The 57671-nt window shown below is 58.7% G+C and carries 51 protein-coding genes and 2 pseudogenes (2 of these 53 running past the window's edge); 37 read left to right on the top strand and 16 right to left on the bottom strand.

The features are described 5' to 3' along the window. The 9 genes from pilW to AC1MEE_RS19525 form a co-directional block, all read left to right on the top strand. A protein-coding gene (gene pilW / locus AC1MEE_RS19565; RefSeq protein WP_480411228.1) for a type IV pilus biogenesis/stability protein PilW crosses the window boundary here: on the top strand, positions 1-700 show its 3' portion. Its footprint begins 59 nt before the window's first position; only the last 700 of its 759 coding nucleotides appear in the window; its start codon lies off the left edge, out of view; its stop codon occupies positions 698-700. Continuing rightward, the gene (locus AC1MEE_RS19560) at positions 700-1692 is read left to right on the top strand and encodes a RodZ domain-containing protein (protein WP_480411227.1); all 993 of its coding nucleotides are present in this window, start codon (positions 700-702) and stop codon (positions 1690-1692) included. Before pilW ends, AC1MEE_RS19560 begins: the two co-directional genes overlap by 1 nt. Before the next feature lie 3 nt (positions 1693-1695). Beyond that, positions 1696-2805, top strand: a complete 1110-nt coding sequence (gene ispG / locus AC1MEE_RS19555; RefSeq protein ID WP_480411226.1) for a flavodoxin-dependent (E)-4-hydroxy-3-methylbut-2-enyl-diphosphate synthase — start codon at positions 1696-1698, stop codon at positions 2803-2805. A gap of 24 nt (positions 2806-2829) precedes the next feature. Beyond that, positions 2830-4119, top strand: a complete 1290-nt coding sequence (hisS, locus tag AC1MEE_RS19550; RefSeq protein ID WP_480411225.1) for a histidine--tRNA ligase — start codon at positions 2830-2832, stop codon at positions 4117-4119. Between the two features lie 72 nt (positions 4120-4191). Beyond that, entirely contained in the window at positions 4192-4800 is a 609-nt protein-coding gene (locus AC1MEE_RS19545) for a tetratricopeptide repeat protein (RefSeq protein ID WP_480416279.1), read from the top strand. Next, positions 4793-5944 carry an outer membrane protein assembly factor BamB gene (bamB, locus tag AC1MEE_RS19540; RefSeq protein WP_480411224.1) on the top strand — a complete coding sequence of 384 codons (1152 nt, stop codon included), beginning with the start codon at positions 4793-4795 and terminating at the stop codon, positions 5942-5944. Before AC1MEE_RS19545 ends, bamB begins: the two co-directional genes overlap by 8 nt. Positions 5945-6103: 159 nt before the next feature. Beyond that, entirely contained in the window at positions 6104-7570 is a 1467-nt protein-coding gene (der, locus tag AC1MEE_RS19535) for a ribosome biogenesis GTPase Der (protein ID WP_480411223.1), read from the top strand. A 120-nt stretch (positions 7571-7690) separates the two neighbouring features. Then, positions 7691-8851 (top strand): pyridoxal phosphate-dependent aminotransferase, encoded by a 1161-nt coding sequence (locus AC1MEE_RS19530; RefSeq protein WP_480411222.1) that lies wholly within the window; start codon positions 7691-7693, stop codon positions 8849-8851. After that, positions 8844-9635: an amidohydrolase gene (locus AC1MEE_RS19525; RefSeq protein ID WP_480411221.1), complete on the top strand. Its 792-nt coding sequence runs from the start codon at positions 8844-8846 to the stop codon at positions 9633-9635. The genes AC1MEE_RS19530 and AC1MEE_RS19525 overlap by 8 nt, the downstream gene beginning before the upstream one ends. 180 nt (positions 9636-9815) lie before the next feature. On the opposite strand, the gene leuA is transcribed toward AC1MEE_RS19525, so the two are convergent. Then, complete coding sequence (gene leuA, locus AC1MEE_RS19520) at positions 9816-11486, bottom strand: 2-isopropylmalate synthase (protein ID WP_480411220.1); 1671 nt, start codon at positions 11484-11486, stop codon at positions 9816-9818. 363 nt (positions 11487-11849) lie between these two features. On the opposite strand from leuA, the gene AC1MEE_RS19515 reads away from it, so the two are divergent. The 3 genes and pseudogenes from AC1MEE_RS19515 (at position 11850) to AC1MEE_RS19505 (ending at position 14034) form a co-directional block, all read left to right on the top strand. Continuing rightward, positions 11850-12182 (top strand): hypothetical protein, encoded by a 333-nt coding sequence (locus tag AC1MEE_RS19515; protein ID WP_480411219.1) that lies wholly within the window; start codon positions 11850-11852, stop codon positions 12180-12182. A 100-nt stretch (positions 12183-12282) separates the two neighbouring features. Further along, positions 12283-13179 (top strand): annotated as a pseudogene (locus AC1MEE_RS19510) (MCP four helix bundle domain-containing protein); the annotation flags it as partial. Continuing rightward, positions 13171-14034, top strand: a complete 864-nt coding sequence (locus AC1MEE_RS19505; protein ID WP_480416278.1) for a methyl-accepting chemotaxis protein — start codon at positions 13171-13173, stop codon at positions 14032-14034. The pseudogene AC1MEE_RS19510 and the gene AC1MEE_RS19505, both read left to right, overlap by 9 nt. Positions 14035-14071: 37 nt before the next feature. Here AC1MEE_RS19505 and AC1MEE_RS19500 read toward each other — a convergent pair whose 3' ends face one another. Then, positions 14072-14929: a peptidoglycan DD-metalloendopeptidase family protein gene (locus tag AC1MEE_RS19500; RefSeq protein WP_480411218.1), complete on the bottom strand. Its 858-nt coding sequence runs from the start codon at positions 14927-14929 to the stop codon at positions 14072-14074. Positions 14930-14936: 7 nt separating this feature from the next. Further along, entirely contained in the window at positions 14937-16316 is a 1380-nt protein-coding gene (xseA, locus tag AC1MEE_RS19495; RefSeq protein ID WP_480416277.1) for an exodeoxyribonuclease VII large subunit, read from the bottom strand. Positions 16317-16593: 277 nt separating this feature from the next. Between xseA and AC1MEE_RS19490 the strand changes: the two genes are divergently transcribed. From AC1MEE_RS19490 to guaA, 4 genes are all read left to right on the top strand, one after another. Beyond that, entirely contained in the window at positions 16594-17364 is a 771-nt protein-coding gene (locus AC1MEE_RS19490) for a sulfite exporter TauE/SafE family protein (protein WP_480411217.1), read from the top strand. 60 nt (positions 17365-17424) lie between these two features. Continuing rightward, positions 17425-17973 (top strand): sugar ABC transporter ATPase, encoded by a 549-nt coding sequence (locus AC1MEE_RS19485; RefSeq protein WP_480411216.1) that lies wholly within the window; start codon positions 17425-17427, stop codon positions 17971-17973. Between the two features lie 92 nt (positions 17974-18065). Then, positions 18066-19535: an IMP dehydrogenase gene (gene guaB / locus AC1MEE_RS19480; RefSeq protein WP_480411215.1), complete on the top strand. Its 1470-nt coding sequence runs from the start codon at positions 18066-18068 to the stop codon at positions 19533-19535. Between the two features lie 82 nt (positions 19536-19617). Continuing rightward, positions 19618-21195, top strand: coding sequence for a glutamine-hydrolyzing GMP synthase (guaA, locus tag AC1MEE_RS19475; protein WP_480411214.1), 1578 nt, complete (start codon positions 19618-19620; stop codon positions 21193-21195). 261 nt (positions 21196-21456) lie between these two features. Here the strand turns inward: guaA and AC1MEE_RS19470 are convergent, their stop codons facing one another. From AC1MEE_RS19470 to treR, 4 genes are all read right to left on the bottom strand, one after another. Next, the gene (locus AC1MEE_RS19470) at positions 21457-21918 is read right to left on the bottom strand and encodes a MarR family winged helix-turn-helix transcriptional regulator (protein WP_480411213.1); all 462 of its coding nucleotides are present in this window, start codon (positions 21916-21918) and stop codon (positions 21457-21459) included. Positions 21919-22119: 201 nt separating this feature from the next. Beyond that, positions 22120-22566 carry an OsmC family protein gene (locus tag AC1MEE_RS19465; RefSeq protein ID WP_480411212.1) on the bottom strand — a complete coding sequence of 149 codons (447 nt, stop codon included), beginning with the start codon at positions 22564-22566 and terminating at the stop codon, positions 22120-22122. 118 nt (positions 22567-22684) lie between these two features. Continuing rightward, positions 22685-23131 carry an Ohr family peroxiredoxin gene (locus AC1MEE_RS19460; protein WP_480411211.1) on the bottom strand — a complete coding sequence of 149 codons (447 nt, stop codon included), beginning with the start codon at positions 23129-23131 and terminating at the stop codon, positions 22685-22687. A gap of 305 nt (positions 23132-23436) precedes the next feature. Further along, positions 23437-24141, bottom strand: a complete 705-nt coding sequence (gene treR, locus AC1MEE_RS19455; protein ID WP_480411210.1) for a trehalose operon repressor — start codon at positions 24139-24141, stop codon at positions 23437-23439. A gap of 242 nt (positions 24142-24383) precedes the next feature. On the opposite strand from treR, the gene treP reads away from it, so the two are divergent. The 6 genes from treP to tadA all read left to right on the top strand — a co-directional run bounded on the left by treP (position 24384) and on the right by tadA (position 32426). Beyond that, positions 24384-25826: a PTS system trehalose-specific EIIBC component gene (treP, locus tag AC1MEE_RS19450; RefSeq protein ID WP_480411209.1), complete on the top strand. Its 1443-nt coding sequence runs from the start codon at positions 24384-24386 to the stop codon at positions 25824-25826. A gap of 54 nt (positions 25827-25880) precedes the next feature. After that, positions 25881-27530 (top strand): alpha,alpha-phosphotrehalase, encoded by a 1650-nt coding sequence (gene treC / locus AC1MEE_RS19445; protein WP_480411208.1) that lies wholly within the window; start codon positions 25881-25883, stop codon positions 27528-27530. Positions 27531-27628: 98 nt separating this feature from the next. Further along, positions 27629-28852, top strand: coding sequence for a carbohydrate porin (locus tag AC1MEE_RS19440; protein ID WP_480411207.1), 1224 nt, complete (start codon positions 27629-27631; stop codon positions 28850-28852). 83 nt (positions 28853-28935) lie between these two features. Further along, the gene (ptsP, locus tag AC1MEE_RS19435) at positions 28936-31503 is read left to right on the top strand and encodes a phosphoenolpyruvate--protein phosphotransferase (RefSeq protein ID WP_480411206.1); all 2568 of its coding nucleotides are present in this window, start codon (positions 28936-28938) and stop codon (positions 31501-31503) included. 2 nt (positions 31504-31505) lie between these two features. Beyond that, complete coding sequence (locus tag AC1MEE_RS19430; RefSeq protein ID WP_480411205.1) at positions 31506-31814, top strand: PTS sugar transporter subunit IIB; 309 nt, start codon at positions 31506-31508, stop codon at positions 31812-31814. Positions 31815-31943: 129 nt separating this feature from the next. Then, positions 31944-32426 (top strand): tRNA adenosine(34) deaminase TadA, encoded by a 483-nt coding sequence (gene tadA, locus AC1MEE_RS19425; protein WP_480411204.1) that lies wholly within the window; start codon positions 31944-31946, stop codon positions 32424-32426. Between the two features lie 734 nt (positions 32427-33160). Here tadA and mltF read toward each other — a convergent pair. Then, positions 33161-34621: a membrane-bound lytic murein transglycosylase MltF gene (gene mltF, locus AC1MEE_RS19420; protein WP_480411203.1), complete on the bottom strand. Its 1461-nt coding sequence runs from the start codon at positions 34619-34621 to the stop codon at positions 33161-33163. Between the two features lie 190 nt (positions 34622-34811). On the opposite strand from mltF, the gene purL reads away from it, so the two are divergent. Beyond that, positions 34812-38708: a phosphoribosylformylglycinamidine synthase gene (purL, locus tag AC1MEE_RS19415; RefSeq protein ID WP_480411202.1), complete on the top strand. Its 3897-nt coding sequence runs from the start codon at positions 34812-34814 to the stop codon at positions 38706-38708. Between the two features lie 17 nt (positions 38709-38725). Continuing rightward, positions 38726-39037, top strand: a complete 312-nt coding sequence (gene cutA / locus AC1MEE_RS19410) for a divalent cation tolerance protein CutA (protein ID WP_480411201.1) — start codon at positions 38726-38728, stop codon at positions 39035-39037. On the opposite strand, the gene AC1MEE_RS19405 is transcribed toward cutA, so the two are convergent. From AC1MEE_RS19405 to AC1MEE_RS19390, 4 genes and pseudogenes are all read right to left on the bottom strand, one after another. After that, a complete protein-coding gene (locus tag AC1MEE_RS19405) occupies positions 39007-40488 on the bottom strand; it encodes a PTS transporter subunit EIIC (RefSeq protein ID WP_480411200.1) in 1482 nt (493 codons plus the stop codon). The two genes, cutA and AC1MEE_RS19405, sit on opposite strands and share 31 nt — an antisense overlap. A gap of 78 nt (positions 40489-40566) precedes the next feature. Then, positions 40567-41025: pseudogene (locus tag AC1MEE_RS19400) on the bottom strand (PTS sugar transporter subunit IIA); the annotation flags it as partial. Between the two features lie 200 nt (positions 41026-41225). Next, on the bottom strand, positions 41226-41789 hold the full coding sequence (locus AC1MEE_RS19395) for a L,D-transpeptidase family protein (protein WP_480411199.1): 564 nt from the start codon (positions 41787-41789) through the stop codon (positions 41226-41228). A 61-nt stretch (positions 41790-41850) separates the two neighbouring features. Further along, the gene (locus AC1MEE_RS19390) at positions 41851-42402 is read right to left on the bottom strand and encodes an NUDIX hydrolase (protein ID WP_480416276.1); all 552 of its coding nucleotides are present in this window, start codon (positions 42400-42402) and stop codon (positions 41851-41853) included. Between the two features lie 170 nt (positions 42403-42572). On the opposite strand from AC1MEE_RS19390, the gene AC1MEE_RS19385 reads away from it, so the two are divergent. The 4 genes from AC1MEE_RS19385 (at position 42573) to purT (ending at position 45271) form a co-directional block, all read left to right on the top strand. Further along, positions 42573-43172, top strand: coding sequence for a CoA pyrophosphatase (locus AC1MEE_RS19385; protein ID WP_480411198.1), 600 nt, complete (start codon positions 42573-42575; stop codon positions 43170-43172). A gap of 37 nt (positions 43173-43209) precedes the next feature. After that, entirely contained in the window at positions 43210-43734 is a 525-nt protein-coding gene (locus tag AC1MEE_RS19380; RefSeq protein WP_480411197.1) for a gamma carbonic anhydrase family protein, read from the top strand. After that, the gene (locus tag AC1MEE_RS19375; protein WP_480411196.1) at positions 43734-43946 is read left to right on the top strand and encodes a DUF1289 domain-containing protein; all 213 of its coding nucleotides are present in this window, start codon (positions 43734-43736) and stop codon (positions 43944-43946) included. The genes AC1MEE_RS19380 and AC1MEE_RS19375 overlap by 1 nt, the downstream gene beginning before the upstream one ends. Positions 43947-44089: 143 nt before the next feature. Continuing rightward, a complete protein-coding gene (gene purT, locus AC1MEE_RS19370; RefSeq protein ID WP_480411195.1) occupies positions 44090-45271 on the top strand; it encodes a formate-dependent phosphoribosylglycinamide formyltransferase in 1182 nt (393 codons plus the stop codon). A 148-nt stretch (positions 45272-45419) separates the two neighbouring features. Here the strand turns inward: purT and AC1MEE_RS19365 are convergent, their stop codons facing one another. The 4 genes from AC1MEE_RS19365 to AC1MEE_RS19350 all read right to left on the bottom strand — a co-directional run bounded on the left by AC1MEE_RS19365 (position 45420) and on the right by AC1MEE_RS19350 (position 49707). After that, positions 45420-46139 carry a WbqC family protein gene (locus AC1MEE_RS19365; RefSeq protein WP_480411194.1) on the bottom strand — a complete coding sequence of 240 codons (720 nt, stop codon included), beginning with the start codon at positions 46137-46139 and terminating at the stop codon, positions 45420-45422. Positions 46140-46230: 91 nt separating this feature from the next. Then, positions 46231-47547, bottom strand: a complete 1317-nt coding sequence (locus AC1MEE_RS19360) for an MFS transporter (RefSeq protein WP_480411193.1) — start codon at positions 47545-47547, stop codon at positions 46231-46233. Between the two features lie 90 nt (positions 47548-47637). Then, the gene (locus AC1MEE_RS19355) at positions 47638-48882 is read right to left on the bottom strand and encodes an HlyC/CorC family transporter (RefSeq protein WP_480411192.1); all 1245 of its coding nucleotides are present in this window, start codon (positions 48880-48882) and stop codon (positions 47638-47640) included. Positions 48883-48894: 12 nt separating this feature from the next. Continuing rightward, a complete protein-coding gene (locus AC1MEE_RS19350; protein ID WP_480411191.1) occupies positions 48895-49707 on the bottom strand; it encodes a cytochrome C assembly family protein in 813 nt (270 codons plus the stop codon). A 221-nt stretch (positions 49708-49928) separates the two neighbouring features. On the opposite strand from AC1MEE_RS19350, the gene ffh reads away from it, so the two are divergent. The 9 genes from ffh to thrC form a co-directional block, all read left to right on the top strand. Continuing rightward, the gene (gene ffh, locus AC1MEE_RS19345; protein ID WP_480411190.1) at positions 49929-51305 is read left to right on the top strand and encodes a signal recognition particle protein; all 1377 of its coding nucleotides are present in this window, start codon (positions 49929-49931) and stop codon (positions 51303-51305) included. 249 nt (positions 51306-51554) lie between these two features. Continuing rightward, entirely contained in the window at positions 51555-51806 is a 252-nt protein-coding gene (rpsP, locus tag AC1MEE_RS19340) for a 30S ribosomal protein S16 (protein WP_322220798.1), read from the top strand. 5 nt (positions 51807-51811) lie between these two features. Continuing rightward, positions 51812-52348 carry a ribosome maturation factor RimM gene (gene rimM, locus AC1MEE_RS19335; RefSeq protein ID WP_480411189.1) on the top strand — a complete coding sequence of 179 codons (537 nt, stop codon included), beginning with the start codon at positions 51812-51814 and terminating at the stop codon, positions 52346-52348. Positions 52349-52353: 5 nt separating this feature from the next. Beyond that, positions 52354-53106 (top strand): tRNA (guanosine(37)-N1)-methyltransferase TrmD, encoded by a 753-nt coding sequence (trmD, locus tag AC1MEE_RS19330; RefSeq protein WP_480411188.1) that lies wholly within the window; start codon positions 52354-52356, stop codon positions 53104-53106. A 43-nt stretch (positions 53107-53149) separates the two neighbouring features. Further along, positions 53150-53500 (top strand): 50S ribosomal protein L19, encoded by a 351-nt coding sequence (rplS, locus tag AC1MEE_RS19325; protein WP_480411187.1) that lies wholly within the window; start codon positions 53150-53152, stop codon positions 53498-53500. 499 nt (positions 53501-53999) lie between these two features. Next, entirely contained in the window at positions 54000-54896 is an 897-nt protein-coding gene (gene xerD / locus AC1MEE_RS19320) for a site-specific tyrosine recombinase XerD (RefSeq protein WP_480411186.1), read from the top strand. A gap of 167 nt (positions 54897-55063) precedes the next feature. Next, positions 55064-55804 carry a DsbC family protein gene (locus AC1MEE_RS19315; RefSeq protein ID WP_480411185.1) on the top strand — a complete coding sequence of 247 codons (741 nt, stop codon included), beginning with the start codon at positions 55064-55066 and terminating at the stop codon, positions 55802-55804. A gap of 88 nt (positions 55805-55892) precedes the next feature. After that, on the top strand, positions 55893-57197 hold the full coding sequence (locus AC1MEE_RS19310) for a homoserine dehydrogenase (RefSeq protein WP_480411184.1): 1305 nt from the start codon (positions 55893-55895) through the stop codon (positions 57195-57197). Between the two features lie 104 nt (positions 57198-57301). Further along, positions 57302-57671 carry the start of a threonine synthase gene (gene thrC, locus AC1MEE_RS19305; protein ID WP_480411183.1) on the top strand. The gene runs 1055 nt beyond the window's last position, so only the first 370 of its 1425 coding nucleotides appear in the window; the start codon lies at positions 57302-57304; the stop codon falls past the right edge of the window.

The raw sequence follows: 57671 nt of genomic DNA, 5'->3' as shown, positions 1-57671 counted from the left end.
ATCGGGCAGCGTCGATCCGTTGAGTACCAGCAAGGGCCGGGACGAGGCGCGCGCCGCGTATGTGCAACTGGGGCTTGGCTATCTGCAGCAGGGTTCGACCGAGCGCGCCAAGGTTCCGCTGAAAAAAGCCCTCGAGATGGACAGTTCCGACCCTGACGCCAATGCTGCGCTGGCGCTGGTTTTCCAGGCTGAGATGGAGCCGGAGCTGGCGGACAAGCAATTCATCAAGGCGCTGTCGACACGTTCTGGTGATGCACGGACCCTGAATAATTACGGCAGCTTCCTGTACGAGCAGAAGCGTTACAAGGAGGCTTACGAGCGCTTTCAGCAGGCCGCCGCTGACACCCTTTACCCGGAGCGGTCGCGGGTTTTCGAGAGTCTGGGGATGACCTCGCTGAAGCTCGATCAGCGTGACGAAGCCCGTAACTACTTCATCAAAGCCTTGCAGCTGGATCGTCGACAACCGCGAGCGTTGCTGGAAATGGCTGAGTTGTCGTACGAAGACAGGCATTATGTGCCGTCACGTGACTACTACGACCGTTTTAGCCAACTGAGCGATCAAAATGCACGTAGTCTATTGCTCGGTACGCGGTTGGCAAAACTCTATGACGATCGTGACAAGGCAGCCAGTTTTGGCTTGCAACTAAAAAGACTCTATCCCGGTACGCCGGAATATCAGCAATACCAGTCGGAGCAATGATGAAAGCGGCGCATCCCGAAGTTGTAGCAGCCACTCGCGTGAACCCTGGTGAAACCTTGCGCCAGGGCCGTGAGAGTCAAAACTGGTCGCTGCCTGATGTGGCTTTGAGGCTGAACCTCACCGTGACGTCCTTAAGCAACCTCGAGGGCGGCAATTTTGAAAAGTTGCCTGGCCATACCTTCGCCCGGGGCTATATCCGTGCCTATGCCAAACTGCTGGGTCTGGATCAGACCCTGCTGGTTCAGCAGTTCGATCAATACACCGGTACCGACGCCCACGGCAGCAATGTACACAGCCTGGGCCGTATCGAAGAACCGGTGCGTCTGTCGCACAACATTCTGCGCATCGTCAGTCTGTTGTTGCTGGTGGTGCTGGTCGGTGGCGGCTTCTTCTGGTGGCAAGACCAGGCGTCGATGCGCGGCAAGGAACTGGCCGTCAATCTTGAGCACGTTGAAGTCGAGAGTGCTGATGGCACGACCCAGATTCATCCGCTGGATGAGCCTGAAGATCAAGCCGTGATCGAATCCCAAGGCACCAATGCCGCGCCGCAGCCGCTTGCGTCTGGTGCTCCTGCGGCTGAAACTTCGATAACGGCACCTGTCACGCCGTCAGCACCTTCGGCTGTTGCGCCTGCCCCTGTCGTGCCTGCTGCTCCAGCGCACGTCGTGCCTGTCGCCCCGACAACGACAGTTGCACCGGTCCCGGCCACCACCGCACCAGTGACGACGCCAACGGCGCCATCGGTCGCGGGTTCTGGCCAGATCAATCTGCACTACGTGTCCGATTGCTGGACTCAAGTGACCGATGGCAACGGTAAAGTGTTGCTCAGCGGTTTGAAGCACAAGGGCGATAGCCTGGATGTCAACGGCAAGCCGCCTTTTATCTTGCGGCTGGGCTTCGCTCGTGGCGTTCAAGTGAGCTACAACGGCCAGCCCGTAGACGTAGCACCTTTTACCAGTGGCGAAACCGCTCGCCTGAAACTAGGGCAATAAGTCATGCACGGCGAATCACCGATCAAGCGTCGCGAATCTCGTAAAATCTGGGTCGGCTCCGTCCCGGTGGGTGGTGATGCGCCCATTGCAGTGCAGAGCATGACCAACAGCGATACCAACGATGTTGCGGCTACCGTCGCCCAGATCAATCGTCTGGAAGCGGCTGGCGTCGACATCGTGCGGATTTCGGTCCCGGACATGGATGCGGCCGAGGCGTTTGGCCGGATCAAGCAGCTGGTCAAGGTGCCTCTGGTTGCCGATATCCACTTTGACTACAAGATCGCTTTGCGTGTAGCCGAGCTGGGCGTCGACTGCCTGCGGATCAATCCGGGCAACATCGGTCGTGAAGATCGCGTGCGTGCGGTGGTCAGCGCGGCGCGTGATCGTGGCATTCCGATCCGTATCGGGGTCAACGCCGGCTCGCTGGAAAAAGACCTGCAGAAGAAATACGGCGAGCCGACGCCGGCCGCGTTGGTCGAGTCCGCATTGCGTCATGTCGAACATCTGGATCGCCTGGATTTCCAGGACTTCAAGGTCAGCGTCAAGGCCAGCGATGTGTTCATGGCAGTGGCAGCCTACCGTTTGTTGGCCACGCAAATCATTCAGCCGTTGCACCTGGGCATCACCGAAGCCGGTGGACTGCGTTCAGGCACAGTGAAATCGGCCGTGGGCCTAGGTATGCTGCTCGCCGAAGGGATTGGCGATACTATCCGCATCTCGTTGGCCGCTGACCCGGTCGAAGAGGTGAAAGTCGGTTACGACATTCTCAAATCGCTGCACCTTCGTTCCCGTGGCATCAACTTCATCGCCTGCCCGAGCTGCTCGCGGCAGAACTTCGATGTGGTCAAGACCATGAACGAGCTGGAAGGGCGCCTTGAGGATTTGTTGGTGCCGCTGGATGTCGCGGTGATCGGTTGTGTGGTCAACGGTCCGGGCGAAGCCAAAGAAGCGCATATCGGCCTCACCGGTGGCACGCCGAACCTGATCTACATCGACGGCAAGCCAGCTCGGAAGCTGACCAATGACAATCTGGTGGATGAGCTTGAACGCTTGATCCGTCAGAAAGCGGCCGAAAAGGTCGAAGCCGACGCAGCGCTCATCGCGCGCGGCTAATCAAGATTTCGCTAAGGATCTTTTGTGAGTAAGTCTCTGCAAGCCATTCGTGGCATGAACGACATCCTGCCCGATCAGACGCCGCTGTGGCGCTATTTCGAGGGCGCGGTGACGCGTTTGCTGGATAACTACGGTTATCGCCAGATCCGCATGCCGATCGTCGAGTTCACCGAGCTGTTCAAGCGCTCCATCGGTGAAGTGACCGACATCGTCGAAAAAGAGATGTACACCTTCGCCGATCGCAACGGTGATTCCCTGACCCTGCGCCCGGAAGGCACCGCTGCGTGTGTGCGCGCAGTGCTCGAACACGGGATTACCGGTGGTGGTCAGGTCCAGAAACTGTGGTATATCGGCCCTATGTTCCGCCACGAGCGGCCACAGAAAGGGCGTTATCGCCAGTTTCACCAGATCGGTGTGGAGGTTTTCAACCTCGACGGCCCGGATATCGATGCCGAGCTGATCGTCCTGACCTGGCGCCTGTGGGGCCTGCTGGGCATTCGCAACGCGGTCAAACTGGAACTCAACAGCCTGGGCACCAGCGAAGCGCGTGCGCGTTATCGCGATGCACTGGTGGAGTTCTTGTCGGCACGCTTGAGCGAGCTTGATGAGGACAGTCAGCGTCGTCTGAAAACCAACCCGCTGCGCGTCCTCGACACCAAACACCCCGAAACCCAAGCGTTGTTGGTGGATGCGCCGAAGCTGGCGGATTACCTGGACGATGAGTCACGCATCCACTTCGAAGGCCTCAAGGCGCGTCTGGATGCAGCCGGTATCCCGTACGTGATCAATCCCAAGCTGGTGCGCGGGCTCGACTACTACAGCAAAACCGTTTTCGAATGGGTCACCGATCAGCTTGGCGCCCAAGGTACCGTGTGTGCCGGTGGTCGTTATGACGGCCTGGTCGAGCAGATGGGCGGCAAGCCTACGACCGGCGTCGGTTTCGCGATGGGTATCGAGCGTCTGGTGCTGTTGCTGGAAACCCTGGGGCAGATCCCGGAAGAAATCTCGCGTCAGGTTGACGTCTACCTGTGTGCCTTTGGTGAACCTGCCGAGCTGGCTGCGTTGACGCTCACCGAGCGTTTGCGCGACCAGCTGCCGAACCTGCGTTTGCAGGTCAACGCCGGCGCTGGCAGTTTCAAAAGCCAGTTCAAAAAGGCCGACAAGAGTGGTGCACCGTACGCGCTGATCCTGGGTGACGATGAATTGGCTCAGCAAGTGGTAGGTTTCAAACCCCTGCGTGGCCAGGGCGAACAACAAAATATTGCCTGGGATGCTCTGTCCGAGCACCTGGCCGCCTGCGTCGTGCAGGGTTGAAGCTGATAAACAGCCGATTTAGCGAATAGGAGTATTGGGGTGTCGCGTACCGAAGATGAAGAGCTGGCGGTGATGAAAGACTGGTGGCAACGCAACGGCAAACCCCTGGTCACTGGTGGTTTGCTGGCATTGATCGTGGTATTTGGCTGGCAGGCCTGGCACAGATATCAGAGCAATCAGTCGCAAGGCGCCTCGATGCTCTATCAGCAATTGCTGGAAACGACCCTGACCCCGAATGGTCAGCCCGATGCCGCACGCGTCGCGGATATCGCCGGCAAGCTGAAAAGCGAGTTCGGTGGCACGGCTTACGCCCAGTACGGCAGCCTGTTCGTGGCCAAAGTAGCGGTCGATACCGGTAAGCTCGATGACGCGGTGGCTGAACTCAAAGCCGTGACCGACAAGCCGGCGAGCGACACCCTCGGTGAAATCGCTCGTCAGCGTCTGGCTCGGGTATTGGCTGCACAGAACAAGACCGACGACGCGCTCAAGCTGCTTGAAGGCGATGCTGACAAGGCCTTCCTGGCCAGCCGTGAAGAACTCAAGGGTGACCTGCTGGTACAGCTGGGCCGCACCGACGAGGCGCACGCCGCCTACCAAAAAGCCAAATCCGCGCTGTCTGAAGAAGCAGCAGTGGGTGGCCTACAAATGAAGCTCGACGACCTGGCGAAAGGGGATGCGTGACGTGATGCGTTGGAAACATGCAGCATTGCTGGCCCTGGCCATTTTGGCCGCGGGTTGCAGCAGCAACGGTAAAAAGGAATTACCACCGGCCGAGCTGACCGACTTCAAAGAAGAAGTGGTTCTGCACAAGGAATGGAGCCGCTCCATCGGTGACGGTCAGGGCAAGACTTACAACATGTTGGTTCCGGCCATCGAAGGCGAGCATATCTATGCCGCGGACGTGACGGGTGTGGTGATGTCGCTGGATCGCATGACCGGCGACGTGGTCTGGAAGAAGGACCTTGAACTGCCTGTTTCCGGTGCCGTTGGCTCGGGTTACGGTCTGATCATACTCGGTACGCTCAAAGGCGAAGTCGTTGCACTGGACTCCGCCACCGGTGAAATAAAATGGCGTGCTCACGTCACCAGTGAGGTGTTGGCTCCGCCAGCCACCAATGGTGACGTGGTTGTGGTCCAGACTCAGGATGACCGTGTGATCGGCCTTGATGCCGCCACTGGTACCCAGCGCTGGATCTACGAAAGCACCCCGGCGGTACTGACATTGCGCGGTACTGGCGCGCCGATCGTGACCAACCACCTCGCGCTGGCAGGTCTGTCGACCGGTAAAGTCGTCGCGCTGGACACGACTAATGGTGTGCCGATCTGGGAGCAGCGTATTGCTATTCCACAAGGTCGCTCGGAGCTGGACCGCGTCGTCGATATCGACGGCGGCCTGCTGTTGTCCGGCGGCAAGTTGTATGTCGCCAGCTATCAGGGGCGTGTCTCCGCTCTGGATCTGGAAAGCGGTCGTGTGCTTTGGCAGCGTGATGCGTCAAGCTATGCGGGTGTCGCCCAAGGTTTTGGCAGCGTTTACATAAGCCTGGCCAATGGCACCGTCCAAGGGATCGACGAGCGTTCGACGACTGCCTTGTGGAGCAACGATTCGTTGGCCCGTCGCCAGTTGGGTGCGCCGGAAGTGTTTTCCAGCTATGTAGCTGTTGGCGATATGGAAGGCTATCTGCATCTGCTGAGTCAGGTCGATGGTCGTTTTGTCGGTCGTGAGAAAATCGACGGCGATGGCCTGCGTGCCCGTCCGCTGGTTGATGGCAGCATGATTTATGTGTTTGGCAACAGCGGTAAGCTGGAAGCCCTGACGATCAAGTAGTCGCTGTCTATGCTTGAGGTTGCTGTCTATGTTTGAAACATGGGACCTCTCGCAACCTTGCTCCGGCAAGGCCCGCGGCACTTAAAGTGCCGCTCCGAACTCCGGCCGCTGCCCTGCAGCGGCTTTTGTATTTTCTGAAATAACGAAGTGGAGAGCCGCATGGTTCCCGTAATCGCCCTGGTGGGTCGACCGAACGTCGGCAAGTCCACCTTATTCAACCGCCTGACCAGGACCCGCGACGCCATTGTCGGCGATCTGTCCGGTCTGACCCGTGATCGCCAATACGGAGAGGCAAAGTGGCAAGGGCGCTCCTACATTCTGGTTGACACCGGCGGTATCTCCGGTGATGAACATGGCATGGACGAAAAGATGGCCGAGCAGTCGCTGCTGGCCATCGAAGAAGCCGATGTCGTGCTGTTCCTGGTAGACGCCCGCGCCGGTTTCACCGCTGCCGACCAAATGATCGGCGAGCACCTGCGCAAGCGTGGCAAGCGTTCCTACGTGGTCGCCAACAAGGTCGACAATATCGATCCGGAAATGGCGCGCGCCGAATTCAGCCCGTTGGGCATGGGCGATGCGATCCCGGTTGCCGGTGCGCACGGTCGTGGCATCAGCCAGATGCTGGAAATCGCCCTGAGCGATTTCCCGAAAGACCCGGATGAAGATGAAGGCGAACCTGAAGAAGTTGCAGAAGGTCAGGAAGCCAAGCGCATTCCCGGTCCGAGCGAAAAAGACGGGATCAAGATCGCGATCATCGGTCGTCCTAACGTCGGCAAATCGACGCTGGTCAACCGTATGCTCGGTGAAGACCGGGTTATCGTCTATGACGAGCCAGGCACCACCCGCGACAGTATCTACATCCCGTTCGAACGTAACGACGAGAAGTACACGCTGATCGACACCGCCGGTGTGCGCAAGCGCGGCAAGATCCACGAGGAAGTCGAAAAGTTCTCGGTGGTGAAAACCCTGCAGGCGATCAAAGACGCCAACGTGGTGATTTTTGTGATGGACGCGCGTGAAGGCGTAGTCGATCACGACCTCAACCTGCTGGGCTTTGCGCTGGAAGCCGGTCGTGCGTTGGTTATCGCGTTGAACAAGTGGGATGGCATGGAGCCGAGTGAGCGCGAGTACGTGAAGGTCGAGCTGCAACGTCGGCTGTTCTTCGTCGACTTCGCCGACATCCACTTCATCTCGGCCTTGCACGGCACGGGCGTGGGCAACCTCTACCAGTCGGTTCAGAACTCGTTCAAGTCCGCGGTCACCCGCTGGCCGACCAACCGTCTGACCCAGATCCTTGAAGACGCAGTCAGCGAGCACGCACCTCCGATGGTCGGCAGCCGCCGCATCAAGCTGCGTTATGCCCACTTGGGTGGTGCCAACCCGCCGTTGATCGTCATTCACGGCAACCAGGTCGAGAAAGTACCCAAGTCCTATGTCCGTTATCTGGAGAACACCTACCGCCGCGTGTTGAAACTGGTCGGTACGCCAATCCGGATCGAGTTCAAGGGCGGCGAGAACCCGTACGAAGGCAACAAGAACACGCTCACAGACCGCCAGGTCAACAAGAAGCGTCGCATGATGTCGCACCACAAGAAAGCCGACAAAAAGCGCAAGGATAAGCGTTGATTTTGTAACGGACTTTCTCAAGAAGGGCGCCAATGGCGCCTTTTTTTATGCGCGTGGTATGGGCTATCCTGCTTGTCTTCCGTGCCGCCGTAGAGCCGGGTGCCAGCAAGAGAATGGCCCATGATCATCAGTAAGTTGCCGAACGTCGGCACCACCATTTTCACCGTTATGTCTCAGCTTGCCGCGCAGACTGGCGCGATCAACCTGTCTCAGGGTTTCCCTGATTTCGATGGTCCGCAGGCGCTGCGTGATGCCGTGGGTCGTCATATTGCTGACGGTCACAACCAATACTCGCCGATGACTGGCCTGCCCGCGCTGCGCCAACAAGTTGCGGCCAAAATTGCCCGCAGCTATGGCCGTCAGGTCGATGCCGACAGTGAAGTTACCATTACCCCCGGTGCGACTCAGGCGATTTTTTGCGCGATCCAGACGGTGATTCAGCCTGGCGACGAAGTCATCGTGTTCGACCCGTGCTACGACAGCTATGAGCCGTCCGTTGAGCTGGCCGGTGGCCGTTGCGTGCATGTGCAGCTTGGGCTGAACGATTTCACCATTGATTGGCAGAAGCTCGCCGATGCCATTAGCCCGCGCACCCGGATGATCATTCTCAATAGCCCGCACAACCCCAGCGGTGCGTTGATTACCCGCAACGATCTCGATCAATTGGCCGCCTTGATCGCCAACCGTGATATCTACCTGATCAGTGATGAAGTGTATGAGCATCTGGTGTTCGACGGTGTGCAGCACGCCAGCGTCCTGGCCCATGAAGAACTCTACCAGCGGGCGTTCGTGGTCAGTTCGTTTGGCAAGACCTATCACGTCACCGGCTGGAAAACCGGCTACGTCGTCGCACCGCCGGCACTGACTGCCGAGTTGCGCAAGATCCACCAGTACGTGAGCTTTTGTGGCGTGACACCGCTGCAATATGCCCTGGCCGACTTCATGGCCGAGCATCCCGAGCATGTCGAAGAGCTGCCCGCGTTCTATCAGGCCAAGCGCGATCTGTTCTGCGACCTGCTTGAACCCTCGTGCTTCAGCTTCAGTCGCGTGGCGGGTACCTACTTTCAATTGGTGGATTACTCGAACATCCGCCCGGATCTGAACGATGTCGACATGTCGCTGTGGATGACCCGCGAACATGGGGTGGCCACTATCCCTATCTCGGTCTTCTATCAGAGCCCACCGCCAGGGCAACGACTGGTTCGTCTGTGCTTTGCCAAGCGTGAGGAGACGTTGCGTCAGGCAGCGGAAAGACTATGTATGATCAAAAACCATGCGTGATCTAAGCGAACTGCCCAACCTCAACATAGCGTTGGTCCAGACCACGCTGGTTTGGCACGACCGCCAGGCCAACCATGAGCATTTCGGGCTGCTACTGGATCAGGCTCTGGGCGCTGATCTGATTGTCCTGCCGGAGATGTTCACCACTGGCTTTACGATGGAATCCGAAACCCTGGCCGAACCGGAGCATGGGCCTACCGCCAAGTGGATGCTGGCCCAGGCCAAACGACTCAATGCGGTGGTGACGGGTAGTTTGATCGTCCGGGCCGCTGATGGCAGTCATCGTAACCGCCTGCTGTGGGCGCGTCCCGATGGCGAGTTGTTGCATTACGACAAGCGTCACCTGTTTCGCATGGCGGGGGAGCACAAGCACTTCACCCCGGGCGAGCGGCAGGTTCAGTTTGAGTTGAAAGGCTGGCGGATTCGGCCGCTGATTTGCTACGACCTGCGTTTCCCGGTGTGGAGCCGTGACGCACAGGACACCGATCTCCTGCTGTATACCGCCAACTGGCCCGGCGCACGGCGTCTGCACTGGAATCGCCTGCTACCTGCGCGTGCGATCGAAAACCTCTGCTACGTTGCCGCGGTTAACCGGGTTGGCATCGACGGCAAGGGCTTCACCTACACGGGTGACAGCCACGTTTTCGATTTCCAGGGTGAAAGCCTGTTGAGCGCCGGTGAGGCCGATGGTGTGTTCCACGTCTGCCTGAGTGCCGCCGACCTGGCTGCCTACCGTAAACGGTTCCCGGCCAATCTGGATGCGGATGTGTTCGAATTGCACTAATCCCTGTGGGAGCGAATTCATTCGCGAAAGGGCCAGCACATCCAACCTATTGGGTGCCTGACCTGACGCATTCGCGAATGAATTCGCTCCCACAGTAGATCTTCATCAGGCACAGATTCCTTGAATACAAAACGGCCCCGAAGCTTTCACTTCGGGGCCGTTTTTGTTTCAGGCGTCAGATCAGGCCGCTTTGGCTTCAGCCTGGCTCAGTGAGCGGTTCAGCGCACTGAACAGTGCACGGAAGCTGGCGGTGGTGATGTTTTCATCGATGCCCACGCCGTGGACCGCACGATCGCCATTGACCCGTAGCTCGATGTAAGCGGCTGCCTTGGCCGTTGTGCCTGCACCAATGGCGTGCTCGTTGTAGTCCATGATTTCCACGGAAACCGGCAGGCCGGCGACCAGTGCTTCCAGAGCGCCTTTGCCCTTGCCGCGCCAGTGTTGGGTTTCACCATCGCAATGAACTTCGGCATCGACTGCGCTGTTGCCGTTTTCTTCCTGCAGTCTGTGACTGAGCAAGGCGTACGGCACGTTGGCTTGCAGGTATTCACGATGCAGCAGGCTGTGAATCTGCTGGGCAGTCATTTCCAGGCCAAGGCGATCGGTTTCACCCTGAACCACCTGGCTGAACTCGATCTGCATCCGACGTGGCAGGCAGATGCCGTATTCCTGTTCCAGCAAGTAAGCGATGCCGCCTTTGCCCGATTGGCTGTTGACCCGAATCACCGCCTCGTAGCTGCGGCCGATATCGGCCGGGTCGATTGGCAGGTAAGGCACTTCCCACAAGGTGTCAGGCTGTTGTTGGCTGAAGCCCTTGCGGATAGCGTCCTGGTGCGAGCCAGAGAACGCGGTGTGCACCAGATCGCCGACATACGGATGACGTGGGTGAACCGGAATCTGGTTGCACTCCTCAACGACCTTGCGCACGCCGTCGATGTCGGAGAAGTCCAGTTCAGGGTTGATGCCCTGGGTGTAGAGGTTCAGTGCAACGGTCACCAGGTCGACGTTACCGGTGCGCTCGCCGTTACCGAACAGGCAGCCTTCAACGCGATCGGCACCGGCCATCAGGCCCAGTTCAGTGGCGGCAACACCGGTGCCACGGTCGTTGTGGGTGTGCAGGCTGATCAACACGCTGTCGCGGCGGTTGATATGGCGGCCAAACCACTCGATCTGGTCGGCGTATACATTTGGTGTAGCCACTTCAACCGTCGCGGGCAGGTTGAGAATGACTTTGTTCTGAGGCGTCGGGTTCCACACCTCGATTACCGCATCACACACTTCCTTGGCGAACTCGAGTTCGGTAGCGCTGAAGGTTTCCGGCGAGTATTCGAAGGTCCACTGGGTCTCTGGTTGCTGGGCTGCGAACTTGACGAACAGCTTGGCAGCGCTGACAGCAATCTCTTTCACGCCTTCTTTGTCTTGGTTGAAGACAATGCGGCGGAACGACGGCGAGGTGGCGTTGTACAGGTGAACAATGGCTTTTTTTGCCCCACGCAGGGATTCGAAGGTGCGTTCGATCAGGTCTTCACGGCCCTGGGTCAGCACCTGAATGGTGGTGTCATCCGGGATGTGGTTGCCTTCAATCAGGGTACGGACGAAGTCAAAGTCGGTCTGCGACGCGGCCGGGAACGAGGCTTCGATTTCCTTGACGCCGACGGCGACCAGGGTCTTCCAGAAACGCAGTTTCTTGACCGCATCCATGGGCTCGATCAGCGATTGGTTACCGTCGCGAAGGTCGGAGCTGCACCAGATCGGTGCCGCAGTGATGGCTTTCGAAGGCCAGGTGCGGTCAGGCAGATCGATGGTTGGAAACGCGCGGTACTTTGTCGAGGGATCGTTGAGCATGGTCATGATGGAAATCCTTGTTGTACGGGCCAGATAAAGGCGGCCTACCGTTAAAACGAAAAAAAGGATGGGGCACCGCGATTAGCGTGGCAGTCGTGCACTGACCAGGCTGAGGCAGCGATGCTGGCGCATCAATATGAGGGTTTGAGAGGTTTTCATGCTGTCAACCGTAACCATTGAGGTGAAAGTTGGCAAGTAGTGCTGAAAAATTGAGAGAAGTTCTCGGATTCAGATTTTTTTGAGGATTTAATAGCGGAATTTCGGTGGATATTGCGCTGTTATTGCGCGGTATCAAGGCTCGCTGAGATTCGCACCATTCTTCGACATTTGATAAAAGACACCGTTGATTGATTCGAATAGGGAGTGAATATGAAAGAGTCAGACTGGAAGTTGCTCAGTAAGCTCAGACCATTAGCCGTCGAGCGGATTTACGACCGCATTTTTCGTGATGTTCAGGAGGCAATGACTGGTCAGGATAAAACCACTCGCGAACGGGTTCTTGATACAAAAGACGCGGTAGACGCCGGTCTCAAGGATGTTTATCGAATTTTCGATTCCATGAATTTCTCGCGAAACAATATTGGTTTCAATTTGATGTACATGTGTCGAGCAGAGCTTCTTACCGAGGAGGAGGTTTCTGGTTTCAGCGACGAGCTCAGGTTGGAAGCTCTCCGTTGGCTCGCACCCGATGATGATGAATGAATGAAATAGCGTCATTTATAGGTTTCACAGGGGCAGGGACATTGATGGGGGCGCGTTCGACCAGTCGACAGAGGAGGAAAAAAGATATTTGCTTCATCGGATGGCTGCCCCAGAAGAGGAAATAACAGAAATTTCGCTATTTTTGATGATTTTTCTAAAGCTGAAACGATTCTTCACGATAGGTTATATATCTATCTCTGAATGGTGCGGCTCATCCATGAACCTTAGAAAATTGAATATCGCCCCACGTGCAGTGCTGTGTTTTGGCTTCTTCGCTTTACTGGTCGTGGTTCAAGGGCTGTTTTCGCTCAAGTATTCGTCAGCGATGGCGGATGCGGAAAAGCTGATCGAGACCAATGTAGTCCCTAGTGTTCGCCTGATCGACCAGATGCAACTCGCGCTGAGGCAAATCCGGCTGGACAACGCGTTGCTGCGATTGCACAAGGATGCTGCGGAGAAACGTGATCCGGTGTTGGCTGATGTGAAGGCGGCACGTAGTGCGTTGCAAGGGTACGTCGATAAAATGCAGGCGTTGGTGATCACCGACCAAGGCAAGGTTATCTACGCCCAGTTGCGCTCGGCGCTGCAAAATTACGTTGGTATGCACCAGCGCTTCCTCGATGCATTGGGACAGGGCCTCTACGATCAGGCAGAGGATCTTACTGCACCCTCGGGCGGGTTGACCCTGTCTGCTGGCAAGCTAAATGACTCCCTCGATCAGTTGAGCGCAAGGGCTGACAAGAAAGCTGTCGATGCCGGGAACCGTGCGAATGAGACCTACAGCATCAGTCAGATCACCACGACGGTTGCCATTTTCGTTGCGCTGGTGGCTACGGTGCTGCTGGCCTGGCTTTTCACTCGCAGCCTCAGTGGGCCGATTGCGCGAGCACTGAACGTCGCGGAGCGAATCGCCGCTAATGATTTCAGCAAGAGCATCGAACTCGACTATAGGGATGAAGCAGGACGCCTGCTTGCAGCCTTGGCACTGATGCAAGAGAACCTGCGCACGGCAATCAAACAAATCAATGATTCATCCACCCAGTTGGCGTCGACCTCGGAAGAGATGACCGCCGTGACCGCGGATGCCTTGCGCGGAATGCAGCGCCAGAACGATGAAATCGAGCAGGCTGCCACCGCTGTGAATCAAATGAGCGCAGCGGTCGAGGAGGTTGCTCGCAATGCGGTCATGGCCTCCACAGCTGCGCAGGAGTCCAGTAAGTCCGCTGTGATCGGAAAACAACGCGTCGAAGAAACCGTCAAGGTTATCGGCGAGTTGTTTGAGGATGTTCAGTACACCACCCAGGAGATCAATGGGCTGGCCGAACAAATCCAGAACATTACGCAAGTCCTCGATGTAATCCGAGGCGTTGCTGAGCAGACTAATCTGCTGGCCCTGAACGCTGCCATCGAGGCTGCCCGAGCTGGAGAGGCCGGTCGTGGCTTCGCAGTGGTTGCCGACGAAGTCCGTGCCTTGGCTCATCGCACACAGCAGTCCACCAGCGAAATCGAGGGCATGGTCAGTGCGGTGCAAGGCGGGGCTGCGAAGGCCGTGAGTGCCATGCAACAAAGTAGTCAACGCTCTCAGCAAAGCCTGAAAATAGCCGAATCAGCCGGGATTGCGTTGAACGAAATCACCGCTTCGGTGCTGCAAATCAACGAGCGCAACGTCAGCATTGCCGCGGCTTCGGAAGAACAGGCCCAAGTGGCACGTGAAGTCGACCGCAATCTCACCAGCATTCGAGACCTTTCACTGCAAACGGCTACGGGTGCGAATCAGACTTCCGCAGCCAGCAGCGATCTCTCGCGTCTGGCGGTAGACCTCAACCAGATGGTGCTGCGTTTTAGCCTGTAGCAGCTGCCCCGATCATACGGCGTGAAGGGAGCGCAGGTCAGGGTTGAAACGCGCCAATGAAAATCGCCGGGTCGACCCGCGCATCATTCAGGCTGACATTCCAGTGCATATGCGGGCCTGTGGCGCGGCCGGTCGAGCCGACTCGTCCGACTACGCCACCGCGCGGTATCGCATCCCCGACCTTCACGTCGATCTTCGACATGTGGCAGAACATGCTGATGAAGCCCTGGCCGTGGTCGACGAACACCGTGTTGCCGTTGAAGAAGTAATTGCCGATCAGGATTACCTTGCCAGCGGCCGGGGATTTGATCGGTGTGCCAGCGGGTACCGCGAAATCCAGGCCTGCGTGAGGGTTGCGTTCTTCGCCATTAAAGAAGCGCCGCACCCCGAACCTGCTGGAAATCGGCCCGTTCACCGGTTTGTCCAGCAGCAGGTTACTCGGCGTTCCCGGCGTAAAGCTGCGGTAAGCACGAATCTGTTCTGCCAACTCGGCATCGATGCGTTTCAGGTCGTCGGGGTTCGGATTGACCTGACGCTGATTCTTCAAGGTGATGTGTTGTTCAGGGTAGGCCTTGCTGCCAACCGTGAACGGCAAGGTGCGCGAGCCAGCCGCGGTCTTCGCAGTGATTTGCTGGCTGCCGGGCTTGATGGTCAACGGCACGCCGACAATCGCCACCCAGCGCGCATCCTGTTGTTTGACCACCAGCACTGGTTTGCCTTGGTAGCTGGCTTGTGGCGCCTGTGTGCTCGGGCCAAGGTCGACCACCGCGACGCCACCGGGCACCGGCTTGTTCAGCAGGCGGGCGATGTAGCTGTCGGAGGCCGCGTGGGCAGGCAGGGCAAGGCAAAGGCCAAGCAATGCCCCGGTAAAAAGTGGCGCAATAAAACGCAGCATCAATAAATCAATCCAAAAGGGAGAGGGTGACAGGCGTCAGATGGTTATCTTCAACACGCACCTGCAATTCGCCTTCGCCGAGCCGGGCCTTCAGGCGCTGGCCGTTATGGGTTTGTTCCGCGCTGCGAATCGCCTGACCGCGCTCGTCGAGCAGGATGCTGTAGCCACGACTCAGTGTCGCCAGCGGGCTGACCACGTGCAGGGTCTGCATCTGGCTTTGCAGCTGCAAACGACGGGTCTTGAGGTTTTCACGGATTGCCCGTGGCAGGCGTTCGGCCAAGCCGTCCAGCCGTTGCTTCAAGAACGCCAGGGTGCGTCCCGGATGCTGCGCGGCGAGGCGCGTTTCCAGATGGGCCAGGCGTACCACGCGTTTATGCGCGTGTTGCTCGAATGCGCGGCGCAGGCGCATGTCCAGATCATCCAGACGCTGTGCCTGTTGACGTAGACGCTCGCCGGGGTGGCGCAAGCGTCGAGAGACGCCGTCCAGACGCAGGCGCTCGCGCATCAGGCGATCCTGGATACGTGTTACCAAGCGTCGCTTCAAGTTCTCGACCCGCCGATGCAGGTCGCTGGAGTCCGGGGCGAGTAATTCTGCTGCCGCCGAAGGTGTCGGGGCGCGCACGTCGGCGACGAAATCGCTGATCGAGACGTCGGTCTCATGCCCGACCGCGCTGACAATGGGTGTCACGCAGGCGTCAATCGCCCGGGCGACGGCTTCTTCGTTGAAACACCACAAATCTTCCAGCGAGCCGCCGCCTCGGGCCAGGATCAAGGCGTCGAAACCGCGGGCATCGGCCAGCTTCAGAGCCCGCACGATCTGCGCGATGGCATCGCGGCCTTGGACGGCGGTGGGGATCAATGTCAGTTGGATCTGCGGCGCTCGGCGGCGGAACACGCTGATGATGTCGCGAATCACCGCGCCGGTGGGCGAGCTGATGATGCCGATGCGTTGCGGGTGCAAAGGCAACGGCACTTTGCGTTCAGCGCTGAACAGACCTTCGGCGTTGAGCTTTTCTTTCAGGGCGTCGAATGCCAGGCGCAGGGCACCTTCACCGGCGGGCTCGACGGTGTCGAGAATCAACTGATAGTCGCCACGGCCTTCAAACAGCGAAACCTTGCCACGCACTTTCACCGCCAGGCCGTCTTTCAAGACCTGGCGAACCCGTGCGGCGCTTTGCCGGAACAGCGCGCAACGCACCTGGGCGCCGCTGTCCTTGAGGGTGAAATATACGTGGCCGGAAGCGGGGCGAGACAGGTTGGAGATTTCGCCTTCAACCCAGATATTGCTGAACACATCCTCCAGTAGCACGCGCGCGCGGCCGTTGAGCTGGCTGACGGTGAGGACTTCCCGGTCGAGGCCGAGTCTTGCGAAGGGGTCTTTGATCATGGCGGGCATGATACACGGGCACGCGGTCTCCTTGTAGGAGCGGGCTTGCCCGCGATGGACCGCGAAGCGGTCCCATAAATGCTGGGCACAGTTCTACTGCCAGAATCGAGTTCGCTGATTTTGCGCCTGCTCCGCAGCCGATCGCGGGCAAGCCCGCTCCTACAATTGACCGAGTTTGCTGCGCGACAGCGCGGCGTCGAAGACGGGGCGGGATCTCCTGCAGAACCTCATTCGCTTTTGCTACAGTCAGCGCCCATGCACTCATGGAAGCGAGCCAATGACCCTCACCGAGCTGTTCAATCAATTGGCATTCACGCCGCTGGACTGGGTGTTGATTGAACTGGGCGTGATGGCGGCGTATGTCGTGTTCGGCATCGCCGGGTTTGGCACGGCGTTGATCGCAGGGCCGGTGTTGATCAACTTCATGGCGTTGTCGCGGATCATCCCGCTGCTGGTGCTGCTGGACTTCATCGCCGCGTTCGGCAACCTGCTGCCTTCCCGGCAATCTGTGGTCAAGCCTGAACTCCTGCGTTTGCTGCCCTGCATGGCGGTGGGCTGTTCTTTGGGTGTGGTGTTTCTGCTCAATCTCAAGTCCGATGTATTGCTGCTGTTGATGGGGCTGTTCATCACCACTTACGCGCTGTACAGCCTGTTGATAAAGGTCCGCCCGGCACAGCTCGCGGCGGGTTGGGCGGTACCGATGGGCACCGTTGGCGGCCTGTTCGGTGCGTTATTCGGCAGCGGTGGTTTTTTATATGCGATCTACCTCAACAGCCGCTTGTCGTCCAAGGAGCAGGTGCGGGCCACTCAGGCGGCATTGATCAGTTGCAGCACCATCGTTCGGTTGAGCCTGTTTCTAGTGGCGGGGGTGTACGCCGAAATGCCGTTGCTGATGTTGGCAGCGTGTCTGTTTCCGGCGATGGCGGTTGGCTCATGGATTGGTCGCTCGTTGACGATGAAACTGTCGCGTGAGGCTTTCGTGCGCCTGGTCACCTGGCTGGTGCTGGCCAGTGGCATTGCGCTGATCGGGCGCTACCTCAGCACTTGACCTGCAAGATCGGGGGATTAAGCTGCCTTTATTATCCGGTAGCAGTAACAGGCGTCTCCCATGAACACCCAAAGCATCATCGTCCCGCAGATTTCCGACTTTCCCGGACATGAGGCCAAGGCCCGATTGATTCTGCGCTGGCTGGTGAACAAGAACATCATCGAGCCGCAGCTGACCACCTGCGGCCGTGGCTTCAACAAAATGGCCTACGCGGTTGCGCCCGGCGCCCGAGATATCGTTGAAAACCCGGAGGCATTGCCGTTCGGGGAAGCGATCAACGGTCTGGAGCTGGTTACCAAGCGCTGCATCTTCACCCCGCTGACCGATTTCGCCGAGGAAGCCGGTTGCCCCGAGTGCAGGAAAGAAGTGGGTGAGGCGCTGTTCGACAGTCTGGAAGACTGGATGCCAGGCAACACTGACAACTTCATCTGCCCGGAATGCGGGCATGAAGACGACATCAATGGCTTTCTGTTCCTGCAGGCCTGTGGCTTTTCCAACCTGGGTTTCATCTTCAATAACTGGCTGGACGCCTCGTTCACGCAGAGTTTTCTCGACGAATTCGCTGAGCGTCTGGATCGTCCGGTTTCATTCGTCAAAGTGCATTTATAAGCAGCGTGATAATAGGCTGAGGTTTACATTGAGCCGACGGGCCGGTCTGGGTATAATGGCGCGCTTCCAATTTCCCGCTCGGGAGCCCCCGCATGCTGCGTATCAGCCAAGAAGCTCTAACCTTCGACGACATTCTCCTAGTGCCCGGTTATTCCGAGGTGCTTCCTAACGAAGTTAGTTTGAAGACACGTTTGACACGTGGCATCGAGCTGAACATTCCGCTGGTTTCTGCCGCAATGGATACCGTCACTGAAGCCCGTCTGGCCATTGCCATGGCTCAGGAAGGTGGTATCGGCATTATTCACAAGAACATGACCATCGAGCAGCAAGCTGCCGAAGTGCGTAAGGTCAAGAAGTTCGAAGCCGGCGTGGTCAAGGACCCGATCACCATCGAGGCAGATGCCACGGTGCGTGACTTGTTCGAACTGACGCGTCTGCACAACATTTCCGGCGTACCGGTGCTGCATGATGGCGACCTGGTCGGCATCGTGACGTCCCGCGACGTGCGTTTCGAAACCCGTCTGGATGCCACCGTTCGTGAAGTGATGACGCCTAAAGAGCGTCTGGTCACGGTTCGCGAAGGCGCCGACAAGTTCGAAGTGCGTGAGTTGCTGCACAAGCACCGCCTGGAAAAGGTCCTGATCGTCGACGGCAAGTTCGCGCTCAAGGGCATGATGACCGTCAAGGACATCGAAAAAGCCAAGGCTTACCCGTTGGCGAGCAAGGACGATCAAGGTCGTCTGCGTGTCGGCGCGGCAGTCGGCACCGGCAAGGACACCGGCGAACGCGTCGCTGCCCTGGTCGCGGCCGGCGTTGACGTGGTGGTGGTCGACACCGCTCATGGCCATTCCAAAGGCGTGATCGATCGCGTCCGTTGGGTCAAAGAGAATTTCCCTGAAGTGCAGGTCGTTGGCGGCAACATCGCCACGGGCGCTGCTGCCAAGGCGTTGGTTGAAGCTGGCGCCGATGCGGTCAAGGTCGGTATCGGTCCTGGCTCCATCTGCACCACGCGCATCGTCGCGGGCGTCGGCGTGCCGCAAATCAGCGCCATCGCCAACGTTGCCGCTGCCCTCGAAGGCACAGGCGTTCCGTTGATCGCCGATGGCGGCATCCGTTTCTCGGGTGACCTGTCCAAGGCCATCGTAGCCGGTGCATCCTGCGTGATGATGGGCTCGATGTTCGCAGGGACCGAAGAGGCTCCAGGCGAGATCGAATTGTTCCAGGGTCGCTCCTACAAGGCTTACCGCGGCATGGGTTCGCTGGGTGCGATGTCCCAGGCGCAAGGTTCTTCCGATCGCTACTTCCAGGATTCTTCGGAAGGTGCCGAGAAGCTGGTGCCGGAAGGCATCGAAGGTCGCGTTGCTTACAAAGGCTCGCTGACGGCTATCGTTCACCAACTGATGGGTGGCCTGCGTTCCTCGATGGGTTACACCGGCAGCGCCGACATCGAAGAGATGCGCACCAAGCCTGAGTTCGTACGCATCACCGGCGCCGGCATGGCTGAGTCCCACGTCCATGACGTGCAGATCACCAAAGAAGCGCCGAACTATCGCGTAGGCTAAAAGCGGTATTCAGCGTCATCCAAGTAATCGGGGCTGCTAGCAGCCCCGTGTTGTTTCTGATTTCCACTGACGAGAATGAGTCATGGCCCTCGACATTCACGCCCACCGCATCCTGATCCTCGACTTCGGTTCCCAGTACACCCAACTGATCGCCCGCCGCGTGCGTGAGATCGGCGTGTATTGCGAACTGCATCCGTTCGACATGGACGACGAAGCGATTCGCGAATTCAACCCACGCGGGATCATTCTCGCCGGTGGCCCCGAGTCCGTTCACGAAGCCAATAGCCCACGCGCGCCACAGGCAGTGTTTGACCTGAACGTGCCGGTCTTCGGTATTTGCTACGGCATGCAGACCATGGCTGAACAGCTGGGCGGTCGCGTGCAGGGTTCCGAGCTGCGTGAATTCGGTTATGCCCGCGTTGATGTGGTTGGCAAAAGCCGCGTTCTCGATGGTATCGAAGACCACGTCGATCCTGACGGCGTCTTCGGCCTCGACGTGTGGATGAGCCACGGCGACAAAGTGACTGAAATCCCGGCAGGCTTCCACGTGCTGGCCAGCACCCCGAGCTGCCCGATCGCCGGTATGGCCGACGACAAGCGCGGCTACTATGGCGTGCAGTTCCACCCGGAAGTGACCCACACCAAGCAGGGCGGCCGCATCCTGTCGCGCTTCATCCTCGACATCTGTGGTTGCGAAGCCCTGTGGACGCCGTCGCACATCGCTGACGACGCCATCGCGCAGATCCGTGCCCAGGTCGGTACCGACAACGTACTGCTCGGCCTGTCCGGCGGTGTCGATTCTTCGGTGGTTGCGGCGCTGCTGCACAAGGCCATCGGCGATCAACTGACCTGCGTCTTCGTCGACAACGGCCTGCTGCGTCTGCATGAAGGCGAGCAAGTGATGGCCATGTTCGCCGAGAACATGGGGGTCAAAGTGATCCGCGCCAACGCCGCCGATCAGTTCCTCGACAATCTGGCGGGCGAGAGCGATCCAGAGAAAAAACGCAAGATCATCGGTCGTACGTTCATCGACGTGTTCGACGCCGAGTCCTGCAAGCTGGACAACATCAAGTACCTGGCCCAGGGCACTATCTACCCGGACGTGATCGAGTCGGCTGGCGCGAAAAGCGGCAAGGCCCACGTGATCAAGTCGCACCACAACGTGGGTGGCTTGCCGGAAGAGATGAACCTCAAACTGGTCGAGCCGCTGCGTGAGCTGTTCAAGGATGAAGTGCGTCGTCTGGGTCTTGAACTCGGTCTGCCGTACGACATGGTTTACCGTCACCCATTCCCGGGCCCGGGCCTGGGCGTACGGATCCTCGGTGAAGTGAAAAAGGAATACGCCGACCTGTTGCGTCGTGCTGACCACATCTTCATCGAAGAGCTGCGCAAGGCCGACTGGTATCACAAAGTCAGCCAAGCGTTCGTGGTGTTCCAGCCGGTGAAATCGGTAGGCGTGGTCGGCGATGGCCGTCGTTACGCATGGGTTGTGGCCCTGCGTGCCGTGGAAACCGTGGACTTCATGACTGCACGTTGGGCACACCTGCCTTACGAACTGCTGGAAACCGTCAGCGGTCGCATCATCAATGAAATCGAAGGCATCTCCCGCGTCACCTACGACGTGTCGAGCAAGCCGCCAGCGACCATTGAGTGGGAATGATGTGAGCTGAGTTGTAAAAAAGCCGCTGAGCGATCAGCGGTTTTTTTATGTCTGCCACAAAACCTTTGTAGGAGCGCGCTTGCCCGCGATAAAGTCCGAAGGACTTTCTGCGTCTGACACACCGTCATCGCGGGCAAGCGCGCTCCTACAGAATTGTCATTCGTCGAGCCTGCAATGTGTTGAATCAAATCGGCAGCAGTCCCTCGCTTGTTCGATTGGCCAAGGCGCGCAAACGATTGTGTCAATCGGGCTACTCAACGCTCATTCGTCGGACTGGACGGCGTTGATGAGATTGCTACGCAGCTGCACGATTACCTTTTGCACTTTCTTGAACTCGTCCGGCGCGAGCCCGGTCTCCACGGTGCGGGACATCTCCAGGGCCTTTTCGCGCAGCTGTCGGCCGGTTTTCGTGAGACTGACCCGTACCTGCCGCTCGTCTTCGGGATCGCGGTGCCTTTCCAGATAACCCATGGCCTCGAGCTTCTTCAGGATCGGCGTAAGCGTGTTGGATTCCAGAAACAGCTTCTGGCCAAGACCGCTGACGGTCTGCTGGTCTTCCTCCCACAGGGCAATGACGGTGATGTATTGCGTATAAGTGAGCCCAAGCTCTTTGAGGATCGGCTTGTACGCCTTACCGAACGCCAGGTTCGCGGAATAGACCGCAAAGCACAGGTAGTCTGAGAGCGGCACGACCGCAGCGGGCGCTTGGTTCGTAGTTTTCATTTGTATCCTCTTTGGCTAAAGACCCACGTCTTGCAAAGGCACAATAATACATTGCATGCGATTTTCTCGCATTGGAGTGAAACCTCGACTGCCACCGCGTAGTGAGCAGCCCCTGTCGCGCGGCGTCGCGGCGGCATGGCTCCTTGCTTGGGACCGTCCGGAGAGGCACGTGTATCAGCGAGATGCACGTGCCTCGGCGGATCACGCCGTGACGATGTTCGTGCGGACTTCAATGTTGCCGTTCACAGACTTCGAGTACGGGCAGATCTGATGGGCCAGGTGCGCGATTTTCTCGACGACTTCCGTTGCCAGGCCCGGCACGCGGATGGTGAACTCGGCACCGAGGAACCACGCGGTACCGGTCTGCCCAACGTTTACCTGGAGGTCCACGGAATAGTCAGGCGGCAGCGTGACTTTCTTCAGCGAGGCCGCCATCCCGAACACGGTGATGTAACAGGCCGACCACGCGCCCGCAAACGACTGCTCGGCTATTGGGTGTGGCTCGGTGCCGATGTACTCGAGGGTTTCAAGACCGGGCGCTGACAGCGTGAGGTCGAAGACGCCAAACTCACCGCGCTGGAGTTTAGGGTCGCGATTGACCGTGGCGTGGGTGTTGCCGGAAGCGAGGATTGTTTCGATCTTGTCCATGGTGAATTCCTTGGTGAGTAAGGGTGTTAAACGGGTTAAAATCTTATGCGATTAAATCGCGTGCGATATATATAGTGGTAAAAAAGGATATTTGGCAAGACTCGCATGCCTTATCCGATCACGCCGTGACGACGTTTAGGCCGACCTCGATGTTGCCGTGCACAGCCTTCGAGTACGGGCAGATCTGGTGGGCCATGTGCGCGACTGCCTCGACGACTGCCGGTGCCAGACCCGGCGCGCGGATGGTGAACTGGGCGCCGATGCACCACCCGGCACCGACCGTCCCAATGCTCACCTGGATGTTCACGGAGTAGTCTGACGGCAGCTTGACCTTCTTCAACGAGGCCGCAATCTCGAACGCGCTGATGTAGCAGGCCGACCACGCGCCCGAAAACAACTGCTCGGCTCTCGGGTGCAGCTCGGTGCCGATAAACTCGCGGCTTTCAACGCCGGGCGCTGACAGCTTGAGGTCGAGGACGCCGTACTCACCGCGCTGGGCATTGGGGTCGCGATTGACCGTGGCGTGGCTGTTGCCTGAGTGGAGGACTTGTTCGATCTTGGTCATGATGAATTCCTTTGTGAATAAGGGTGTTGAACACATTTAAGTCGTATGCGATGTAGTCGCATGAGTTGAATGATGAAGATGAAGATCGACGATGTCAATAGCGTGCGATTAAATCGTATGCGATTTATTTAAGCCGAAGTCGCGCGGTCGCACGTTCATCGACGTGATCGAGTCGGCTGGTGCTGTCGAGCAAGCCGCCGGCGACCATTGAGGGTCTTCATTGGCTGAACCTGCAATGTGTTGAATCAAATCGGCAGCAGTCCCTCGCTTGTTCGATTGGCCAAGGCGCGCAAACGAAGCGACCGTCAGCGTCGCGCCACATCCGAGAAGTAGAACTTGTCCAATGTATGTCGCGACTCGGTGTACTCGAACTGGCGGCCGTCCTGGAGAAAGGTCTGGTTCTTGACCACGATCACATGACTCTGCCCGTCGAGGTCCAGATACTGCTGATCTTCCTTGCTGCAGCGCGCCGCTTCGATGGTGCGTTGGGCGAAGCTGATGTTCAGTTGCAGGGTCTGTTCGATGTAGGCGTAGATCGAGTGTTCGGCAATCTCCCGGTCCAGCCCCGGAATCAGATCGGCGACAAAATGGTTGATGTCGAGAATGATCCGCTTGCCGTCGATTCGCCGTACCCGCTTGATGCGAATGATCGGGCTACCGGGTTCGGCCTGCAGGCGTTCCTGGAGCGCCCCTTCGAGGGGAAACTGACAGAACTCGACCACTTCAGTACTGATCATGTCGCCCAGGCCCGGATGGGTTTCCTGGAAGCTGACGATCCCGCCCAGCTGGAATTCGATCGGGCTGCGTGAGAGTACGAACGTCCCCTTGCCATGGATCTTCTGCGCGAAGCCGCGTTCCTGTAGTTGCTCAATAGCCTTGCGCACGGTGCCACGACTGGCCTGGTAGCTTTCCATCAGCTCGGTTTCCGAGGGCAGCCGCGTACCTTTTTCCAACTGTTCCGTGGTGATGCTGGCAAGCAGATCGCTATAGATCTGGTTGTACTTACTCATGGGGTATCGCCTTGAATCGGAGGTCGGCCTTCAATGCTGGCGGCCGCAGTGTCCTTAAGGTTTGGAACCTTAAGGGCAGGTCAGGTGTTTGTCCATTTGTCGGGTCCTGCAAAAATAATTTTAAACTCGTCTGTACGAGTTGTTGCTTTAACTCGTCTGTACGAGTATTTTTCGTCTCGGCGCACTGCCAATAACGCTCTCCAATAACGCTTTCCAATAACAAGAAATAACGGAAGAAAAGCATGAGCCACGATTATCCGAATATTGCCCGCGAGATTCTCCAGAGTCTCGGTGGGGCTGAAAATCTCGAGCAGGCCGCTCATTGTGTCACCCGTCTGCGTCTGGCGCTGAAAGACCAGAGCCTGGTCAACAACGCCACGCTTTCCCAGATCGATCTGGTCAAAGGCTCGTTCTTCACCGGTGGTTTGTTGCAGGTCGTCATCGGTCCCGGCGAAGTCGAGAAGGTTTATGCCGCTCTGCGCGAGCTGACCGGCCTGGCTGCCTCCACCATTGCCGATGTCAAGCGCAAGGGCGTCGACAAGACCAACGCCATGCAGCGGCTGGTACGGGTGTTCTCCGATGTGTTCATGCCGATCCTGCCAGCGTTGATCATTGCCGGTCTGCTAATGGGCATCAACAACCTGATCGGCGCCAAAGGCATGTTCATTGAGGGCAAGACCCTGCTCGAGGCCTACCCGATGCTGGATGGCGTCTGGAGCCTGATCAACCTGATGGCCAACACCTCTTTCGTGTTTCTTCCTGCGCTGGTCGGTTGGTCGGCGGCCAAGCGCTTTGGTGGCAGCGAGATCCTCGGTATCGTCCTCGGCCTGATGCTGGTCCATCCCGATCTGCTCAATGCCTGGAACTACGGTAAGGCGGTTGCCGGGCTGGACGGGCAGAGCCTGCCGTATTTCGACATCCTTGGGCTGTTCCGCATCGAAAAGGTCGGTTACCAGGGGCAGATCCTGCCGATCCTGTTGGCGGCCTGGGTCATGAGCACTATCGAAAAATGGCTGCGGGCGCGAGTGCCGAATGCGATTCAACTGTTGGTGGTGCCGATCACCACCATCGTGGTCACCGGTGTTCTGGCGTTGGCGGTGATTGGCCCGGTCACCCGGCACCTGGGGATTCTGATCACCGAAGGCGTAGTGATGCTGTTCGATCTGGCACCCATGGTCGGCGGGGCAATTTTCGGCCTGCTTTATGCGCCGCTGGTGATCACTGGTATGCACCACATGTTTCTCGCGGTGGACCTGCAACTGATTGCCACCCAGGGCGGGACCTTTATCTGGCCGATGATCGTCATGTCCAACCTCGCTCAGGGCAGTGCGGCACTGGCAGTGTTTTACATGAGTCGCAATGCACGGGATCGCAGCATGGCCTCGACCTCGGCGATTTCCGCTTACTTCGGTATCACTGAGCCGGCGATGTTCGGCGTCAACCTGCGCTACAAGTTTCCGTTCTACGCCGCGCTGACCGGCTCGGCGCTGGGCAGCATTTTCCTCTCGTTGAACAAGGTTCAGGCCTCGGCCATCGGGGTTGGCGGCCTGCCGGGTTTCATCTCGATCATTCCGCAGTACATCCCGATGTTCGTGGTCGGCATGTTGATTGCGATTGTGGTGCCGTTCGTTCTGACCTGCGGGCTGAGCATGAAGATCATTAGGCCCGGTTATCGCGTGGCCTGAACGATCTATTCGCCGGGACACCGCAGAACACATTGAAGCAATAAGGAGTACGCCATGAAAGACTGGCAGCGTTCGGTGATCTACCAGATCTATCCGAAGAGTTTCTACAGCCACGCCGGCCAGCCGACGGGCGATCTGCTCGGTGTCGTCGACAAGCTCGACTACCTGCACTGGCTGGGCGTTGATTACCTGTGGATCACGCCGTTCCTGCGCTCGCCGCAACGCGACAACGGCTATGACATCAGCGATTACTACGCGATCGACCCAAGCTATGGCTCGATGGCCGACTTCGACCTATTGATAACCGAAGCCGGTAAGCGCGGCATCCAGTTGATGCTCGATATCGTGGTCAGCCACACCTCCATTGAGCACGCCTGGTTTCAGCAGGCGCGCAGCAGCCTCGACGACCCGTATCGGGACTTCTACATCTGGCGCGATCAGCCGAACAACTGGCAGTCGAAGTTCGGTGGTTCGGCATGGGAGTACGAGGCGCAGACCGGTCAGTACTATTTGCACCTGTTCGACCACACCCAGGCCGACCTGAACTGGGATAACCCGCAGGTGCGCGAAGAAGTGTTCGCGATGATGCGCTTCTGGCGCGACAAGGGGGTCGGTGGTTTCCGGCTGGACGTGATCAACCTGATTTCCAAACCGGCGGACTTCCCCGAGGATGAGACTGACGGTCGACGTTTCTACACCGACGGTCCGAACGCTCACCAGTACTTGCAGGAAATGCACCGTGAGGTGTTTGCCGGCCACGACCTGATCAATGTCGGGGAAATGTCTTCGACCAGTCTTGAACACTGCATTCGTTACTCCCGTCCCGACTCGAAAGAGCTGTCGATGACCTTCAACTTCCACCATCTGAAGGTCGATTACCCAAACCTGCAGAAGTGGGTGTGCGCCGATTTCGACTTCCTCGAACTCAAGCGCATCCTTTCCGACTGGCAGACCGGCATGCAGGCGGGTGGCGGCTGGAATGCGCTGTTCTGGTGTAACCACGATCAGCCGCGAGTGGTGTCGCGTTTTGGTGATGACGGCGAGTACCGGGAAGTGTCTGCAAAGATGCTCGCGACTGCACTGCACTGTCTTCAGGGCACACCCTACATTTACCAGGGTGAAGAGTTGGGCATGACCAATCCGGGTTTTACTGCCATCGAGCAGTACCGCGATGTCGAGACCCTGAACATCTATCGCATCAAGCGCGAGGCGGGTGAGTCCGAAACGCAAAGCATGGCGGCGATCATGCAAAAGTCGCGGGACAATGGGCGCACGCCGATGCAGTGGAGCGCTGAGGCGAACGGCGGTTTCAGCAGCGCAGAGCCCTGGATCGGTATGCCGGAAAACGTTGCGCGAATCAATGTCGAGCAGCAACGCGGTGATCAGGACTCCGTGCTGCATCACTATCGCCAACTGATTGCCCTGCGTCGCACTAATGATCTGATTCAGCATGGCGTGTATCGACAATTACTGCCCGAGCACACCCGGATTTGGGCTTACCTGCGTGACGGAGTGGGTGAACGATTACTGGTGCTGAACAACTTCTATGCAACCGCCTGCGAGGTCAACTTGCCGGCTGGGGTGATCACCGACTCGATGTATCAGCGCGTACTGATCAGTAACTACAGCGATTGCCCGCCGCGCGGCCGGCAGTTGTTCTTGCGGCCATACGAGTCATTCGTGCTGTACCTCTCGGATCAATAAGAAAAATCATTCTCTTGAACACGCTCGCATGACACGTGCGCGGGACAACTGCGCTCAAGTATTGGCAGGGCGAACACAATAAAAATAATGGGTGACTAATGAGAACAACACTTAATCGGAGCCTTGCCGCGTGCTGCGTGTGCCTGGCATTGCCACTATCGGCTCAAGCTCTGGAGTTCGCCGGGTATTTGCGTAGCGGTCTGGGGACTTCGCTGAACGGCAGCTCGCAAACCTGTTTTCAGTTGCCCGGAGCGCTGTCGAAATATCGGCTTGGCAACGAATGCGAACAGTACGCCGAACTGGAGTTGAGTCAGGATCTGCTCACCCTCGACGATGGTTCGGTACTCAGTGTCGATGGCATGGCATCTCTGTATAACCACTATGACCGTAGCCTGACCTTTCAAGGCGATGATGGTTCGGTACGGATGCCGCAGTTGTATGCGCAATGGTCGAAGCTGCCTGCTCTGAACGGTGGCTCGTTGTGGGCCGGTCGGCGTTACTACAAGCGTAACGATATCCATATTTCCGACTTCTACTACTGGAACCAGAGCGGAACCGGCGCAGGTATCGAGGACGTGAAGATTGGCGACCTGAAGTACAGCTACGCCTTTTCTCGCAAGGACAATCTGTACCAGAAGGACTACATCAACCGTCACGACTTCAACGTCTCGGGCTTCAAGACCAACCCCGGCGGTGAGCTGGAGTTCGGCCTGAGCTACATCGATGCGCCGGACCGCCGCGACACTCACCAAGGCTGGGCAATCACTGGCCAGCATGTACAGACCGGGTTTCTCGGCGGCAAGAACAAACTGGCTTTGCAATACGGTGAAGGCCCCGGCACCGGCCTGGGCTACACCGGCGATGTCGGCCTTGATGCGGGCAATAAAAGCTATCGGGTAGTGGAATTCTTCGACTGGCAGGTGACACCCCGTTTTGGCGGGCAGGTCGAGGCGGTCTATCAGAAAGACATCCGCCCGGATGGCAATGGGCAGAACTGGATCTCTCTCGGTATTCGCCCGTCCTATGCCATTACCGACCAGTTCAAGCTGGTCACCGAACTGGGTCATGATCAGGTCGAAGCGGCAGGCGGGACGCGCAAGCTGAGCAAGTTCACCTTCGCGCCGACCTGGTCACCCAAGGGGCCGGATTTCTGGGATCGCCCGGAAGTCCGTCTCTACTACACCTACGCCAGTTGGAACGCGGCGGCCCAGCGTGCGGCCAGCGAGTTGGCGGCGGGTTCGGCGTTGTCCGACAGCGGCGCTTTCGGCAATGCGTTGCATGGGTCGAATGTCGGTTTGCAGGTCGAGTATTGGTGGAAATAGGCGATGCTGGCGGGGCAGTCGCTGCGCCAGCGCTTTAAACAGCTCTTCAAATAGCTCTTAAAACCAGAGCAGCAGGTAACGTCATGACCGCAACCCAACGCTTGGAACTACTCGCGCCCCTGTCCGGGGTTCTGATGCCGCTCGAACAGGTGCCTGATCCGGTGTTTTCCAGCCGTCTGATCGGCGATGGCGTGTGCATCGATCCCACGTCCAACGTCCTTCGGGCGCCGTTGGCCGGCGTGATCAGCAATGTGCAGGACAGTGGTCATGCCATCAGCATTACCGACGAGCGTGGCGTCCAGGTGTTGATGCACATCGGCCTGGACACTGTGAACCTGGCGGGCAAGGGCTTCATACGGTTGGTCAAGGAGGGCGAGCGGGTCGAGGTCGGGCAGGGGCTGATCGAGTTCGATGCGGACTACATCGCCTTGCACGCGCGTAGTCTGTTGACGCTGATGCTGGTGGTCAGTGGGGAAAAGATCCGTGCCTTGGCTCCGGCCACCGGTTTGATCGAGTGCGGGCAGCCGTTATTGGGGCTGAGCCTGGGCGATGAGTCTGTGAGTGGCAAGGCACAAGGGGCTGGTCCTGGGGACGTGCAAGCGCAGGCGGTGTTCTCCGCGCCGGTATCGCTACCCAACCACAACGGTCTGCACGCGCGTCCGGCAGCGGTGTTTGCCCATGCCGCCAAGGATTTCGTCGCGACCATCAGCCTGCACAAGGGAGAGGCCAGTGCCAACGCCAAATCCCTGGTGGCGATCATGGCGTTGCAGACCGTTCAGGGCGATGCGCTACGGGTCAGTGCTACGGGAGTCGATGCCGAGTTGGCGCTCGAGACGCTGGTCGAACTGATTGCCGCTGGATGTGGCGAAACGGCTGACGTAGCCTCAGTCAGCGAGCCGATGGCTGTGGTCATCCCTGCTGAGGCGTTGTTGACGAACCTGCTGCGTGGCGTGTGCGCGTCACCGGGGTCGGCGTTGGGTCGAGTGGTCCAGGTCGCCGAACAGGCACTTATGGTCAGTGAAGCCGGTGCTGGCGAAACCGTCGAACAGCAGCGTCTGCATCAGGCGTTGAGCCAGGCTCGGCTGGCCTTGCAAGATTTGCAGGATGCGTCGGTCGGCAGTCCACAAGCGGCGATCTTCCTTGCGCACCAGCAACTGTTGGACGACCCGACCTTGCTCGAACAGGCTCAGGTGCTGATTGTTCAGGGCAAGAGTGCTGCCTTCGCCTGGAAAAGCGCGACCGAAGCGACCTCCAGCCTTTTTCAAAGCCTGGGCAGCCAGCTGCTGGCCGAGCGCGCGCTGGATCTGGCGGATGTTGGCCAACGGGTGCTCAAGCTGCTGCTCGGTGTGCAGGACAGCGTATGGGAGTTGCCGGAGAACGCCATTCTGATTGCCGATCAACTCACCCCATCGCAGACTGCCGGGCTGGACACCAGCAAGGTACTGGGTTTCGCCACGGTCGGCGGCGGAGCTACCAGTCATGTCGCGATTCTTGCCCGGGCTTTCGGCTTGCCGGCCTTGTGCGGGCTGCCGATCCAAGTACTGACAGTCCCCAGTGGTACGCACGTGTTACTCGATGCCGATCAGGGCCAATTGCACCTTGATCCGTCCCAGGGCGATATCGAGCAGCTGCAGCGCAAGCGTCAGCAGCAACGACTACAGCGTCAACGGGAGACCGAGCAAGCGTCACAGGCCGCGTGCACCCGCGATGGTCACCACTTCGAAGTGACCGCCAACGTGGCGTCGCTGCAAGAGGTGCAGCAGGCGCTGGAACTCGGCGGTGAAGGCGTGGGCCTGCTGCGCTCCGAGTTCCTCTATCTGGATCGCAGCAGTGCACCGGGTCATGCGGAGCAGAGCGCCACTTACTCCGCCATCGCTCAGGCGCTGGGGGCGGAACGCAATCTAGTGGTGCGCACGCTGGATGTCGGCGGCGACAAACCGCTGGCCTACGTGCCGATGGACAGCGAGGCCAACCCCTTCCTCGGCATGCGCGGTATTCGCCTGTGTCTGCAGCGTCCCGAATTGTTGCGCCAGCAGTTACGGGCAATTCTTGCCTGCGCCGGGCAGACTCGTTTGCACATCATGCTGCCGATGGTCACCCAGCTTTCCGAGCTGCGGCAGGCTCGTCAGTTATTGGAAGAGGAAGCGCTAGCGCTGGGGCTCAATGCGTTGCCGAAACTCGGCATCATGATCGAAGTCCCGGCTGCAGCCTTGATGGCTGATCTGTTTGCGCCTGAAGTGGATTTCTTTTCCATCGGTACCAACGACCTGACTCAGTACACCTTGGCCATGGATCGCGACCACCCGCAGTTGGCGAGCCAGGCCGACAGCTTTCACCCAGCGGTGCTGCGCTTGATTGCCGGCACCGTGAAAGCCGCTCATGCTCACGGCAAATGGGTCGGCGTCTGTGGTGCACTGGCCTCTGAGACCCTGGCAGTGCCGGTATTGCTCGGGCTAGGGGTCGATGAATTGTCGGTCAGCGTGCCGCTGATTCCGGCCATCAAAGCGGCGATCCGCGAAGTCAGTCTGAGCGACTGCCAGGCCATCGCCCAACAGGTGCTGGGCCTGGAAAGCGCCGCACAGGTGCGTGAGGTGTTGCACCACCACCATCAACAGACAGCGGTGATTACCCCGTTGGTATTGGAGAGCTGAGCATGTTCGAAAAATTGCATCGGATGTTCTGGAGAGCGCTGACGCCGGATTTGGTGCCGGATCAGGTTAAGGTTACGGCTCCATCGGATAACGCGTTGGCTGTTCAGCCGGAGGTGATTGCTGCGTTGGGTGGTTTGAACAACCTCAAGTCCCGGCAACGGGTCGCCCTGACGCGCTTACGGGTGGAATTGCACGATGCCGCGCAGATGGATCGAACGGCTCTGTCTGCTGCTGGCGTCGCGGGCGTGATGACGTTGTCGGAAGGTGTCTTTCATTTACTGGTGGGGTTGGAGGCCGCTGACGCTCCGTAAATGACGGTCTGTCGCCTCCCAACCCGCGGCCAGTCGCCGCGCAGCCCTTACTGTTGCTCAACTGCGGGTGTATCGTATTCGCCTTTTGCGGGCGCTGGTCTGCTTCTGATACGTGAGGTGACTACGTTTATGAGACAACCGCAGATTATTGATCGCAGTCAGGATCAACACTTCATGCGTGAAGCCTTGGTGCTGGCTGCGCAGGGTGCCATCCTGGGTGAAGTGCCGGTGGGCGCGGTCGTGGTGCAGGACGGTGAAATCATTGGGCGCGGCTTCAACTGCCCGATCAGTGGTAGCGACCCCAGCGCCCACGCCGAAATGGTCGCCATCCGCGCTGCCGCCCAGGCACTCAGCAACTATCGGCTGCCGGGCAGCACCCTCTATGTCACCCTCGAACCGTGCAGCATGTGCGCGGGCTTGATCGTGCATTCCCGCATCGCCCGCGTGGTCTACGGCGCGCTCGAACCCAAGGCAGGCATCGTCCAGAGTCAGGGACAGTTCTTCAGTCAGGGTTTTCTCAACCATCGCGTGTTGTTCGAAGGGGGTGTACTGGCAGAGGAGTGCGGGACGATGCTGAGTGAGTTCTTCAGGGCGCGGCGGGCGAAAGTCTGACGCGTGATCAACGTGGAGATCCCGCCCCGTCTTCGACGCCGCGCTGTCGCGCAGCAAGCTCGGTCGGGTGTAGGAGCTGACTTGTCTGCGATAAGGGCCGAAGGACCTTCCGACGATGGTGGGTTCACCATTTTTGCCAGCGCTTCGCACTGGATCGCAGACAAGTCAGCTCCTACAATCGATCAGCGCCTAGTCGAAAAATATCGGAAATAAAATATTATTTATCAATGATTTATAGGTTGTTTGATAGGAGATCCCGCCCCGTCTTCGACGCCGCGCTGTCGCGCAGCAAGCTCGGTCTGGGTGTAGGAGCTGACTTGTCTGCGATAAGGGCCGAAGGACCTTCCGACGATGGTGGGTTCACCATTTTTGCCAGCGCTTTGAACTGGATCGCAGACAAGTCAGCTCCTACAATTGATCAGCGCCTAGTCGAAAAATATCGGAAATAAAATATTATTTATCAATGATTTATAGGTTGTTTGATAGGAGATCCCGCCCCGTCTTCGACGCCGCGCTGTCGCGCAGCAAACACGGTCAATGTAGGAGCGCGCTTGCCCGCGATCGGCTGCGGAGCAGTCGCAAAGTCGGCGAACTCGATTCTGGCAGTAGAACTGTGCTCCGCATTTTCGGGACCGCTTCGCGGTCCATCGCGGGCAAGCGCGCTCCTACAAAATAATCTTTTTATTTCAAATGGTTATGCATTGTTTGATAGGAGCTGGCTTGCCGCATCAAACTCAAAGCGCCGGATTCTCTTCGGTCGGTTTGGTCTTGTCCACGCCCGGCACGTGCAGGTTGCCGTCGGCGACCTGGCTGCCTTCGAGCTGTGGCTGTGTGACCCACGTGAGGATGTCGTAATAACGCCGGATGTTGGCGACAAAATGCACCGGTTCGCCGCCTCGGGCATAGCCGTAGCGGGTTTTTCGGTACCACTGTTTTTGTGCCAGACGCGGCAGCATTTTTTTAACGTCGAGCCATTTATTTGGATTCAGGCCCTCGTTTTCGGCCAATTTGCGCGCATCGTCCAGATGACCGCTACCGACGTTGTAGGCAGCGAGAGCCAGCCATGTACGATCGGGCTCTTCAATTTTGTCATCCAGCTGATCCTTCATGTAGGCATAGTACTTTGCCCCACCCTCGATGCTCTGCTTGGCGTCCAACCGGTTGGCAACACCCATGGCCTGAGCCGTGTTTTGGGTCAGCATCATCATGCCGCGCACACCGGTTTTCGAGGTGACGTCGGCTTGCCATAACGATTCCTGATAGCCGATAGCGGCCAGCAGTCGCCAATCCACCTGTTCTTCCTTGGCCGATGTGCGGAAGTGTTTTTCATAACGCGGCAAACGCTGCTGAAGATGCTGGGCGAAGGTGTAGGCACCGACATAGCCGAGTACGTCGACATGCCCGTAATAGCGATCTTTCAAGTGTTGTAGCGTGCCGTTCTTCTCGACCTTGTCGAGGAAACTGTTGATCTCGTTCAGCAGGCTGTTGTCTTCGCCCGGCGCGACGGCCCAGCGCTGATCACGGCCATCACCGAGGTCGAAGGCGACGCGCACGTTGGGGAAGTACACCTGATTCATCGCCAATTCATTGGAATCGACCAGGGTCAGATCGATCTGCCCCTCATCCACCATGCGCAGCAGGTCGACCACCTCCACCGCGTCGGATTCTTCGTATTCCAGTTTCGGCATTTTCAGTTTCAGTGTGGCCAGCTGTTCGGCATGACTGCTGCCCTTGAGCACCATAATCTTTTTGCCGACCAGATCGGCGGCGGAGGTTGGGCGGGACTGGCCGTTGCGGTAGATAACCTGGGGGGTGACTTGCAGGTACGGATGGGAAAAACGCACCTGCTGTTTGCGTTTATCAGTGGCGACCAGGCCCGCAGCGGCCAGTACCGGGCCGCCGGGCTTATGTATTTGGTCGAATAAATCATCGAGGTTATCGGCGGTTTCGATCTTCAACTTGACGCCAAGGTCCTCGGCGAAGCGCTTGACCAGCTCGTATTCGAAGCCGGTTTCACCGTTGCGATCCTGGAAATAAGTGGCCGGGCTGTTACGAGTGACAACGCGCAGAACGCCATCCTCCTTGACTCGCTCCAATGTGTTGGGTTTCTCAACACAGGCGCCGAGTATCAGGAAGAGTCCGGTTGCGATGAGCCATTTGACACAGCGCGGGCGGAAAGCGGATTGGGAAAACATGGGTGCAGTATACGCAAAGGACCCCCACCGCCATATCTCGACAGTGACGACCTTGTCTGATAGGGCGAGGTCGTTCTCGGGCCGCCGACATTCGGCCACGTTAGAAACCACCGTTTTGGGTGCTGAAAGGGCCGGTTTAGGCTAGAATGCACGGCCTCAAAGCACACCCCTTCCCGAGGCTGTCCCGAAGATGTTGATCCTGCGCGGTGCTCCTGCCCTTTCTGCCTTCCGCCACAGCAAATTACTTGAGCAACTGAAACAGAAAGTTTCAGCTGTCAGTGGCTTGTATGCTGAATTCGCCCACTTCGCTGAGGTCGCTGGCGTTCTGACCGGTGAAGAACAGCAGGTCCTTGCCCGCCTTCTGAAATACGGCCCCAAGGTGCCGGTTCAAGAACCAGGCGGCCGACTGTTTCTGGTGCTGCCGCGTTTCGGCACCATTTCGCCATGGTCGAGCAAGGCCAGCGATATTGCCCGCAACTGCGGTCTGGCAAAAATCCAGCGCCTTGAGCGCGGTATCGCTTTCTACGTAGAAGGCCAGTTCAGCGAGGCAGAGGCCGAGCTGATCGCCAGCGGCCTGCATGACCGTATGACGCAGTTGGTGTTGGGCTCGCTGGAACAGGCCGCCGGTCTGTTCAGCCACGCCGAACCCAAGCCGCTGACAGCCATCGATGTGCTGGGTGGCGGTCGCGCCGCGCTGGAGAAAGCCAACGTCGAGTTGGGCCTGGCCCTGGCAGATGACGAAATCGATTACCTGGTGACCAGCTTTGCCGCTCTGGGGCGCAACCCCCACGACATCGAGCTGATGATGTTCGCTCAGGCCAACTCCGAGCACTGCCGACACAAGATCTTCAATGCCAGCTGGGATATCGACGGCGAGAATCAGGAAAAAAGCCTGTTCGGCATGATCAAGAACACCTTCCAGATGCACGGCGAAGGTGTCCTCTCTGCGTACAAGGACAACGCCGCGGTCATCGTCGGCCCGGTCGCCGGTCGTTTCTTCCCGGACCCTGAAACCCGCCAGTACGGCGCGGTGCAGGAGCCGGTGCATATTTTGATGAAGGTCGAGACCCACAACCACCCGACCGCGATTGCCCCGTTTCCGGGTGCTTCCACCGGTTCCGGTGGTGAGATTCGCGACGAAGGTGCAACCGGTCGCGGTGCCAAGCCGAAAGCCGGCCTGACCGGTTTTACCGTGTCGAACCTGCAAATCCCCGGTTTCGAGCAGCCTTGGGAAGTGCCGTACGGCAAACCAGAGCGCATCGTGACGGCGCTGGACATCATGCTCGAAGGCCCGCTGGGTGGCGCGGCGTTCAACAACGAGTTCGGACGTCCGGCCCTGACCGGTTACTTCCGGACCTTCGAACAATCGATCAGCACCCCGCACGGTGATGAAGTCCGTGGTTACCACAAGCCGATCATGCTGGCCGGTGGTATGGGCAACATCCGTGACGAACACGTACAGAAGGCTGAAATCACTGTCGGCTCCAAGCTGATCGTGCTCGGCGGTCCGGCGATGTTGATCGGTCTGGGTGGTGGTGCAGCGTCGTCGATGGCGACCGGCACCAGCTCGGCGGATCTGGATTTCGCTTCGGTTCAGCGTGAAAACCCTGAGATGGAGCGTCGCTGCCAGGAAGTGATCGACCGTTGCTGGCAACTGGGCGATCAAAACCCGATCAGCTTTATTCACGACGTCGGCGCGGGCGGTCTGTCCAACGCCTTCCCGGAACTGGTCAACGATGGTGGTCGCGGCGGCCGTTTCGAGCTGCGCAACATCCCGAATGACGAGCCGGGCATGGCCCCGCTGGAAATCTGGAGCAACGAGTCCCAGGAACGTTACGTGATGGCCGTTGGCGCTGCGGATTTCGAGCGCTTCAAAGCCATTTGCGAACGTGAGCGTTGCCCGTTTGCCGTCGTCGGTGAAGCCACCGCCGAGCCGCAATTGACGGTCACTGACAGTCACTTCGGCAACAGCCCGGTGGATATGCCGCTGGAAGTGCTGTTGGGCAAAGCGCCGCGCATGCACCGTTCGGCCGTTCGCGAAGACGAACTGGGTGATGACTTCGACCCGAGCACCCTCGACATCGAAGAGAGCGTCACCCGCGTTCTGCATCACCCGGCAGTTGCCAGCAAAAGCTTCCTGATCACCATCGGCGACCGCACCATTACCGGTCTGGTCGCTCGCGATCAAATGGTTGGCCGGTGGCAAGTGCCAGTGGCTGACTGTGCCGTGACGGCGACCAGCTTCGACGTGAACACTGGTGAAGCCATGGCCATGGGCGAGCGCACACCGCTGGCCCTGCTGGACGCTCCGGCGTCTGGACGGATGGCGATTGGTGAAACCCTGACCAACATCGTTGCTTCACGCATCGCGAAAATTTCCGATATCAAACTGTCGGCCAACTGGATGTCCGCTGCCGGTCACCCCGGTGAAGACGCCCGTTTGTACGACACCGTGAAAGCGGTCGGCATGGAGCTGTGCCCTGAGCTGGGCATCACGATTCCGGTGGGCAAGGACTCCATGTCCATGAAAACCCAATGGCGTGATGAAGGCACCGACAAGAGCGTGACCTCGCCGCTGTCGCTGATCGTGACCGGCTTCGCGCCAGTGACCGATATCCGCAAGACCATGACCCCTGCACTGCGCATGGACAAGGGCGAAACCGACCTGATCCTGATCGATCTGGGCCGTGGTCAGAACCGCATGGGCGCCTCGATTCTTGCCCAGGTGCACGGCAAGTTGGGTCGCGTCGCGCCAGACGTGGACGATGCTGAAGACCTCAAAGCCTTCTTCGCCGTGATCCAGGGCCTGAACGCCGACGGTCACTTGTTGGCCTATCACGACCGTTCCGATGGTGGCCTGTTGGTCACCACGCTGGAAATGGCCTTCGCCGGTCACTGCGGTTTGAACCTGTACCTCGACGGTCTGGCAGAAACCTCGGCCGAACTGGCTGCGATTCTGTTCAACGAAGAGTTGGGCGCAGTGATTCAGGTTCGCCAGGACGACACGCCGGACGTGCTTGCGCAGTTCAGCGCGGCCGGTCTTGAGGATTGCGTCGCGGTCATCGGTCAGCCGGTGAACAACGACGAAGTGGCCATCAGCTTCAATGGTGAGCCGGTGTTCGGTGGTCAACGTCATCTGCTGCAACGTCAATGGGCCGAGACCAGCTATCAGATCCAGCGTCTGCGTGACAACGTCGAATGCGCCGAACAAGAGTTCGACGTGTTGCTCGAAGAAGACAACCCCGGCCTGAGCGTCAAGGTTGGCTTCGATGTGAACGACAACATCAGCGCGCCGTACATCAAGAAAGGCATTCGTCCACAAGTAGCGGTCCTGCGTGAGCAGGGCGTCAACGGTCAGGTCGAGATGGCGGCTGCGTTCGATCGCGCCGGCTTCAACGCCATCGATGTGCACATGAGCGATATCCTCGCCGGTCGCGTCGATCTGGACGAGTTCAAAGGGCTGGTAGCCTGCGGTGGTTTCTCCTACGGCGACGTACTCGGCGCGGGCGAAGGCTGGGCCAAGTCAGCGTTGTTCAACAGCCGCGCCCGGGATGCCTTCCAGGGCTTCTTCGAGCGTCAGGACAGCTTCACCCTCGGCGTGTGCAACGGTTGCCAGATGTTGTCCAACCTGCGCGAACTGATTCCGGGCAGCGAGTTCTGGCCACACTTCGTACGCAACCGCTCCGAGCAGTTCGAAGCGCGGGTAGCGATGGTTCAGGTGCAGGAGTCGCCATCGATCTTCCTGCAAGGCATGGCCGGTTCGCGCATGCCAATCGCCATCGCCCACGGTGAAGGTCATGCCGAGTTCTCGAGCGCAGAAGCCTTGCTCGAAGCCGATCTGTCTGGCTCCGTGGCAATGCGTTTTGTCGACAACCACGGCAAGGTTACCGAAAAGTATCCAGCCAACCCGAACGGTTCGCCGCGCGGGATCACCGGCCTCACCAACCGCGACGGTCGCGTCACCATCATGATGCCGCACCCTGAGCGTGTATTCCGTGCCGTGCAGAACTCCTGGCGTCCGGAAGAGTGGAACGAAGACGGTGCCTGGATGCGCATGTTCCGCAATGCGCGTGTATGGGTGAACTGACAGGCGAAGATCGAGCCATGTACAAACTCAGCTTTTTCGTTCCGCCGAGCCATGTTGAAGAGGTCAAGAACGCTGTATTCGCCGCAGGTGCCGGGCGAATCGGCGCTTATGACAGCTGCTCGTGGCAGGTGCTGGGTCAAGGCCAGTTTCGCCCGTTGGATGGCAGCCAGCCGTTCATAGGGCAGACTGGCGAGATCGAGCAGGTGCAGGAATGGAAGGTCGAGCTGGTAGTGACTGACGATTTGATCGCTCAAGTAGTGATGGCTCTGAAACAGAGCCATCCCTATGAAACACCGGCTTATGAAGTGTGGAAGCTGGCTGATTTATGAATCAGTGACACCGTCATCGCTTTTACAACCTCAAGCTTCCCCACCATCGGCCGCAACACCTCGCTCAACCCTTGGGCGCGACTGCCGATCAGCACATGCCACACGCCATTCTCCAGTGGGCTCAAACCCTGACTACCCAACGCCTTCAACCGACTTTCGGCAATCTGCTGGCCCTCGCTCAGCTGTACCCGTAGACGCGTCATTGCGATGCAGTCCAGTTGCATAACCTTGCTGCCGCCCAGCGCTGCGAACCATTGTTGCGCTTCATGAGCATTCACGACCTGCGCCTGCGGTTCGATCTCGATCCCGGTCAGGGCGGTGGTTTCAGTGCTAGGTAGCTGTTCGCGACCCGGGGTTTTCAATTGGAAGCGACGGATGCAGTAATCGAACACCAAGTAGTACACCACCGCATAGACCAGGCCTAGCGGGAAGATCATCCAGCCGTTGGAGGACTTGCCCCAGCCCAGCACCATATCGATAGCGCCACCGGAGAAGGTGAAGCCCAGATGAATATCGAGCAGGTCGGTCAGCGCCATGGACAACCCGGTCAACACCGCGTGGATCAGGTACAGCAGCGGCGCGAGGAACATGAAGGCGAACTCCACCGGTTCGCTCACTCCGGTCAGAAACGAGGTCAGCGCCATGCACAGCAGAACCCCGCCGATCAGTTTGCGTTGGCAGGGCAGGGCGTTGCGGTACATCGCCAGACACGCCGCCGGCAGCCCGAACATCATCATGGGGAACATGCCGGCCATGAACTGCCCGGCATTCGGGTCCCCCGCGAAATAGCGCGCCAGATCGCCGGTCACCCTGCGCCCGGTGTCCGGATCGGTGAAGGTACCGAACACGAACCACACCAGATTATTCAGGATGTGATGCAGGCCGGTGACGATCAGGAGGCGGTTCATCACGCCAAAGGCGAAGGCGCCGACGCTGCCGCTTTCCAGCATCAGCTTACCGAGGCCGTTGATGCCTTCTTGCAAGGGCGGCCAGATCAGGCCGAATATCAGGCCCAGACCGACTGCCACCAGCCCGGTGGCAATGGGCACAAAGTGTCGTCCGCCGAAGAACGCCAGATACTCCGGTAGCGTGATGTCCATGAAGCGGTTGTACAGGGCGCCGCCTATCAGGCCGCTGATGATCCCCGCGAGCATGCCCATGTCGATCTTCGGGTCGAGTACCTTGAGCGTGGAAATCATCACCAGGTATCCGATGGCTCCGGCCAGCCCGGCAATGCCGTTGTTGTCGCGGGCGAAACCCACGGCGATGCCGATGGCGAAAATCAGCGCCAGGTTGGCAAAGATCGCATTGCCGGCGGCGTGAGCGATCGCGATGTTCAGCAGGTCGGTATCACCCAGACGCAGCAGCAGGCCAGCGATCGGCAAGATGGCGATGGGCAGCATCAGCGCGCGGCCAAGCTGCTGCAAACCTTCGAGCAGGCGCTGGTACATGGCGTTTCTCCTTATTGTTGTGAGTCCGGCGTTCGGTGTTGTTGGCAGCCTGGCGCACCGCATGAACGCTGCTCAGGTGATGTGCAGCAACGGCTCACCGACCTTGACCGACAGCAGGTCGGCGACGGGCACGATTTTGAAGCGGTCACTGTTGATCAGAATCAAGGGGCTGATCAGGCTGGTGCAGCGCCGCGCGACGCTGTCGAGATCGAAGTACAGCAATGCCTGGCCCTCGCGGACACGCACGCCTTCTTCGACCAGCGCAGTAAAACCCTTGCCAGCCAGGGCGACGGTGTCGAGGCCGATATGCAGCAAAAATTCGGCGCCATTGTCACTGCGCAAGATCACGGCGTGCAGGGTACGAGCGACATGCACGATCACCCCGGCACAGGGCGCGTACAGACAATCATTGGGGGGGTCGATGGCGATGCCGTCGCCCATGGCGCCGCTGGCAAATACCGGGTCGGGCACCTGCGCCAGCGCGATCACCAGGCCGCTGAGTGGGGCGCTGAGGGTCACATCCTTATTGCTATGCATGGTGCTGTCCGCATTCAGTGAACGATCAGGCACCACGCAATCAGCCCAGCTCCAGGATTGCAAGCGTCCGCGCTATTCCGGACCCCAATAATCGGCAGGGATTGTGACAAACGTTACGACGGTTCGGTCAGCGGTAGGCCGATCTTTACCCGACTGCGCAGGGTTTGATCCGTGGTCGGGGATCAATCAGCCGGGTTCAATCAGGGGCGAATCTCGATCATGGTGCCGTCTTTGACCATGTTCCAGACTTCGCGCATGTCGGCGTTTTTCATGGCGATGCAGCCGTCGGTCCAGTCCAGGGTCTGGAAATACCATTCCGGGTAGCCATCATCGACCGGGGTGCCATGGATCATGATCATGCCGCCTGGATCGACGCCTTCGCGGCGGGCACGGACCGAGTCGCTGATATTGGGGTAGGAGATATGCATCGACAGGTTGTAGCTGTCGCTGACCTTGCGCCAGTCCACCCAGTAAAAACCTTCAGGGGTGCGTTTGTCGCCTTCGCGGAGTTTTTGCCCCTTGGGAAATTTACCCAGTGAAATGCGATACGTCTTGAGCGGTTTACCGTGGCTGATCAACTGCAATTGGTGCGCGGACTTCAGAACCAGCACTTTCTCGATGTCGCTCTCGGCGATGTTCTGCGTGTCGATGACTTTGTGACCCAGAAACGCCTGCTCGCTGCCCTTGGGGACGATGGTCTGGGTGAACTCGGCCTGGGACAGCGAGATGAAGCAAAGGCAGAAAAGGGCGAGCAACCAACGCATTGAAACGGTATCCCTGAGCAAGGTATGGGCAGCGCTTGTGGGCGTGGTGCCAGTGGTGTCATTAGGTTTTCTGGATCTGCCGCGACGGCGGTATGGATTCCGTTCGCACAGGATAAACCTGCTGGATCCGGTCGGCAAAGAAGCATTCTAAAGTACGGCTTACTGTCGGGAAAGCCAGCTCTGACCACGGAATGTCGGCCTCATCGAAAAGCCGCACCTCCAGGCTTTCGGCACCGGCGGAAAATTCCAGATTCACCAGGTCGGCGCGATAAAACACGTGAACCTGACTGATGTGCGGCACGTCGATCAGCATGTACAGGCTCAGGTTGTGCAGCGTCGCACAGGCTTCCTCAACGGTTTCGCGTCGGGCGGCCTGTTCGACGGTTTCGCCGTTCTCCATGAAACCGGCCGGCAAGGTCCAGAACCCGAGGCGTGGCTCGATGGCCCGGCGGCACAAAAGCACCTGCGTGCCCCACACAGGCAGGCAGCCGGCGACGATATTCGGGTTCTGATAATGGATGGTCTGGCACTGCTCACAGACATAGCGCAAGCGGCTATCGCCCTCGGGGATGCGCTGAATGACCGGGTTGCCGCACTGGCTGCAGAATTTCATGCTGAAGTTGGATTCCTGAAAGCAGCGACTATCTTGGCGTGCCGCATCGGGGTCGGCAAGCTGAGGTTGTATTGGAAGAGTCAAATGATCTGCGGAGTTGTCCAGCAAGGGGTTGGGCACTTCGTTGCTTTGGTGCATGATGCCAAGTAGGCAACAGATCGAGATTCCCCATGCTGGACGAGCTACTTCGCCGTGTAAGCAGTCATACGCCGAGCACTCTTGCGACGGATCGACGTTTCCCCGAGGCCGCTGTGCTAGTGCCGATTACCCGCAGTGACGAACCGGAGTTGATTCTGACCCTGCGCGCCAGCGGTCTGTCGACCCATGGCGGCGAAGTCGCTTTCCCCGGTGGACGCCGTGACCCAGAAGACCCGGACCTGATCTTTACCGCTCTGCGTGAGGCTGAGGAAGAGATCGGTTTGCCGCCGGGGCTGGTCGAAGTGATCGGCCCGCTCAGCCCGCTGATCTCCAAGCACGGGATCCAGGTCACGCCCTACGTGGGGCTGATTCCCGATTTCGTCGAGTACCGGCCCAACGATGGTGAAATCGCCGCCGTCTTCAGTGTGCCGCTGGAGTTCTTTCGCCAGGACCCGCGCGAACATACTCACCGCATCGATTATCAGGGCCACAGTTGGTATGTACCGAGCTACCGTTACGGCGAATACAAGATCTGGGGTTTGACCGCGATCATGATCGTCGAGCTGGTCAATGTGTTGTACGACACCAACATCAGCCTGCACCAGCCGCCTGAACGCTTCATCAATATCTAAGCTTTAGCCAAGGCCGTAGCGCCTTGAGGACAATAATATGAAGTACCGCCTGGGGGATTCCCGTGTCGAAACCCATCCGCAAAGCTGGGTCGCGCCCACCGCCACACTGATCGGCAAGGTCAAACTCGAAGCCGGCGCCAGCGTCTGGTTCGGCGCCGTGTTGCGCGGTGACAACGAACTGATTCATATCGGCGAGAACAGCAACGTGCAGGACGGCACCGTGATGCACACCGACATGGGATGGCCGCTGAACATTGGCAAAAACGTCACCATTGGTCATAACGTCATGCTGCACGGCTGCACCATCGGCGATAACAGCCTGATCGGCATCAATGCAGTGATCCTCAACGGCGCGAAGATTGGCAAATATTGCATCATCGGCGCCAACTCGCTGATCGGCGAAGGCAAGGAAATTCCCGATGGCTCGCTGGTCATGGGCTCGCCTGGCAAAGTTGTGCGTGAACTCACCGACGTGCAGAAGAAAATGCTCGAAGCCGGCGCCGCGCATTACGTGCACAACGCCCAGCGCTATGCGCGCGATCTCGCGCCACAGGAAGACTAATGAACGCTGAACGACCGGTAGCCTCGCCCTGTGTGAATATCTGCGCGCTGGATGAGGCGGACATCTGTATCGGCTGCCAGCGCACTGTCGAGGAAATCACCCGTTGGAGTCGCATGGACAACACCGAGCGCCGCGTGGTGCTCGGGCGTTGTCATGAGCGGGCGCGAGACAGCGGCGTGCTGTGGACGGTGGGCGTGAATAGCGCCTCCTGATTTGGCTGGCTCGCTTGTCGGGGGAGAGGCGGCTCGCTTTTCCGGGTCTGCCTGCTTCGTGTTAAATTGCGCGCCTTTCTTCTCCCCATGAGTTGCACGCCTACGGTGGGCTGACTCAATGATCTGCTCCACGAGGACCTGAAATGACTCAAATCGGAACGCCACTGTCGCCTACCGCGACGCGCGTATTGCTCTGCGGTTGCGGCGAGCTTGGCAAGGAAGTGGTGATCGAGCTGCAACGCCTGGGCGTCGAAGTGATCGCCGTTGACCGTTACGCCAACGCGCCGGCCATGCAGGTCGCGCATCGCAGTCATGTGATCAACATGCTCGACGGTGCTGCTCTGCGTGCAGTGATCGAGGCCGAAAAGCCGCACTACATCGTGCCGGAAATCGAAGCCATCGCCACCGCGACCCTGGTTGAACTGGAGTCCGAAGGTTTCACCGTAATCCCCACCGCTCGCGCCGCACAGTTGACCATGAACCGCGAAGGCATCCGTCGTCTGGCCGCTGAAGAGCTGGACCTGCCGACCTCGCCGTATCACTTCGCCGACACCTTCGAAGACTACCGCAAGGCCGTCGAAGACCTCGGCTTTCCGTGCGTGGTTAAGCCGGTCATGAGTTCGTCGGGTAAAGGCCAAAGCCTGCTGAAAAGCACTGACGAAGTACAGAGCGCCTGGGATTACGCGCAAGAAGGCGGCCGTGCCGGCAAAGGCCGGGTGATCATCGAAGGTTTCATCGATTTCGATTACGAAATCACCCTGCTGACCGTGCGTCATATTGGCGGTACCACCTTCTGCGCGCCGGTCGGGCATCGTCAGGAGAAGGGCGATTATCAGGAGTCCTGGCAGCCGCAGGTCATGAGCCCGATTGCGTTGGCGGAGTCGGAGCGGGTTGCCAGATCCGTGACCGAAGCCCTGGGTGGCCGTGGCCTGTTTGGTGTCGAGCTGTTCATCAAGGGGGATCAGGTGTGGTTCAGCGAAGTCTCGCCGCGTCCGCATGACACCGGTCTGGTGACCTTGATTTCTCAGGACCTGTCGCAGTTCGCGCTGCATGCGCGGGCGATTCTCGGTCTACCGATCCCGTTGATCCGTCAGTTCGGGCCCTCGGCTTCGGCGGTGATCCTGGTTGAAGGGCAGTCCACCCAGACCGCTTTCGCCAATCTGGGCCAGGCCCTGAGCGAGCCTGACACGGCACTGCGCCTGTTCGGCAAGCCGGAAGTCAATGGCCAGCGCCGCATGGGCGTGGCCCTGGCTCGCGACGAATCCATCGAAGCCGCCCGCGCCAAAGCGATGCGTGCGTCCAGAGCGGTCAAGGTTCAGCTGTAAAGAAATCGCCGGACCCTGTAGGAGCTGCCGAAGGCTGCGATAAGGCCCGAAGGGGCTTCATGCAATGCTGAATTCTGCGACCGATTCTCGGTCGATCGCAGCCTTCGGCAGCTCCTACAGATGTCGGTAATCCCTATGGGAGCAGCGCTCAGTTGGCTAGCCGGGTGTTTTCGCGGATGTACGCGGTGACGTCCCCCGGCTCGTTCCACATCAGTACATCGAGGATCGAAAGATTCTCGATCAAGTCGTAAGGCTCGGTGCAGTAGACGAAAGTCGACAGATCGAGAAAACGCAGTTCTATCCCGCGCTCCTGCCATTCGCTGGCAACGAATATCTCTCGGCCGCCAGGCGCATTGATGTACCTGCGTGCGCCCAGCTGGCTGCTGATCTCCAGTGCCCATTGGCCGGCGTGCTTGATGGGCGGCAGTTGCAGGTTCATTGCGGAGTGGGGCGTCCAGCCGAAGGCCAGGCCCAGGTAATCGCATACGGCTTTCAGCGATTGCGTGTTCAGGTCGCCGATCCCGCTGCCGGTGACTGAGGCGAACGCGCATCTGACCAGCTCACGAACCTGTTGATAGAAGGGTGCCTTGCCGCGATAGTGCTCCAACTGGCCGAGGATGCGTTGCAGCGCGGCTGAGTGATCGATCACGGTGGTGGCCTGGATCGAGGTGCCCAGCGTGCTGCTCACGGGCACATTGATGTATTGCCAGCCGCCTTTGCCATCAAGGATCCGGTTGCGGTTCATCCAGCTCTTGCGCACGTACTGTGCAGTATCGAAGATCACCCCGCGTTCCACGGCCGCGATCAGTTGGAAGTAGCCCAGATAAGGGAAGAAGTAAGGCTGCATGATGCCCAGCGTGTTGTTCATGCTCCGCTTCCTGGCAGTTGGACGGTAAATCCTTGAAGTCCTTATAATAGTAGTCGAAACGGCGTTGGTTTTCGGCGCCGCATTTGCCGGTTCAGGCAATCTTGTCCAGATCACGCTCCCGCGTTTCTTTCAGGCACAGCACAGCGATCAGGCTGAGCAAGGCTGCTGCCGACACATACCCGCCGACCCAGCTCAAACCGCCCATCGCCACCAGTTTCTGGGCGACGAAGGGTGCCACCGAGGCGCCTACGATGCCGCCCAGGTTATACGCCGCAGAGGCGCCGGTATAACGCACGCGCGTGGGAAACAGCTCAGGCAGCAGTGCGCCCATCGGGGCGAAGGTCACCCCCATCAGGAACAATTCGATGCACAGGAATAGCGCGACGCCCCAGGTGGTGCCGAGGGTCAGCAAGGGCTCCATGGTGAAACCGGACAGGATCGCCAGCACACCGCCGATGATCAGCACCGGTTTGCGCCCGAAGCGATCACTGGCCCAGGCAGACAGCGGTGTGGCCGCTGCCATGAACAACACGGCGAAGCACAGCAGACCCAGGAAGGCCTGGCGGCTGTAACCGAGAGAGGCGACGCCGTAACTCAGGGAGAACACGGTCGAGATGTAGAACAGCGCGTAGCAGACCACCATCGATGCCGCGCCCAATAGCATAGGGCGCCAGTATTGGCTGAGCAGTTCCACCAGTGGCATCTTGACCCGCTCATGCCGGGCAATGGCGTTGGCGAAGATTGGTGTTTCTTCAAGCTTGAGCCGTACATACAGGCCGACCATCACCAGCAGTGCGCTGAGCAGGAACGGAATGCGCCAGCCCCAGGAACGGAACTGCTCGTCATTCAGCGTCATGGCCAGGGTCAGAAACAGTCCGTTAGCCGCCAGAAAGCCAATCGATGGGCCCAGCTGCGGGAACATGCCGAACCAGGCGCGCTTGCCCTTGGGTGCATTCTCGGTGGCGAGCAAAGCTGCGCCGCCCCACTCCCCGCCCAGCCCCAGTCCCTGGCCGAAGCGCAGCAGGCACAGCAGCGTCGGGGCCCAAAAGCCAATCGTTGCATAGCCGGGCAATACACCAATCAGTGTGGTGCAGATGCCCATCAGCAGCAGCGAGGCAACCAGCGTCGATTTGCGGCCGATGCGATCACCGAAGTGGCCGAACAGCGCAGAGCCCAGCGGGCGGGCGATAAAGGCGATGCCGAACGTCAGGAAAGACAAGAGCATCTGCGCCGAGCCGTCGGTCTGCGGGAAGAACACCGGACCGATCACCAGCGCCGCAGCGGTGGCGTACACGTAGAAGTCGTAGAACTCGATGGCGGTGCCAATGAAGCTGGCAGCGGCAACACGTCGGGCAGAGTTAGCCGGTTTGGCGGTTGTGGTGTCGTCGTCGAACGTCGTGCTGGTCATGCAAGTGTCCCCAGTCATTATTGTTTTTCTTTTTTTCTTTTTTGGTTTACAGGTGCAGCGCCGAGCAGACTAGCTCGAATTGGCAAGTGTCTATACGACTGCGCGAGTCATGCTGTGATGCCACATCATGACCCGGGTGACCCGATTGTCTTCGGTTTCGAGAATTTCCAGGCGGTACGGCCCGATTTTCAGGCATACCGAGCTGTCCGGAATGGTTTCCAACGCCTCGGTGACCAGGCCATTGAGGGTTTTCGGACCGTCGGAAGGCAGATGCCAGCCCAGGCTCTTGTTCAGCTCGCGAATCGACGCGGCGCCGTCGACCACCAGGCGGCCATCGGCTTGCGGGTGGATGTGCGGATTATCGAGGCTCTGCTCGTTTTCGAACTCGCCGACGATTTCGTCGAGAATGTCTTCCAGGCTGACGATGCCTTGCACCTCGCCGTACTCGTCGACGACCACACCCAGGCGGCGCTGTTGTTTGTGGAAGTTCAGCAATTGCAGTTGCAGTGGGGTGCTTTCTGGCACGAAGTAAGGTTCGTAGCAGGCGGCTTTCAAGTCTTCTTTGGTCAGCTCGGCGCGCGGCAGCAGATGGCTGATCTGGCGCGTGTTGAGTACGCCTTCGACCTGATTGATGTCGTTGTGATACACCGGCAGTCGGGTGTGGCGGGAGATGATCAGTTGCTCGATGATGCGCTTGATCGGGTCATCCAGGTTGATGCCATCGACCTCGCTGCGCGGCACTAGAATGTCATTCACGGTAATGCTGTCCAGCGCGTGAATGCCTGATAGCACGTGGGAACGGGGTTGATAGTCCTGCGCGCCGTCATGGAGCATGACCGCCAGCGGTATTTCGTTATCGTTTTGTCGGACTTTCGGTTTGTCGGTGACGCCGAAAGGTCGTAGCAGCGTGCTGGCGATGGCGGAGAACAGCCAGGTCAGAGGAAAAAGCAGTTTCATGGGCAGACGCAGGATGCTGTTGCCCAGCATCAGAATGGCTTCCGGGTAGCGCGCGGCCAGGGTCCGGGGAATGAACTCAGCGAAGATCAGTAGCGCACTGCTGACGCCGATCCAGGCCAGCGTTGGTCCTTTGTGGTGCCAGAAGCTCAGGGCCAGCAGGGTACTGATGATGGCGACCAGAACTTTGATCAGGGTATTGCCCAGGATCAGGCTGTTCAGTTTGAACGCCAGCATTGGTGCGGCGGCGTCCGTGGCTCGGCCGTTCGGGCGCGCAGCCTTGAGGTGCTGGTGCGCGGCTTCGACCGCTGTGAGCAAGCCAGACCACAGGATCAGCAAGGCCAATACACCAAGCATCGGGCCGATGGGCAAGTTATCCATGATCAACGCCCGTCAGATGTGCAGAATGAATTCGCGTACCAGCTTGCTGCCGAAGAAGGCCAGCATCAGCAGGCAAAAGCCGCCCAGGGTCCAGCGAATGGCTTTATGTCCGCGCCAGCCGAGACGGTTGCGTCCCCACAGCAGCACGCTGAACACCACCCAGGCCAGGCACGCGAGCAGCGTTTTGTGCACCAGATGCTGGGCGAACAGGTTTTCGACGAACAGCCAGCCCGAGATCAGTGACAGCGAAAGCAGGGCCCAGCCGGCCCAGAGGAAACCGAACAACAGGCTTTCCATGGTCTGCAGCGGAGGGAAGTTCTTGATCAGCCCGGACGGATGTTTGTGTTTGAGCTGGTGGTCCTGCACCAGCAGCAGCAAGGCCTGGAACACCGCGATGGTGAACATGCCGTACGCCAGAATCGACAACAGGATATGGCTCAGGATGCCCGGTTCTTCATCGATGGCCTGGACAGTGCCCGTTGGCGCGAACTGCGCCAGCAACACAGTCGCCAGTCCCAGCGGGAACAGCAGCACCAGCAGGTTCTCCACCGGAATTCGCGCGCAGGCCAGCATGGTCAAGGAGATCACGGCGACGGCGATCAGGCTCGCGGCGCTGAAAAAGTCCAGACCAAGGCCGACCGGCCGGATCAATTGGGAATACAGGCCGACAGCGTGGGCGAGCACCGCGAAGGTGCCGAGCAGGCAAAGCAGCCGTTTATCGGCCTTGGCGCCCTGGCCCAGGCGGATAGCTTGATAGAGGGTCGCAGCGGCATATAGGCAGGCGGCGGCGAGGCTGGGTAGCAAACTGGGTGACAAGGGGAGCATAAATCCTGTTAGGCAAGCCCGAAAGGCGCTGAGTTTGGCATAGAACCGACATTTGACGAAAGACCACAGAAGCAGACTCGATGGTGTCCGTCCAGCAGAGTCTTCGCTATAATCCGCCACCTGCTCAAGTCGCAGGCTCGTTGACCGCTATTTAAAAGCAGGGCTATCACGAGCCGGACCGCACCAACCGGGGTTCAACAAGAGCCTGTAAAGGATCGCGCATGTTTGAAAATCTTACCGACCGTCTCTCGCAGACGCTGCGCCATGTCACTGGCAAGGCCAAGCTGAACGAGGACAACATCAAAGATACTTTGCGCGAAGTGCGTATGGCTTTGCTCGAAGCCGACGTCGCCTTGCCGGTGGTCAAAGACTTCGTCAACAAGGTCAAGGACCGCGCTGTCGGCACCGAGGTGTCGCGCAGCCTGACGCCGGGTCAGGCGTTCGTGAAGATCGTCCAGGCCGAACTCGAAGCGTTGATGGGCGACGCCAACGAAGATCTGGTGCTCAACGTCACGCCACCGGCTGTCGTATTGATGGCGGGTCTGCAGGGGGCGGGTAAAACCACCACAGCCGGCAAGCTGGCGCGCTTCCTTAAAGAGCGCCGGAAAAAAAGCGTCATGGTGGTCTCGGTGGACGTTTACCGTCCTGCGGCCATCAAACAGCTGGAAACCCTGGCTAACGACATCGGCGTCACCTTCTTCGCCTCCGATATCAGCCAGAAGCCGGTAGAGATCGCTCTGGCGGCTATTAAAGAAGCCACGCTCAAATTCATCGATGTGGTCATCGTCGATACCGCCGGGCGCTTGCACATCGATGTCGAGATGATGGGCGAGATCCAGGCACTGCACGCAGCGGTGAAGCCGGCAGAGACGCTGTTCGTGGTCGATGCCATGACCGGTCAGGATGCTGCCAACACCGCCAAGGCGTTTGGCGATGCGTTGCCATTGACCGGTGTGATCCTGACCAAAGTCGACGGTGATGCCCGCGGTGGTGCTGCGCTGTCTGTGCGTGCGATCACTGGCAAGCCGATCAAGTTCATCGGTATGGGCGAGAAGAGCGACGCGCTCGAGCCCTTCCACCCGGACCGGATCGCCTCGCGCATCCTCGGCATGGGCGATGTGCTCAGCCTGATCGAGCAGGCCGAACAGACCCTCGATAAAGACAAAGCCGACAAACTGGCGAAAAAGCTGAAGAAAGGTAAAGGCTTCGATCTCGAAGACTTCCGCGATCAGCTGCAACAAATGAAGAACATGGGTGGCCTCGGCGGGCTCATGGACAAGCTGCCGAACATGCCTGGGATGAATGTGGCGCAAATGGGCAATGCCCAGGGCGCGGCTGAAAAGCAGTTCAAGCAGATGGAAGCCATCATCAACTCGATGACCCCGGCCGAACGCCGCGACCCGGAGCTGATCAGTGGCTCGCGTAAGCGCCGGATCGCCATGGGTTCCGGGACTCAGGTGCAGGACATCGGGCGTTTGATCAAGCAGCACAAACAAATGCAAAAGATGATGAAAAAATTCTCCGCCAAAGGCGGTATGGCAAAAATGATGCGCGGCATGGGCGGAATGATGCCTGGCCGTGGCATGCCAAAAATGTAATTCACGCCGCGCAAGAGATCATCTTGCGCACCACGACATGGAGGGCGACCTCCAGTAACCCCGTGTTTTGCGGGGTTGATAGGCCGCTGTTCGCAGCGGCTCCATAGCAGATCTGGATGGCATGCCGATAGGCGCCGGAAAAAGACATTTGCAAAAGTCCGGATATTCCTTAGAATATGCGGCCTTTCGGGCACCTATGCCCGCTGTGCATCTTAGATTTGCAGCACCGACTACAGGAACGATGCTTATATGCTTACCATCCGTCTTGCCCTTGGCGGCTCCAAAAAGCGCCCGTTTTACCACTTGACCGTGACCGACAGCCGCAACCCGCGCGACGGTTCGCACAAAGAACAAGTGGGTTTCTTCAACCCGGTTGCTCGTGGTCAGGAAATCCGTCTGTCCGTGAACCAAGAGCGCGTAGCCTACTGGCTGAGCGTTGGTGCACAACCTTCTGAGCGCGTTGCTCAGTTGTTGAAGGACTCTGCTAAGGCTGCGGCCTGAGCAATATGAACGCGACGCCTGCCATTGCCGATGATTTGATCGTTATCGGTAAGATTTATTCTGTTCACGGCGTTCGCGGCGAAGTGAAGGTGTTTTCCTTCACTGATCCGATTGGAAACCTGTTGGATTACAAAACCCTGACGCTTCGGCGCGAAGGTGATGTACGGCAGGTAGAGCTGGCCAGCGGACGCTTGCAAAACAAGTTCCTGGTCGCAAAGCTCAAAGGTCTCGATGACCGTGAAGAAGCTCGTCTTCTGGCCGGTTATGAAATCTGCGTGCCGCGTAACCTGTTCCCTGATCTGACCGACGGCGAGTACTACTGGTACCAGCTGGAAGGTCTGAAGGTCATCGACCACCTCGGGCAATTGCTCGGGAAGATCGATCACCTGCTGGAAACCGGCTCGAACGATGTAATGGTGGTCAAGCCTTGCGCAGGCAGCCTGGATGATCGCGAACGCTTGTTGCCCTATACGGAGCAATGCGTGTTGGCAGTCGACCTCGGTGCTGGCGAGATGAAGGTGGATTGGGATGCGGACTTCTAAGCGACATGCCTAGCCTGCGCGTAGAAGTGATCAGTCTGTTCCCCGAGATGTTTTCCGCCATCAGCGATTACGGCATTACCAGCCGTGCGGTGAAACAAGGGCTTTTACAGCTGACTTGTTGGAATCCGCGGGACTACACCACCGATCGACATCACACTGTGGACGATCGCCCATTTGGCGGTGGCCCGGGCATGGTGATGAAGATCAAGCCTCTGGAAGACGCTTTGGTTCAGGCCAAACTGGCAGCAGGGGATGCGGCGAAGGTTATTTACCTGTCGCCACAAGGCCGTCAACTGACTCAGTCGGCGGTACGCGAACTGGCGCAAGAGGAAGCATTGATCCTCATCGCTGGTCGTTATGAAGGCATTGACGAGCGTTTCATTGAAGCTCATGTCGATGAAGAGTGGTCGATTGGCGACTATGTACTTTCCGGTGGCGAGCTGCCGGCGATGGTCCTGATAGATGCGGTTACGCGGCTGCTGCCTGGAGCTTTAGGGCATGCGGACTCTGCGGAGGAAGATTCCTTCACGGATGGTCTGCTGGATTGCCCGCATTACACCCGACCGGAGGTGTATGCGGATCAGCGTGTTCCCGACGTGTTGCTAAGTGGCAACCACGCACACATCCGGCGTTGGCGTTTACAGCAGTCCCTTGGGCGGACCTATGAACGACGCGTCGATCTTCTGGAAAGCCGCTCGCTTTCTGGAGAAGAGAAGAAGCTGCTGACGGAGTACCTCCGTGAGCGGGACGATAGTTAACGTATCGATGGTAAATCCTGATGATTTACCTTAGGAGCACAGCATGACTAACAAAATCATTCTGCAACTCGAAGCTGAGCAGATGACTAAAGAGATCCCTCCCTTTGCCCCGGGCGACACTGTTGTCGTTCAGGTGAAAGTGAAGGAAGGCGACCGCGCGCGTCTGCAAGCGTTCGAAGGCGTTGTAATTGCCAAGCGTAACCGTGGCGTGAACAGTGCTTTCACTGTTCGTAAAATCTCCAACGGTGTTGGCGTTGAGCGTACTTTCCAGACCTACAGCCCGCAAATCGACAGCCTGGCTGTGAAACGTCGCGGTGACGTTCGCAAAGCCAAACTGTACTACCTGCGTGACCTGTCCGGTAAAGCAGCTCGCATCAAAGAAAAACTGTCCTGATTTCAGTTTTTTACGATGTAAAAAAAGCAGCCTAAGGGCTGCTTTTTTATTGCCCGCGATTCAGGAAAACCCCGAATCCTGTGGGAGGCCTCGCCGCGTCTTCGACGCCGCGCTGTCACGCAGCAAACTCGGTCTCGATTCTGCCCTGAGGGCGTAGGAGCTGACTTGTCTGCGAAAAGGGCCGAAGGACCTTCCAGCGGTGGTGAATTCACCATTTTTGCCAGCGCTTCGGTCGAGCGCGACCCCGGACGGATCGCAGACAAGTCAGCTCCTACAAATTTCAAAATATTCACTTCATATATTTCAATCGCTTACAGGTTGTTTGATAAGAGTAAGCTTGCCTGCGAAGAGGCCATCAAATCCATATCCGCTGTGCCTGACTCACCGCGTTCGCAGCGGGACGCGTAGTTGCAAGCCTGCTCCCACATCTATGGTTACCCCGCACGACCGCATTTGTGAAAAACTCCCGCCGTCTTTTTTGCAGAAGTATTGAATCCTTATGCCCGCTATCGACCATCCGCTGATCGACCGTTTTCTGGACGCGTTATGGCTGGAAAAAGGCCTGTCGGACAACACTCGCGATGCTTATCGCAGCGACTTGGCGCTGTTCAATGGCTGGTTGCAGGAGCAGGGGGTCGAGCTGGACAAGGCCGGTCGCGAGCTGATTCTTGATCACTTGGCCTGGCGCGTGGACAAGGCCTACAAGCCGCGTTCGACCGCGCGCTTCCTGTCCGGCGCTAGAGGGTTCTATCGCTTCCTGTTACGAGAAAAACTGATCCAGGTCGATCCGACCCTGCAAGTGGACATGCCGCAACTGGGCAGGCCCTTGCCCAAGTCCCTGTCCGAGGCTGATGTCGAAGCGCTGTTGGCCGCGCCGGATCTGAGCGAGGCCATCGGTCAGCGCGATCGGGCCATGCTCGAGGTGCTGTATGCCTGCGGCTTGCGCGTCACCGAGCTGATCGGTCTGACCCTTGAGCAAGTCAATTTGCGTCAGGGCGTAGTGCGGGTCATGGGCAAGGGCAGCAAGGAGCGGCTGGTGCCCATGGGCGAGGAGGCGATTGTCTGGGTCGAGCGCTATATGCGCGATGCCCGCTCTGAGCTGCTGAACGGCCGCCCCAGCGATGTGCTGTTCCCCAGTCTGCGCGGTGAGCAGATGACCCGGCAGACCTTCTGGCATCGCATCAAACATCAGGCTGCAGTCGCTGGAATCGGCAAGTCCCTGTCGCCGCATACCTTGCGCCACGCCTTCGCCACCCATCTGCTCAACCATGGCGCCGACCTGCGCGTGGTGCAGATGTTGTTGGGGCATAGTGATTTGTCCACCACGCAGATCTACACTCATGTAGCGCGTGCGAGATTGCAGGAGATGCATGCCAGGCATCACCCTCGCGGTTAACTCAACGGTCGGTTTCCGATACGTCTTACATCAGTCCGGGTCGGCCTCGCAGGGCTTATGTGATAGGCTTTGCCGGTTTCGCAAATTGGGCACCACTAAAACGCCTTCGGTCCTCGGCGACCGCCGTTTTTAGCATCACCCATCTGTCCACCGCCCAAGGAGTCCCCATGCGCGTGACCCAGATTTTCGCCGCCGCAGCTATTGTGCTGGCGAGTACGTTCAGTATGTTTGCTCAGGCTGATGCCGCCGCCGATAAAGCAATCCGCAAGACCCTTGAAACGTTGAACCTCGACGTGCCGATCGACAGCATCGCCGCGAGCCCGTTGAGCGGCTTGTACGAAGTCAAACTCAAGGGCGGTCGCGTGCTGTATGCCAGTGCCGACGGTCAGTTCGTGATGCAGGGTTACCTGTTCCAGATGCAGGACGGCAAACCGGTCAACCTGACCGAGAAGGCTGAGCGTCTGGCAATTTCGAAAACCATCAACGGTATTCCTGCGGGTGACATGGTGGTCTACCCGGCCATCGGCGAAACCAAATCGCACATCACCGTGTTTACCGACACCACCTGCCCGTATTGCCACAAACTGCACGCTGAGGTCCCGGAGTTGAATCGTCTGGGGATTGAAGTGCGTTATCTGGCCTTCCCGCGTCAGGGTCTGGGTTCGCCGGGTGATGAGCAACTGCAGGCGGTCTGGTGTTCCAAGGATCGTAAAAGCGCCATGGACCGTATGGTCAACGGCAAGAATATCGAAGCGCCAAAGTGCGCCAATCCGGTGACCAAGCAATTTGCCATTGGCCAGTCGATTGGTGTCAACGGCACGCCGGCCATCGTGCTGGCGGACGGTCAGGTGATACCGGGCTATCAGCCAGCCCCGCAAGTGGCCAAGCTGGCGTTGAGCGCCAAGTAATCCATTTCATCAAACAGAGAGCCGCCTCGTAGCAGGCGGCTGTTTTCCACGGCCGGCCTCGCGTCGGCCGTTTTATGGGGAGTTCATAGTGAAACCGGTCAAAGTAGGCATCTGTGGGCTAGGTACTGTCGGTGGCGGTACCTTCAACGTACTTCAACGTAACGCCGAGGAGATTGCTCGCCGTGCCGGGCGTGGAATCGAGGTGGCACAAATTGCCATGCGTACGCCAAACCCCAACTGCCAGATTACCGGTACCCCCACTACAGCCGACGTTTTCGCTGTAGCGACCAACCCTGAAATCGATATCGTCATCGAGCTGATCGGTGGCTACACCGTTGCCCGGGAACTGGTGCTCAAAGCCATCGAGAACGGCAAGCACGTGGTCACCGCCAACAAGGCGCTGATCGCTGTGCACGGCAATGAAATTTTCGCCAAGGCCCGCGAGAAGGGCGTGATCGTCGCGTTCGAAGCCGCTGTGGCCGGCGGCATTCCGGTGATCAAGGCAATTCGTGAAGGTCTGTCGGCCAACCGCATCAACTGGGTGGCCGGGATCATCAACGGCACCGGCAACTTCATCCTTACCGAAATGCGCGAGAAGGGTCGCACCTTCCCTGACGTGCTGGCCGAAGCCCAGGCACTGGGTTACGCCGAAGCCGATCCGACCTTCGACGTCGAAGGCATCGATGCTGCGCACAAACTGACGATTCTCGCGTCGATTGCCTTCGGCATTCCGCTGCAATTCGACAAGGCCTACACCGAAGGCATCACCAAGCTGACCACAGCTGACGTGAACTACGCCGAAGCGCTGGGCTACCGCATCAAGCATCTGGGCGTGGCGCGCAGCACTGCTGCGGGCATCGAGCTGCGGGTTCACCCGACGCTGATCCCGGCCGACCGCCTGATCGCCAACGTCAATGGCGTGATGAACGCGGTGATGGTCAATGGTGATGCCGCGGGTTCGACCCTGTTCTACGGTGCCGGTGCCGGCATGGAGCCCACTGCTTCGTCAGTGATCGCCGATCTGGTCGACGTGGTTCGCGCCATGACCTCCGATCCAGAGAACCGTGTGCCGCACCTGGCCTTCCAGCCGGACTCGTTGTCCGCTCACCCGATCCTGCCGATCGAAGCCTGCGAAAGCGCTTACTACCTGCGCATCCAGGCCAAGGACCACCCTGGCGTGCTGGCACAGGTGGCGAGCATTCTGTCGGAGCGCGGGATCAACATCGAATCGATCATGCAGAAGGAAGTCGAAGAACACGACGGCCTGGTGCCGATGATCTTGTTGACCCACCGCGTGCTGGAACAGCGCATGAACGATGCCATTGAGGCCCTGGAAGCTTTGCAGGACGTGGTTGGACCGGTAGTTCGTATCCGCGTAGAACATTTGAATTAATTCAGCTGCAAGCGCCAAGCTGCAAGCTGCAAGTAGAAGCCGAGTCGCTTTTAACTTGCAGCTTGCAGCTTGAAGCTTGAAGCTCAAACCAAAGGTTTGATCCCATGCGCTACATCAGTACCCGCGGCCAAGCGCCGGCCCTGAATTTCGAAGACGTGCTGCTCACCGGTCTTGCCAGTGATGGCGGCCTGTATGTGCCGGAAAACCTGCCGCGCTTCACTCAGGAAGAAATCGCCTCCTGGGCTGGCCTGCCGTATCACGAGCTGGCTTTCCGGGTTATGCGTCCCTTCGTCACCGACAGCATTCCGGATGCCGATTTCAAAAAGATTCTTGAGGAAACCTATTCATCGGGAGAGGACGGCGTCTTCGCCCACAGCGCCATCGCGCCGCTGCGCCCGTTGAATGGCAATGAGTGGGTCCTTGAACTGTTCCATGGTCCGACCCTGGCCTTCAAGGACTTCGCCTTGCAACTGC

The sequence above is a fragment of the Pseudomonas sp. ASL3 genome, from assembly GCF_056680425.1.
The sequence above is the reverse complement of the archived record's forward strand: the minus strand, read 5'-3'. Positions and strand labels throughout refer to the sequence as shown.

Coding starts and splice junctions, on each gene's coding strand:
- AC1MEE_RS19560 (WP_480411227.1), top strand. CDS start 700: ATGAAAGCGGCGCATCCCGAAGTTGTAGCAGCCACTCGCGTGAACCCT.
- ispG (WP_480411226.1), top strand. CDS start 1,696: ATGCACGGCGAATCACCGATCAAGCGTCGCGAATCTCGTAAAATCTGG.
- AC1MEE_RS19545 (WP_480416279.1), top strand. CDS start 4,192: ATGAAAGACTGGTGGCAACGCAACGGCAAACCCCTGGTCACTGGTGGT.
- bamB (WP_480411224.1), top strand. CDS start 4,793: ATGCGTGACGTGATGCGTTGGAAACATGCAGCATTGCTGGCCCTGGCC.
- der (WP_480411223.1), top strand. CDS start 6,104: ATGGTTCCCGTAATCGCCCTGGTGGGTCGACCGAACGTCGGCAAGTCC.
- AC1MEE_RS19530 (WP_480411222.1), top strand. CDS start 7,691: ATGATCATCAGTAAGTTGCCGAACGTCGGCACCACCATTTTCACCGTT.
- AC1MEE_RS19525 (WP_480411221.1), top strand. CDS start 8,844: ATGCGTGATCTAAGCGAACTGCCCAACCTCAACATAGCGTTGGTCCAG.
- leuA (WP_480411220.1), bottom strand. CDS start 11,486: ATGACCATGCTCAACGATCCCTCGACAAAGTACCGCGCGTTTCCAACC.
- AC1MEE_RS19515 (WP_480411219.1), top strand. CDS start 11,850: ATGAAAGAGTCAGACTGGAAGTTGCTCAGTAAGCTCAGACCATTAGCC.
- AC1MEE_RS19505 (WP_480416278.1), top strand. CDS start 13,171: ATGCAAGAGAACCTGCGCACGGCAATCAAACAAATCAATGATTCATCC.
- AC1MEE_RS19500 (WP_480411218.1), bottom strand. CDS start 14,929: ATGCTGCGTTTTATTGCGCCACTTTTTACCGGGGCATTGCTTGGCCTT.
- xseA (WP_480416277.1), bottom strand. CDS start 16,316: ATGATCAAAGACCCCTTCGCAAGACTCGGCCTCGACCGGGAAGTCCTC.
- AC1MEE_RS19490 (WP_480411217.1), top strand. CDS start 16,594: ATGACCCTCACCGAGCTGTTCAATCAATTGGCATTCACGCCGCTGGAC.
- AC1MEE_RS19485 (WP_480411216.1), top strand. CDS start 17,425: ATGAACACCCAAAGCATCATCGTCCCGCAGATTTCCGACTTTCCCGGA.
- guaB (WP_480411215.1), top strand. CDS start 18,066: ATGCTGCGTATCAGCCAAGAAGCTCTAACCTTCGACGACATTCTCCTA.
- guaA (WP_480411214.1), top strand. CDS start 19,618: ATGGCCCTCGACATTCACGCCCACCGCATCCTGATCCTCGACTTCGGT.
- AC1MEE_RS19470 (WP_480411213.1), bottom strand. CDS start 21,918: ATGAAAACTACGAACCAAGCGCCCGCTGCGGTCGTGCCGCTCTCAGAC.
- AC1MEE_RS19465 (WP_480411212.1), bottom strand. CDS start 22,566: ATGGACAAGATCGAAACAATCCTCGCTTCCGGCAACACCCACGCCACG.
- AC1MEE_RS19460 (WP_480411211.1), bottom strand. CDS start 23,131: ATGACCAAGATCGAACAAGTCCTCCACTCAGGCAACAGCCACGCCACG.
- treR (WP_480411210.1), bottom strand. CDS start 24,141: ATGAGTAAGTACAACCAGATCTATAGCGATCTGCTTGCCAGCATCACC.
- treP (WP_480411209.1), top strand. CDS start 24,384: ATGAGCCACGATTATCCGAATATTGCCCGCGAGATTCTCCAGAGTCTC.
- treC (WP_480411208.1), top strand. CDS start 25,881: ATGAAAGACTGGCAGCGTTCGGTGATCTACCAGATCTATCCGAAGAGT.
- AC1MEE_RS19440 (WP_480411207.1), top strand. CDS start 27,629: ATGAGAACAACACTTAATCGGAGCCTTGCCGCGTGCTGCGTGTGCCTG.
- ptsP (WP_480411206.1), top strand. CDS start 28,936: ATGACCGCAACCCAACGCTTGGAACTACTCGCGCCCCTGTCCGGGGTT.
- AC1MEE_RS19430 (WP_480411205.1), top strand. CDS start 31,506: ATGTTCGAAAAATTGCATCGGATGTTCTGGAGAGCGCTGACGCCGGAT.
- tadA (WP_480411204.1), top strand. CDS start 31,944: ATGAGACAACCGCAGATTATTGATCGCAGTCAGGATCAACACTTCATG.
- mltF (WP_480411203.1), bottom strand. CDS start 34,621: ATGTTTTCCCAATCCGCTTTCCGCCCGCGCTGTGTCAAATGGCTCATC.
- purL (WP_480411202.1), top strand. CDS start 34,812: ATGTTGATCCTGCGCGGTGCTCCTGCCCTTTCTGCCTTCCGCCACAGC.
- cutA (WP_480411201.1), top strand. CDS start 38,726: ATGTACAAACTCAGCTTTTTCGTTCCGCCGAGCCATGTTGAAGAGGTC.
- AC1MEE_RS19405 (WP_480411200.1), bottom strand. CDS start 40,488: ATGTACCAGCGCCTGCTCGAAGGTTTGCAGCAGCTTGGCCGCGCGCTG.
- AC1MEE_RS19395 (WP_480411199.1), bottom strand. CDS start 41,789: ATGCGTTGGTTGCTCGCCCTTTTCTGCCTTTGCTTCATCTCGCTGTCC.
- AC1MEE_RS19390 (WP_480416276.1), bottom strand. CDS start 42,402: ATGAAATTCTGCAGCCAGTGCGGCAACCCGGTCATTCAGCGCATCCCC.
- AC1MEE_RS19385 (WP_480411198.1), top strand. CDS start 42,573: ATGCTGGACGAGCTACTTCGCCGTGTAAGCAGTCATACGCCGAGCACT.
- AC1MEE_RS19380 (WP_480411197.1), top strand. CDS start 43,210: ATGAAGTACCGCCTGGGGGATTCCCGTGTCGAAACCCATCCGCAAAGC.
- AC1MEE_RS19375 (WP_480411196.1), top strand. CDS start 43,734: ATGAACGCTGAACGACCGGTAGCCTCGCCCTGTGTGAATATCTGCGCG.
- purT (WP_480411195.1), top strand. CDS start 44,090: ATGACTCAAATCGGAACGCCACTGTCGCCTACCGCGACGCGCGTATTG.
- AC1MEE_RS19365 (WP_480411194.1), bottom strand. CDS start 46,139: ATGAACAACACGCTGGGCATCATGCAGCCTTACTTCTTCCCTTATCTG.
- AC1MEE_RS19360 (WP_480411193.1), bottom strand. CDS start 47,547: ATGACCAGCACGACGTTCGACGACGACACCACAACCGCCAAACCGGCT.
- AC1MEE_RS19355 (WP_480411192.1), bottom strand. CDS start 48,882: ATGGATAACTTGCCCATCGGCCCGATGCTTGGTGTATTGGCCTTGCTG.
- AC1MEE_RS19350 (WP_480411191.1), bottom strand. CDS start 49,707: ATGCTCCCCTTGTCACCCAGTTTGCTACCCAGCCTCGCCGCCGCCTGC.
- ffh (WP_480411190.1), top strand. CDS start 49,929: ATGTTTGAAAATCTTACCGACCGTCTCTCGCAGACGCTGCGCCATGTC.
- rpsP (WP_322220798.1), top strand. CDS start 51,555: ATGCTTACCATCCGTCTTGCCCTTGGCGGCTCCAAAAAGCGCCCGTTT.
- rimM (WP_480411189.1), top strand. CDS start 51,812: ATGAACGCGACGCCTGCCATTGCCGATGATTTGATCGTTATCGGTAAG.
- trmD (WP_480411188.1), top strand. CDS start 52,354: ATGCCTAGCCTGCGCGTAGAAGTGATCAGTCTGTTCCCCGAGATGTTT.
- rplS (WP_480411187.1), top strand. CDS start 53,150: ATGACTAACAAAATCATTCTGCAACTCGAAGCTGAGCAGATGACTAAA.
- xerD (WP_480411186.1), top strand. CDS start 54,000: ATGCCCGCTATCGACCATCCGCTGATCGACCGTTTTCTGGACGCGTTA.
- AC1MEE_RS19315 (WP_480411185.1), top strand. CDS start 55,064: ATGCGCGTGACCCAGATTTTCGCCGCCGCAGCTATTGTGCTGGCGAGT.